At 69.3% G+C, this 57,528-nt stretch carries 47 protein-coding genes and 2 tRNA genes (1 of these 49 only partly in view); 23 read left to right on the top strand and 26 right to left on the bottom strand.

Annotated elements, in window-relative coordinates:
• A protein-coding gene (locus WYO_RS09940; RefSeq protein ID WP_007561862.1) for a 3-keto-5-aminohexanoate cleavage protein crosses the window boundary here: on the top strand, window positions 1-187 show its 3' end. It extends 656 nt beyond the left edge of the window; only the last 187 of its 843 coding nucleotides appear in the window; its start codon lies beyond the left edge, outside the window; its stop codon occupies window positions 185-187.
• A 33-nt stretch (window positions 188-220) separates the two neighbouring features.
• On the opposite strand, the gene WYO_RS09935 is transcribed toward WYO_RS09940, so the two are convergent.
• Window positions 221-1,906 (bottom strand): methyl-accepting chemotaxis protein, encoded by a 1,686-nt coding sequence (locus tag WYO_RS09935; RefSeq protein WP_007561860.1) that lies wholly within the window; start codon window positions 1,904-1,906, stop codon window positions 221-223.
• Window positions 1,907-2,224: 318 nt separating this feature from the next.
• Between WYO_RS09935 and WYO_RS09930 the strand changes: the two genes are divergently transcribed.
• A tRNA-Gly gene (locus WYO_RS09930) sits at window positions 2,225-2,298 on the top strand.
• Window positions 2,299-2,438: 140 nt separating this feature from the next.
• Window positions 2,439-2,726, top strand: a complete 288-nt coding sequence (locus WYO_RS09925; RefSeq protein WP_007561858.1) for an MTH1187 family thiamine-binding protein — start codon at window positions 2,439-2,441, stop codon at window positions 2,724-2,726.
• Window positions 2,727-2,792: 66 nt separating this feature from the next.
• Here WYO_RS09925 and WYO_RS29835 read toward each other — a convergent pair whose 3' ends face one another.
• A complete protein-coding gene (locus WYO_RS29835) occupies window positions 2,793-2,966 on the bottom strand; it encodes a metallothionein (RefSeq protein ID WP_007561852.1) in 174 nt (57 codons plus the stop codon).
• A 156-nt stretch (window positions 2,967-3,122) separates the two neighbouring features.
• On the opposite strand from WYO_RS29835, the gene WYO_RS09920 reads away from it, so the two are divergent.
• Window positions 3,123-5,432 (top strand): FdhF/YdeP family oxidoreductase, encoded by a 2,310-nt coding sequence (locus WYO_RS09920; RefSeq protein ID WP_007561849.1) that lies wholly within the window; start codon window positions 3,123-3,125, stop codon window positions 5,430-5,432.
• Window positions 5,433-5,478: 46 nt separating this feature from the next.
• Window positions 5,479-6,825, top strand: coding sequence for a pentapeptide repeat-containing protein (locus WYO_RS09915; protein ID WP_007561847.1), 1,347 nt, complete (start codon window positions 5,479-5,481; stop codon window positions 6,823-6,825).
• 6 nt (window positions 6,826-6,831) lie between these two features.
• On the opposite strand, the gene WYO_RS09910 is transcribed toward WYO_RS09915, so the two are convergent.
• From WYO_RS09910 to WYO_RS30830, 3 genes are all read right to left on the bottom strand, one after another.
• Complete coding sequence (locus tag WYO_RS09910) at window positions 6,832-7,308, bottom strand: MarR family transcriptional regulator (RefSeq protein ID WP_007561845.1); 477 nt, start codon at window positions 7,306-7,308, stop codon at window positions 6,832-6,834.
• A 114-nt stretch (window positions 7,309-7,422) separates the two neighbouring features.
• Window positions 7,423-8,880, bottom strand: coding sequence for an L-seryl-tRNA(Sec) selenium transferase (gene selA, locus WYO_RS09905; protein WP_039902650.1), 1,458 nt, complete (start codon window positions 8,878-8,880; stop codon window positions 7,423-7,425).
• Between the two features lie 35 nt (window positions 8,881-8,915).
• Window positions 8,916-9,149: a hypothetical protein gene (locus WYO_RS30830; RefSeq protein WP_007561841.1), complete on the bottom strand. Its 234-nt coding sequence runs from the start codon at window positions 9,147-9,149 to the stop codon at window positions 8,916-8,918.
• Between the two features lie 653 nt (window positions 9,150-9,802).
• Between WYO_RS30830 and WYO_RS09895 the strand changes: the two genes are divergently transcribed.
• The 6 genes from WYO_RS09895 to WYO_RS09870 all read left to right on the top strand — a co-directional run bounded on the left by WYO_RS09895 (window position 9,803) and on the right by WYO_RS09870 (window position 18,619).
• A complete protein-coding gene (locus WYO_RS09895; RefSeq protein WP_007561839.1) occupies window positions 9,803-11,149 on the top strand; it encodes an NAD(P)-binding protein in 1,347 nt (448 codons plus the stop codon).
• 418 nt (window positions 11,150-11,567) lie between these two features.
• Window positions 11,568-12,584, top strand: a complete 1,017-nt coding sequence (locus WYO_RS09890; protein WP_007561837.1) for a glycosyltransferase family 2 protein — start codon at window positions 11,568-11,570, stop codon at window positions 12,582-12,584.
• A 203-nt stretch (window positions 12,585-12,787) separates the two neighbouring features.
• Window positions 12,788-13,864, top strand: coding sequence for a glycosyltransferase family 4 protein (locus WYO_RS09885; RefSeq protein ID WP_007561834.1), 1,077 nt, complete (start codon window positions 12,788-12,790; stop codon window positions 13,862-13,864).
• A gap of 190 nt (window positions 13,865-14,054) precedes the next feature.
• Window positions 14,055-15,470, top strand: coding sequence for a lipopolysaccharide biosynthesis protein (locus WYO_RS09880; protein ID WP_007561833.1), 1,416 nt, complete (start codon window positions 14,055-14,057; stop codon window positions 15,468-15,470).
• A 267-nt stretch (window positions 15,471-15,737) separates the two neighbouring features.
• Window positions 15,738-17,099 carry a polysaccharide biosynthesis/export family protein gene (locus WYO_RS09875; protein ID WP_007561832.1) on the top strand — a complete coding sequence of 454 codons (1,362 nt, stop codon included), beginning with the start codon at window positions 15,738-15,740 and terminating at the stop codon, window positions 17,097-17,099.
• A gap of 83 nt (window positions 17,100-17,182) precedes the next feature.
• Window positions 17,183-18,619, top strand: a complete 1,437-nt coding sequence (locus WYO_RS09870; RefSeq protein WP_007561831.1) for a hypothetical protein — start codon at window positions 17,183-17,185, stop codon at window positions 18,617-18,619.
• A 3-nt stretch (window positions 18,620-18,622) separates the two neighbouring features.
• Here the strand turns inward: WYO_RS09870 and WYO_RS09865 are convergent, their stop codons facing one another.
• The 8 genes from WYO_RS09865 to WYO_RS09830 all read right to left on the bottom strand — a co-directional run bounded on the left by WYO_RS09865 (window position 18,623) and on the right by WYO_RS09830 (window position 29,298).
• Window positions 18,623-19,750, bottom strand: a complete 1,128-nt coding sequence (locus WYO_RS09865) for a glycosyltransferase (protein WP_007561830.1) — start codon at window positions 19,748-19,750, stop codon at window positions 18,623-18,625.
• Between the two features lie 159 nt (window positions 19,751-19,909).
• Window positions 19,910-21,478 (bottom strand): Wzz/FepE/Etk N-terminal domain-containing protein, encoded by a 1,569-nt coding sequence (locus WYO_RS09860; protein WP_230365609.1) that lies wholly within the window; start codon window positions 21,476-21,478, stop codon window positions 19,910-19,912.
• Window positions 21,479-21,570: 92 nt separating this feature from the next.
• Window positions 21,571-23,583: a glycosyltransferase gene (locus WYO_RS09855; RefSeq protein ID WP_007561828.1), complete on the bottom strand. Its 2,013-nt coding sequence runs from the start codon at window positions 23,581-23,583 to the stop codon at window positions 21,571-21,573.
• Window positions 23,584-23,892: 309 nt separating this feature from the next.
• A complete protein-coding gene (locus WYO_RS09850) occupies window positions 23,893-24,585 on the bottom strand; it encodes a class I SAM-dependent methyltransferase (protein WP_007561826.1) in 693 nt (230 codons plus the stop codon).
• 432 nt (window positions 24,586-25,017) lie between these two features.
• A complete protein-coding gene (locus WYO_RS09845) occupies window positions 25,018-26,250 on the bottom strand; it encodes a hypothetical protein (protein WP_007561824.1) in 1,233 nt (410 codons plus the stop codon).
• The gene (locus WYO_RS09840; RefSeq protein ID WP_007561822.1) at window positions 26,247-27,014 is read right to left on the bottom strand and encodes an HAD family hydrolase; all 768 of its coding nucleotides are present in this window, start codon (window positions 27,012-27,014) and stop codon (window positions 26,247-26,249) included. Before WYO_RS09840 ends, WYO_RS09845 begins: the two co-directional genes overlap by 4 nt.
• Before the next feature lie 323 nt (window positions 27,015-27,337).
• Complete coding sequence (locus tag WYO_RS09835; protein ID WP_047170778.1) at window positions 27,338-28,207, bottom strand: glycoside hydrolase family 16 protein; 870 nt, start codon at window positions 28,205-28,207, stop codon at window positions 27,338-27,340.
• A 437-nt stretch (window positions 28,208-28,644) separates the two neighbouring features.
• A complete protein-coding gene (locus tag WYO_RS09830) occupies window positions 28,645-29,298 on the bottom strand; it encodes a protein-L-isoaspartate O-methyltransferase (RefSeq protein WP_007561818.1) in 654 nt (217 codons plus the stop codon).
• A gap of 337 nt (window positions 29,299-29,635) precedes the next feature.
• Between WYO_RS09830 and WYO_RS09825 the strand changes: the two genes are divergently transcribed.
• A complete protein-coding gene (locus WYO_RS09825; protein ID WP_007561817.1) occupies window positions 29,636-30,910 on the top strand; it encodes a PQQ-dependent sugar dehydrogenase in 1,275 nt (424 codons plus the stop codon).
• Window positions 30,910-31,503, top strand: coding sequence for a c-type cytochrome (locus WYO_RS09820; RefSeq protein WP_007561816.1), 594 nt, complete (start codon window positions 30,910-30,912; stop codon window positions 31,501-31,503). Before WYO_RS09825 ends, WYO_RS09820 begins: the two co-directional genes overlap by 1 nt.
• A 10-nt stretch (window positions 31,504-31,513) precedes the next feature.
• Here the strand turns inward: WYO_RS09820 and WYO_RS09815 are convergent, their stop codons facing one another.
• On the bottom strand, window positions 31,514-32,290 hold the full coding sequence (locus tag WYO_RS09815) for an MOSC N-terminal beta barrel domain-containing protein (RefSeq protein WP_007561815.1): 777 nt from the start codon (window positions 32,288-32,290) through the stop codon (window positions 31,514-31,516).
• Between the two features lie 195 nt (window positions 32,291-32,485).
• On the opposite strand from WYO_RS09815, the gene clpB reads away from it, so the two are divergent.
• The gene (gene clpB, locus WYO_RS09810; protein WP_007561814.1) at window positions 32,486-35,110 is read left to right on the top strand and encodes an ATP-dependent chaperone ClpB; all 2,625 of its coding nucleotides are present in this window, start codon (window positions 32,486-32,488) and stop codon (window positions 35,108-35,110) included.
• A 100-nt stretch (window positions 35,111-35,210) separates the two neighbouring features.
• Here the strand turns inward: clpB and WYO_RS09805 are convergent, their stop codons facing one another.
• Window positions 35,211-36,359: an MFS transporter gene (locus WYO_RS09805; protein ID WP_007561812.1), complete on the bottom strand. Its 1,149-nt coding sequence runs from the start codon at window positions 36,357-36,359 to the stop codon at window positions 35,211-35,213.
• Window positions 36,360-36,411: 52 nt separating this feature from the next.
• On the opposite strand from WYO_RS09805, the gene WYO_RS09800 reads away from it, so the two are divergent.
• A complete protein-coding gene (locus WYO_RS09800; protein ID WP_007561810.1) occupies window positions 36,412-36,732 on the top strand; it encodes a helix-turn-helix domain-containing protein in 321 nt (106 codons plus the stop codon).
• A gap of 62 nt (window positions 36,733-36,794) precedes the next feature.
• On the opposite strand, the gene WYO_RS09795 is transcribed toward WYO_RS09800, so the two are convergent.
• The 4 genes from WYO_RS09795 to WYO_RS09780 form a co-directional block, all read right to left on the bottom strand.
• Window positions 36,795-37,688: an inositol monophosphatase family protein gene (locus WYO_RS09795; protein ID WP_007561808.1), complete on the bottom strand. Its 894-nt coding sequence runs from the start codon at window positions 37,686-37,688 to the stop codon at window positions 36,795-36,797.
• Entirely contained in the window at window positions 37,685-38,260 is a 576-nt protein-coding gene (locus WYO_RS09790) for an NUDIX hydrolase (protein WP_007561806.1), read from the bottom strand. Before WYO_RS09790 ends, WYO_RS09795 begins: the two co-directional genes overlap by 4 nt.
• 7 nt (window positions 38,261-38,267) lie before the next feature.
• On the bottom strand, window positions 38,268-38,975 hold the full coding sequence (locus WYO_RS09785) for a glutathione binding-like protein (protein ID WP_007561804.1): 708 nt from the start codon (window positions 38,973-38,975) through the stop codon (window positions 38,268-38,270).
• 195 nt (window positions 38,976-39,170) lie between these two features.
• Complete coding sequence (locus tag WYO_RS09780; protein WP_007561802.1) at window positions 39,171-40,109, bottom strand: SMP-30/gluconolactonase/LRE family protein; 939 nt, start codon at window positions 40,107-40,109, stop codon at window positions 39,171-39,173.
• A 450-nt stretch (window positions 40,110-40,559) separates the two neighbouring features.
• On the opposite strand from WYO_RS09780, the gene WYO_RS09775 reads away from it, so the two are divergent.
• The 7 genes from WYO_RS09775 (at window position 40,560) to WYO_RS09745 (ending at window position 47,800) form a co-directional block, all read left to right on the top strand.
• A tRNA-Pro gene (locus tag WYO_RS09775) sits at window positions 40,560-40,636 on the top strand.
• 26 nt (window positions 40,637-40,662) lie between these two features.
• A complete protein-coding gene (locus WYO_RS09770; protein ID WP_007561800.1) occupies window positions 40,663-40,974 on the top strand; it encodes an ETC complex I subunit in 312 nt (103 codons plus the stop codon).
• A 728-nt stretch (window positions 40,975-41,702) separates the two neighbouring features.
• Entirely contained in the window at window positions 41,703-43,364 is a 1,662-nt protein-coding gene (locus WYO_RS09765) for a TolC family outer membrane protein (protein WP_039902648.1), read from the top strand.
• A gap of 198 nt (window positions 43,365-43,562) precedes the next feature.
• Window positions 43,563-44,087, top strand: coding sequence for a DUF2497 domain-containing protein (locus WYO_RS09760; RefSeq protein WP_039902662.1), 525 nt, complete (start codon window positions 43,563-43,565; stop codon window positions 44,085-44,087).
• 114 nt (window positions 44,088-44,201) lie between these two features.
• Window positions 44,202-46,919: a valine--tRNA ligase gene (locus tag WYO_RS09755; protein ID WP_007561786.1), complete on the top strand. Its 2,718-nt coding sequence runs from the start codon at window positions 44,202-44,204 to the stop codon at window positions 46,917-46,919.
• 318 nt (window positions 46,920-47,237) lie between these two features.
• Window positions 47,238-47,432 (top strand): type II toxin-antitoxin system VapB family antitoxin, encoded by a 195-nt coding sequence (locus WYO_RS09750; protein ID WP_007561784.1) that lies wholly within the window; start codon window positions 47,238-47,240, stop codon window positions 47,430-47,432.
• Window positions 47,429-47,800, top strand: a complete 372-nt coding sequence (locus tag WYO_RS09745) for a type II toxin-antitoxin system VapC family toxin (protein WP_007561783.1) — start codon at window positions 47,429-47,431, stop codon at window positions 47,798-47,800. Before WYO_RS09750 ends, WYO_RS09745 begins: the two co-directional genes overlap by 4 nt.
• Window positions 47,801-47,824: 24 nt before the next feature.
• On the opposite strand, the gene WYO_RS09740 is transcribed toward WYO_RS09745, so the two are convergent.
• Entirely contained in the window at window positions 47,825-48,202 is a 378-nt protein-coding gene (locus tag WYO_RS09740) for a hypothetical protein (RefSeq protein ID WP_007561781.1), read from the bottom strand.
• A 335-nt stretch (window positions 48,203-48,537) separates the two neighbouring features.
• Between WYO_RS09740 and WYO_RS09735 the strand changes: the two genes are divergently transcribed.
• Window positions 48,538-50,082: a Do family serine endopeptidase gene (locus WYO_RS09735; protein ID WP_007561776.1), complete on the top strand. Its 1,545-nt coding sequence runs from the start codon at window positions 48,538-48,540 to the stop codon at window positions 50,080-50,082.
• 219 nt (window positions 50,083-50,301) lie between these two features.
• On the opposite strand, the gene WYO_RS09730 is transcribed toward WYO_RS09735, so the two are convergent.
• The 6 genes from WYO_RS09730 to hpnA all read right to left on the bottom strand — a co-directional run bounded on the left by WYO_RS09730 (window position 50,302) and on the right by hpnA (window position 57,325).
• Window positions 50,302-51,012, bottom strand: a complete 711-nt coding sequence (locus WYO_RS09730) for a phosphorylase (protein ID WP_039902658.1) — start codon at window positions 51,010-51,012, stop codon at window positions 50,302-50,304.
• Between the two features lie 187 nt (window positions 51,013-51,199).
• Entirely contained in the window at window positions 51,200-53,197 is a 1,998-nt protein-coding gene (gene shc / locus WYO_RS09725) for a squalene--hopene cyclase (protein ID WP_007561772.1), read from the bottom strand.
• A 42-nt stretch (window positions 53,198-53,239) separates the two neighbouring features.
• Entirely contained in the window at window positions 53,240-54,559 is a 1,320-nt protein-coding gene (hpnE, locus tag WYO_RS09720) for a hydroxysqualene dehydroxylase HpnE (RefSeq protein WP_047170777.1), read from the bottom strand.
• Window positions 54,556-55,407 (bottom strand): presqualene diphosphate synthase HpnD, encoded by an 852-nt coding sequence (gene hpnD / locus WYO_RS09715; RefSeq protein WP_007561767.1) that lies wholly within the window; start codon window positions 55,405-55,407, stop codon window positions 54,556-54,558. Before hpnD ends, hpnE begins: the two co-directional genes overlap by 4 nt.
• Window positions 55,404-56,300, bottom strand: coding sequence for a squalene synthase HpnC (hpnC, locus tag WYO_RS09710; RefSeq protein WP_007561765.1), 897 nt, complete (start codon window positions 56,298-56,300; stop codon window positions 55,404-55,406). The genes hpnD and hpnC overlap by 4 nt, the downstream gene beginning before the upstream one ends.
• On the bottom strand, window positions 56,297-57,325 hold the full coding sequence (gene hpnA, locus WYO_RS09705) for a hopanoid-associated sugar epimerase (protein WP_039902645.1): 1,029 nt from the start codon (window positions 57,323-57,325) through the stop codon (window positions 56,297-56,299). The genes hpnC and hpnA overlap by 4 nt, the downstream gene beginning before the upstream one ends.
• Window positions 57,326-57,528: the final 203 nt, after the last annotated feature.

Raw genomic sequence — 57,528 nt, 5'->3', positions numbered from 1 at the left:
GGAGTGGGCGCTCGCCCGCGGCGCCGACGCGGTCCGCACCGGGCTGGAGGACAACATCCGGGTGACCAAGGACAGGCTGGCGGCGAGCAATGCCGAGCTGGTCACCCTCGCGGCCGAGGCGGTGCGCCGCCACGGCCGCCGGGTGGCGAACCCGGCCGAGGCGCGGGCCGCTCTGGGCCTGGCCTGACCGGGCCGCCGGAGGCCAGCGGGGGCCGCATCCTCACGCGGCCCGGACGGTCTCCAGGAAGTGCCGGACCTCGACCGCGAGGTGCTCGGACTGGCGCGACAGGGCAGAGGCGGCGCTCAGCACCTGGGAGGCCGCCGCCCCGGTCTCGTCGGCCGCCCCGGCCACGCCGGCGATGTTCGTGGTCACCTCGGCGGTGCCGGTCGCGGCCTGCCCGACATTGCGCACGATCTCCTGCGTCGCCGCGCCCTGCTGCTCCACGGCCGACGCGATCGAGGTCGCCACGCCGCTGATCTCCTGGATCCGCGCCGTGATGCCGCCGATCGCCGTCACCGCCTGACCGGTCGTGCCCCGGACCTGCGTGATCTGCCCCGAGATGTCCTGCGTGGCCTTCGCGGTCTGCTCGGCGAGCGCCTTCACCTCGGACGCCACCACCGCAAAGCCCTTGCCGGCCGCGCCCGCGCGGGCCGCCTCGATGGTCGCGTTGAGCGCCAGCAGGTTGGTCTGCCCGGCGATGTTCGAGATCAGCCCGACCACGTCGCCGATCCGCGAAACCACCGTGCTCAGCTCCTCGACCAGCGCGCCGGTCTGGTCGGTCTCCGACACCGCCAGCCGGGCGAGCTGCGCCGAGCCGTCGACCTGCCGGCCGATCTCCTGGACCGAGGAGCCGAGCTCCTCGGCTGCGGCCGCCACGGTGTTGACGTTGACCGCCGCCGCCTCGGCCGCGACCGCCACCGTCGTCGATCGGCTGGCGGTCCGGGTGGCCGTGACGGTCATCGTCTGCGCGGTGGCCTGGAGCTCGGAGGCCGAGGCCGAGACCTGGCCGATGATGCCGCCGATTGCGGCCTCGAAGCTGTCGGCCATCTCGCGCATGCCGAGCTTGCGCTGCTCCTCCGCGGCCAATCGGGCCTGCGCAGTCTCCTGTTCGAGGCTGCGGGCGCGGATCATGCTCTCCTTGAAGATCTGGACAGCGCCGGCCATCGCGCCGACCTCGTCGCGCCGGCCGAAGGCGGGGATGGCCGTCTCCGTGTCGCCGGACGCGAGCTGATGCATGGCGGCGGTCATGCGTCCGAGCGGGCGGCTGATCTCCAGGACCAGCATCACGACCGCCCCGATCGCCAGGATCGCGGCGACCGCCAGGAAGAGCATCATCTGCTGCCGGGCCTGATCGTAGGCGGCCTGCGCCTGCGCGCCGCTCGACTCGGCGGCTGCGTTCTCGAGGTCCGCCAGGGATTTCAAGGTCGCGACGATGCCCCGGATCGAGTCGGACATGGTCGTGTTGTACTGCTCCTGCGCGCCGGCGGCGTCACCGGCATCGGCCTTGGCGAAAGTCTCCGCCTGCTCGTTCAGATACGCCGCCCATTGCTGCTCGAAGGTCCGAAACAAGGCCCGTTTGGCCTCGGTTTCCATCAAGCTCGTGTAGCGCGCCTTGTAGCCCTGCAATTCGGCCATCCGCTGGTCGATCGACGTCATCGCGTCCGCACGCTGCTGCGGTGTCTTGGCGAGGAGGAGACGGTTGCCGTTGACCCGGATGCGCAGCGTCATGGTCTGGATGCCGCCGAGCGCCTGCGTCGCCGGGAGACGCAGGGCGCGCAGGTCGGTGGCGACGTGATTGATCGTTTCGATCTGGTGGTAGGACAGGGCCGCCAGGCCGCCGATCAAGGCGAGCATGATCGCGAAACAAGCGATCAGCTTGCCTTTGATGGACACGGACTCGAGCATTATTCTTCCAGGTCGCGGCAGTCTCTGCGCTCCATGCGCGCGGACAATGCTTTATCGTTGCAGATAAAATATATCCTTAAGCTCCGACAATTCTTAGCCGGCGACGACTTATAGCGTCGGCCATCATTGATATCGGAACCGCAGGATTGCCGGCGTGCCGGGATGGCAGCTTTGCGCATCGCCGAATCAAGTCCAGGGCCGCCGCTATTCCCACAGCGGGCCGGGCCGAAGCCGGCCCCGGCCAGCCCCGTTTCGAGCGGCCCCGCCCCCAACTCCCACCTTCTCACGCGCCGGGCGGCGTGCTAACGATCCGCCCGCGCGGGTGTAGCTCAATGGTAGAGCAGCAGCCTTCCAAGCTGAATACGAGGGTTCGATTCCCTTCACCCGCTCCACGCCCGCCCCATGACGGGATGACAGAGCCCCGGCATCGCCGCACGGCCCGCCCGGTCAGGCCCCCACCCATCCGGTTTCAGCCCTCCGCCCTTTCGTCGGCGGCCATGCGCCGCGTTCGGGCCCCTCGGGAAGCATCACCATGAAGGTATCCGCCGACCTGTGCATCGTGCCGATGGGCGTCGGGCCGTCGGTCTCGCCCTATGTGCGCGAGATCAAGGCGATCATCGAGGCGAGCGGCCTGACCGCCACGATGCATCCCAACGGGACCAACATCGAGGCCGACTTGTCGGAGGTCTGCGCCCTGGCCGAGCGCTGCGAGGCGCGGCTGGCCGAGCTGGGCGTCGAGCGGACCTTCTTCACGCTGATCTTCTCGACCCGGCGGGACAAGGAGCAATCCATGGCCGACAAGCTCGCGGCCGTCTCCTGACGGGTCGCCCCCGGGGCACCGCGCGGCGGGCACACCGTCGCGCGGTTCTTTCAAGTCCGAAACCGCTCAGCCGTGGCAGGCGCAACCGGCATGCTCGCAGCCGGCGTGATCTTTGTGACCGTCGGCGCAATCGTCACAGCAATAGGCCTTGCCGTCCCGGGATACAGCCTTGGTCAATTGGACCACGCACACGCAGTCCTGACAGGCACACTTTACCATCTCGACGTCGACACTGGCCATAATCTTCTCCTCAGACGATTCGTCCGCCGGCCCAGCCTAGCGCCGCGCCGCCCCGGGCGGAAGCGGATCGGCGCCGCGGTGACGCGCCCGTGATCCGACCCGCCCCTTCGTGCGTTCATCCCCGTCCGGACGCGCGCGTCCCGGGAGGAGGACGGCATGAGCGAGCAGAACACCGGTGACGTGCGGATCGAACCCTATGACAGCCCGGCCGGCGGCTGGGGCTCGGCCCGCTCCCTGGTCGAGATCCTGACCCGCGAGGGCGTTCCGGTCACCGGCTCGGCGATGCTGCTCAAGCAGAACAAGCCGGACGGGTTCATGTGCGTGTCCTGCGCCTGGGCGAAGCCGGCCAAGCCCCTGGCCTTCGAGTATTGCGAGAACGGCGCCAAGGCGACCGCCTGGGAACAGACCCGCCGGCGGGCGACCCCGGACTTCTTCGCCGCCCACACCGTCACCGAGCTGCTCGGCTGGAGCGACTACGCGCTGGAGGAGCAGGGCCGCCTGACGCATCCGATGCGCTACGATCCCGAGACCGACCGGTACCGGCCGGTCTCCTGGGGTGAGGCCTTCGCGGAGATCGGGCGGGAATTGCAGGCGCTGCGCGCCGAGGATCCGAAATCGGTGGTGTTCTACGCCTCCGGCCGGGCGTCCCTCGAGACCAGCTACATGTGGGCGCTGCTGGCGCGCCTCTACGGCAACAACAACCTGCCGGACTCCTCGAACATGTGCCACGAGCCGACCTCGGTGGCGCTGCCGCAGTCGATCGGCGCGCCGGTCGGCACGGTCCTGCTGGAGGATTTCGAGTCCACCGACCTGATCTTCTTCTTCGGCCAGAATGTCGGCTCGAACGCGCCCCGGATGCTCCACCCGCTCCAGGAGGCGCGGCGCCGGGGGGCGCAGATCATCACCTTCAACCCGCTGCGCGAGCGCGGGCTCGAGCGCTTCACCAACCCGCAATCGCCGGTGGAGATGCTGACGCGCTCGGCCACCAAGATCTCGACCCAGTACCATCAGGTGAAGGCCGGCGGCGACCTCGCGGCGATCACCGGCCTGTGCAAGGTCCTGATCGCCATGGACCGGGAGGCGACGGCGTCCGGTCGGCCCGCCATCCTCGACCACGCCTTCATCGCCGAGCACACGCACGGATTCGAGGATTTCGTGGCGTTCTGCGACAGCCAGGATTGGGCGGGGATCGAGCGGCGCTCCGGCCTCACCCGCCCGGCCCTCGAAGCCGCGGCCGGCACCTACGCCCGGGCCAAGGCGGTGATCGGCATCTACGGGATGGGGCTGACCCAGCACCGCAAGGGCACCGAGACGGTGCGGATGCTGGTCAACCTCCTGCTGCTGCGCGGCAATATCGGCAAGCCCGGCGCCGGGATCTGCCCGGTGCGCGGCCATTCCAATGTGCAGGGCCAGCGCACGGTGGGCATCTCCGAGAAGCCGGAGCTGGTGCCCCTCGACAAGCTGAAGGAGCTCTACGATTTCGAGCCGCCGCGGGAGAAGGGGCTCAACACGGTCGAGACCTGCGAGGGCATCCTCGACGGCAGCGTCCGGGCCTTCGTCAGCCTCGGCGGCAACTTCCTGCGCGCGGTTCCCGATACCGGGCGCATGGAGCCGGCCTGGCGGCGGCAGCGCCTGACCGTGCAGATCTCGACCAAGCTCAACCGCTCGCACCTGGTCAACGGGACCGTCGCCTACATCCTGCCCTGCCTCGGCCGGATCGAGATCGACCAGCAGGCCAGCGGTCCGCAGGCGGTCTCGATGGAGGATTCCACCGCGCGCTTCCACGGCTCCCGGGGCGTGTCCGATCCGGTCGGCCCCGATGTCCGCTCCGAGCCCTGGATCGTGGCCGAGATCGCCAAGGCGTCGGTGCCCCCGAATCCGCGGATCGACTGGGATGCCTGGGTGGCCGATTACGCCCGGGTGCGCGACGCGATCGAGGCGACCTACCCGAAGGTGTTCCACGACCTGAACGGCCAGATGTTCCGCCCCGGCGGGATCACCAAGCCGCTCGGCGCCCGCGACCGAAAATGGGAGACCGACACCGGCAAGGCGAATTTCGCGGTGCCGGAAGGGCTCGAGGCCGATCCCGACCTGCCGGCGCGCGGCCCGGACGTGCTCGACCTGATCACGCTGCGCTCGAACGACCAGTTCAACACCACGGTCTACGGCTACGACGACCGCTTCCGGGGCGTGAAGGGCACCCGGGACATCCTGTTCATGAACCGGGCCGACATCGCCCGGCTCGGGCTCAAGGATGGCGGCTCCGTCGATGTCGAGGCGGTGGCCGGCGATCAGATCGCGCGGCGCGTCGGCGGCCTGCGGGTGATCGCCTACGACATCCCGCCGGGAAATTGCGGCGGCTACTACCCGGAGCTGAACGTCCTGCTGCCGCTCTGGCACCATGACGAGCAGTCCAAGACCCCCGCCGCCAAGGCGATCACCGTGCGGGTGATGGCCGCGACCTGAGCCGGGGGATCTGGCGCGGCGCCGCTCTCTCCGGCAAAGAGCCCGGATGGATCAGGTCACGCCCCGAGACGTGGAGCCGCGCCTGCGCGGGCTCCTGGACCTGATCGCGGCCGGCACGCCCGTCCGCGAACCGGGTCTCGACCTCGCGCATGTCGATGCGAGCGGCACCGCGCTCGCCGCCGGCGGGACCGCGCCGGCCGACGCGGAATCGGGCGGCCTGCCGCTCGCCGAAGCCGACCTGTCGCGCGCCCGCATAGAGGAGGCCGACCTATCCGGGGCCAACCTGCGCCGGGCGAGCCTCACCGGGGCGGTCGGGCGCTCGACCCGCTTCGTCGGGGCGATCCTCGAGGAGACCGACCTGTCCGAGGCGGACATGTCGGGGGCGGATTTCACCGGCATCGTGGCGGGGCAGGTCAAGTTCGCCTCCGCCATGCTGGAGGATGCCCGCTTCGGCCAGGCGGCGATGCGCTTTGCGGATCTGTCGGGGGCGCTCTTGGACGGGGCGAGCTTCGCGGAGGCCGACCTCTGGGGGGCGGATTTCTCCGGCGCCGACGCAGACGACACCGTGTTCCGGGATGCGCGGCTCGACGAGGCCAAGCTCGCCGACGCCAACCTGACCCATGCCGATTTCGAGGGCGCCAGCCTGACCAAGGCCTCGCTGGCCGGCTCGCGCCTGCGCGGCGCCAAGTTCACCGGGGCGAAGCTCGACGGCGCCGACCTGTCCGGCGCCGACCTGTCGGATACCGATCTCGTGCGGCTCAACCTCGCCACCTGTCGGCTGCGGCACGCCCGCTTCGCCGGCGCCTGGCTCAACGGCACCCGGATGAGCGTCGAGCAGCTCGGCGGCGCCGTGGGCGAGGAGGTGACCGGCGCCTATGAGCTGGCGCAGGCGAGCTACCTCGCCCTGGAGCAGAACTGGAAGAGCATCGGCAGCCACGATGCGGCGAGCTGGGCGTATAAGCGCGGCCGCCGGATGGGCCGCTTCCATGCCGGGCACCAGGCGCGCGCCGCCTGGGCGGAGCGGGACTGGGCCGGGATCCTGCGCCACGGCTACCGCTGGACCGCCGACCGCTTCGTCGAATGGCTGTGCGATTACGGCGAGAGCCTGTCGCGCATCGCCCGCGCCTTCGCGCTGCTGATCCTCGTCTTCGCCGGCCTCTACGGGCTCACCGGCGGCCTGTTCGTGGTGGAGGGGCCCGAGGCGGGGCCGACCTACAACCCGATCGACCTGATGAGCTACAGCGCCCTCAACATGATGACCGCCAACCCGCCGGAGATCGGCCTCAAGCCGACCGGGCGGGTCACCAACCTGCTGGTCGGCCTGGAAGGCGCGGTTGGGATCATCCTGATGGGGCTCTACGGCTTCGTCCTGGGCAACCGCCTGCGGCGGTGAGGTCCGTCAGTCGTTGCCGTTCGCGCTCAGCCGCTCGATCAGGGTCCCGAGATCCTTGCGCAGGGCCCGGATCTCCGGCTCGCTGAGTTCCAGCTGGCACATCACGCTCTCGCGCACCGTGACCGCCTCCGCCCGCAGGGCCGCGCCCTGCGGGGTGAGCGCGATCTCGACCTCGCGCTCGTCGGATTGGCGCCGGGTCCGGACCAGGAAGCCCGCGCTTTCCAGGCGCTTGAGCACCGGCGTGAGCGTGCCGGAATCGAGCCGCAGCCGCCGGCCGATCTCCGAGACGGTCACGCCGTCCTGCTCCCACAGCACCAGCAGGACGAGATATTGCGGATAGGTCAGGCCGAGCCGCTCCAGCAGCGGCCGGTAAGACTTCGTCATCCGGTGCGCGGCCGCGTAGAGTGCGTAGCAAAGCTGGTTATCGAGGAGCAGCGGATCCATCGCCTGCTCCGTCTCGATCGTGTCCACTGAATACGACATGTGTCTCGCCCATCGCGGTCCGAGTGCCGCCTGTCTCGCACCGCGACCGCGGGTTGGTCATCCTAGCATAACATGCTCGCCACACGCGCAAGCTCCTGCTTGACCAGCCCTTTCTCAACAACCCCGTCGGTCCGGCGTTGCGACACCTGGGGATGACAAGTTCGATAGGCTGTCCAGAAACCCGGCTTCGTCCTCCAGCGTACGCAAGTCGAGCACCAGCGTGTCGGCGCTGATGCGGCCGATCACCGGTACCGGCAATCCGCGCAGGCGCTTGGCCAGCCGCCTGCAGCGGCCCCCGGCGCCGCGGCGCCCGCCCTCGCCCTCCGGCGCCAGGACCAGGGCGGCGCTCGGCAGGGTCTCCACCGGCAGGGCGCCGGAGCCGATCTGGCTGATGCAATCCCCGACCGCCACCGTGGCCCAGCCGGACACAAGGTCCGCGACCGCGGGGGCGATGGCCCGGGCCTGCGCGTCGATCGCCGCGCGCGGGCGGGTCAGCAGGCGCAGGGTCGGCAATTCCTCGGTCAGCCGCTCGGGGTGGAGATAGAGGCGCAGCACCGCCTCCAGGGCCGCGTAGGTCATCTTGTCCACCCGCAGGGCCCGCTTGAGCGGGTTCTTGCGCACCCGGGCGATCAGGTCCCTGCGTCCGGCCACGATCCCGCACTGGACGGCGCCGAGCAGCTTGTCGCCGCTGAAGGTCACCACGTCCGCCCGCGCCAGGACCGCCCGCACGGTGGGCTCGGGCGGCAGGCCGTAGGCGGAAAGGTCGACCAGGCTGCCGCTGCCCAGATCCTCCGCCAGGGGCACGCCGTGCTCCCGGCAGAGCGCGTGGAGCGCGATCGGATCCGCCTCGGCGGTGAAGCCGGTGATCGCGTAATTGCTCGGATGCACCTTCATGACGAGGCCGGTGCGCGGCCCGAGCGCCTCGGCGAAGTCGCGCAGATGCGTGCGGTTGGTGGTGCCGACCTCGCGCAGCCGGCAGCCGGCGCGGGCCATCACATCGGGGACCCGGAACGAGCCGCCGATCTCCACCAACTCGCCGCGCGAGACCACCACCTCCCTGCGCATGGCGAGGGCGTTCAGCACCAGCAGGACCGCGGCGGCGTTGTTGTTGACGACCACCGCCGCCTCGGCCCCGGTCAGGCGGCAGATCAGGCCCTCGACATGGTCGTCGCGTTCGCCCCGTGCGCCGGTGGCGAGATCGAATTCGAGGTTGCTGGCCTGGACCATCACGGCGGCCACCGCCTCGGCGGCCGAGCGCGGCAGGAGGGCCCGGCCGAGATTGGTGTGCAGCACCGTGCCGGTGAGGTTGAACACCGGCCGCAGGGACGGGCGCCGCTCGGAAGCGAGGTTCCGGGCCGCCGCCTCACGAATCGCCGCCGCATCCGGCACCGTACCGCCCTCCGCCCGGATCTCGGCGAGGACGGCCCGCACCGCCGCGGTGAAAGCCGTGCGCCCATAGGCGGCGAGGACCTCCTCCGAGCCCCCGCCGACGAGACGTTCCACCGACGGGATCCGGCGTTGGCCCTGCGCGGCGTCTTCGGGGGTCGGGCGGGCTGTCGCTGAGGATGTCATGGTCCGCTGAGAGATAACGATGCCCGCGCCGAGGACTACCCCAGCCCGGCGCGCACGATCCCCGCAGGATCGGTCTGGAGGTTGCTTGAGCGGGTGGAGACCAGCGACCGCTTCTGCGTGAGGCGATCCCAGTCGTACCCGCCTGGTGCCTGTCCCGGCGGAACCGGGATCGCCGTGCCGGGCACCGAGTGGTTGTCAGCGACACCCTCGGCCAGGGTTCCGCTGGGGCTGATTGAGGTCCAGCTCGGCTGGTCGATCGGCGACGCCATCAACGGCGCCGAAGAAATCCGGAGCGGTTGAGCCGGGCGCGCGACAGGGCGTGCGAGCTGCGGCCGGATGACACTGACGGGACACGGCTTTCCCACCTTCGGCTGCCTCCCGGCATCCGAGTTTGCTCGACCGCTCTTTCGCATCTCGGACTCGGGCACCCGCGACGACAGGCCGCGCAGCAGCGTCGGGATGTTCAGGCGCCTTACAGGGGGCTCCGTCGAGGTTAGTGCGCATCGCCGCCGCAGCTTCTGCATTCCAGCACTCGGGTCCCGGCGAGGCCGAGCCAATTCGGCTGCGATCCGTATCCGTATTTCTCGGCGAGGCCCCGATGCAGGTCGCGTGGCATTCAGGGCCCGAGCAATGCGACGCGCTTCGGCTGACAATGCCGCGAGGGGATCCGGCGCGGCCTCACCCTTGCAACGCATGTATCCGCCGGCGGAAATAAAATCGTTCCCGCCTAGACCCACAGATTTACCGACCAGCCCCGGATGCGATACGAGTGCTCAGCGAATCACAATTTGTAATGGAAAATATCGGCGATGGGGCAAATAGACATCCCGACGGACGCCACATCCCGTTCGGAAACATGCTGATTCGCGCGTCAGTCGCGCGATGAAGACCAGAGATCGTGATCGCCGGGTTGAGATGAGACATGGTTGAGCAGGCAGCCCCGACGATCGAGAACCCGGAATCGCGCGAACATTACGAGGCCGTCGTGCTCGGGGCCGGCATCAGCGGCCTGGTCTCGGCTGCAGTCCTGATCGAGCAGGGGTACCGCCGGATACTCGTGCTCGACGAGTTCGAAAAATACGGCGGCAATCACATCGATTGCGCCATCGGTCCGTACAGCTTCGATATCGGCAGCTTCATATTTCAGGACGACTCGCCGTTGCTGGTGCATTTCCCTGAAATGCTGCCGTTGTATGTGCCCATCGACCCGACCTGGGGGAAGCTGACGCCGCAGGGCGCTGTTGCCGGCTATCCGCTGTCGATCAAGGACGACATCCTGCGCTCCGGCCTGTGGGGCTGTGCCCGGATCGGGTTGTCCGTCCTGTATTCGCGGATCTCCCGGCCGAAGATCCGGAACGCGCGCGATTTCGCCCGGTACTGGATCGGCGACTACCTGCTGAGACGGTCCGGGCTCGAGAGCTACATGATGCGCTTCTTCGGCATCGCCGCCGAGAAGGTCGATCTCGATTTCGCCGAGAAGCGCATGCTCTGGATCAAGGAGCATTCCTCCCCGAGAGCGATGCTGCGGCACCTGCGGCCCCGCAAGGCGGAGGCGCCGACCAATCGACAGCTCGCCCGGCCGAAATCGGGCTACGATGATCTGTACGCGGTCGCCGCCGCGAAACTGCGCGGACAGGGCACCGAGTTCCGGCTGGGCTGCACCGTCTCGCAGATCCGAAAGGCCGGGTCAGCGTTCCATCTCGACACGACCGGGGGGGCCGTGACCGCGGACCGGGTCGTGTCGACGATCCCGATCAACCGCGCCCTCGAGATCTCCGGACTGGGCGCCGACGAGAACCTCACGTCGGTGACCCTGATCAGCCTGTTCTTCAGCTTCTCGGGCAAGAAGGGCTTCGACTGCGCGGTCCTGTACAATTTCTCGCATGGCGGGTTCTGGAAGCGCCTGACCATGTACTCAGATTTCTACGGCACGGCCGAGGGGCGTGAGTATTTCGGCGTGGAGGTCATCGCGTCCCAGGCGGGGAACAGCCTGGAAATCGCGGAGCGGGATTTCCGGTCGCACGTGGCGGCCAATCATCTGTTCGACGGCGACCTGAGACTGGAGGGCAGCCGCTTCGTGCCGAACGCTTATCCCATCTACATCAACCGCGCGCAGGAGCGGGTCGGGGTGGCGCTCGCGCGGCTGCGCGCGTTCGGGATCGAATCCTTCGGGCGGCAAGGCGGGTTCGATTATCAGCCGACCGCCCGCGTCTCCACGCAGAACGCCGAGACGCAGGTGCGGCGCGGGCCGGCGCAGAACGTGTCCTGACACCAGCAACCCGCCGCGGGCGCAGGCTGACGCCCTCGCCGGCCATGGCAGCACGGACAGGGGCCGCGCCGGACCTATCGACATGGTTGCAGCCTCATCAACGCTTGCAACCATGAGATCAAGGTTGGGGACACGAAGAATTGAGGGCCTGAGATACCGGACCGACCCATGTGGATCGAGCAATCCATCCCTTGTATCGGCTACGTAGACGAGTGGATTTTGACATCCGGGCAGGATAGAGACCGGGGTGAAATCCGTACCCGGTTCCGTCGTGTGGGGCGGGGCTTTGAAGGCCCGGTGCGGCGCCGTCTGGCGCTGAAACGGCGTCCGCTCCGAACGCGAGCGGTGAAGCGATCGGCTCGCGGCGGGCGCGAACGGGCCTGACCTGCGTGAGCGCGAAGCGGAGTAGGCGTCAGTCGTGGAGAAAGAGCCGAGAATCGCCGTCGTCATCACGTGTTTCAATTATGAGACCTACGTGGGCAAGGCGATCCGGAGCGTCCTCGACCAGAAGACGGCCGATTGCGAGCTCGTGGTGATCGACGACGGGTCCACGGACCGGTCGTGGGACGTGATCCAGGAGACGGGCGCGCGCGCATACCGGATCGCCAATGGCGGGCAGCGGTCGGCGTGTCTGTACGGTCTCGGACAGACACGCGCGCCGTTCGTCCTGTTCCTGGATGCGGACGACGAATTGGCGCCCGGCGCGCTCGTGCGCATCCTCCAGGTCCTCGATCCCGATGTCGCGAAGGTCCAGTTCTGCCTGACCTGCATCGACGCGACCGGACGGGTCATCACCGAGCGCTACCCCGCCCTGGAGGCCTTCCGCAGCCAGGACAAGGTGGTCGACGAGATCCTGCGCTCGGGCGTCTATCAGACGCCGCCAACCTCCGGGAACGTGTTCCGGCGGGATGTCTGCGAGGTCCTGCACCACTGCGCGTACGACAATGCGGTGGACGGCGTGATCCTGCTCGTTGCGCCGTTCATGGGCGATGTCGTCAGCCTGTCCGAGACCCTCGGCCTGTACCGGGTCCATGGGCAGAACGATTCGGGGCTGGGGCGTGCGCCGCGGGCCGAGACGTTCGAGCGCGACCTCCGGCGCTTCGAGCTGCGGTTGGCGCATCTGCGCCGGCTGGTCGGTCAGTTGCGGCCGGAGGCGGTTCTGATCGAGGCCGAGCGGACCTACTACTTTCGCTTCATGGATTTTTCCGCCGCGCTGGTCCGCGGAACCCGATACGGGTCTCGCGGCTTCCTGGACCTGCTTCGGGCCATCCTGACGGAGCCGCGCCCGCTGAAGTGGAAGGTCGCGACCGCGCTGTTCTTCGTGGCGATGTTCCTGGCCCCGCTCCGCCAGGCACAGGCGCTTCTCGCGTTCCGATTCTCGGTCGGGCAGCGCTCGGCGCGACGCTTTCTGCGGGCCGCCAACGCCTCGCAATAGAGGCTCGGCCGGCCAAAATTCAACCTGTGCGTACTATATCCAGGCACAGCGCAGACAATGCGTAGTCCAATAACGCTGGACGGTTTGTATTAATCTTCGGCGTTGATTAGGGTCGCGCCTCGCGGCACCGCCGAGCGTCACGCGGCCTCCAGGGCCGGACGCGATGTCGGGAATGTCTCAGGTGAAGTGAGCGTCGGTGTAACGTGCGGATTCTGCATCTTCTCAATCATAGGCGCCGCCTGAACGGGCATGTGCATGCGGCCGTCGATCTGGCCTGCGCACAGGTCAAGCTCGGCCACACCGTCGCGATGGCGAGCCAGGGCGGCGATTTCGACGAGCTGCTGCGGACGAACGGCATCGAGACCTTCGTCGTCGATCACGAGCGCCGTCCGGGCCCGGTCCTGAAGTCCGTGGTGGGGCTCACCGGGCTTCTGCGGCGCTGGAGACCGGATGTCGTTCACGCGCACATGATGACGAGCGCCGTCCTGGCCTGGCCCGCGTGCAAGCTGACCCGGGTCGCGCTGGTGACGACGGTCCACAACGAGTTCGAGAAGGGCGCCATCCTGATGGGGCTGGGCGACCGGGTCATCGCGGTGAGCGCCGCCGTGGCCAAGTCCATGCAGAAGCGCGGCATTTCGGCGTCGCGGATCGACGTCGTGCTGAACGGCACGATCGGTTCCGCCCGGATGACCGGCCGTTCCGAGGTTCCGAAATACCTCGATCACCCTGCGATCGTGTTCGTCGGAGGCCTCCATCCCCGCAAGGGCTTGCCCGACCTGCTGCAGGCCTTCGACGCCGTCCACGCGCAGCACCCGGCGGCGCGGCTCTACGTGGTCGGCGGCGGCCCGACGCAGGATAGCTACACCGCGATGGCCCGGGCGATGGCGTCCGCGGACGCGATCGCCTTCGCCGGCCCGCAGGACGATCCCTATCCGTGGATGCTCGGCGCCGACATCTTCGTGCTGCCCTCTCACGCCGACCCGGCGCCGCTCGTGCTCTCGGAGGCGCGGGAGGCCGGGTGCGCGGTGATCGCCACCCAGGTCGACGGCATTCCCGAACTCCTGGGCCAGGGCGAATCGGGGATCCTCGTGCCGCCGAAATCTCCGGACCAGATCGCCGACGCGCTCCGGATGCTGGTGACCGACCCGGACCAGCTCAAGGCGTGGCGCGCCAAGAGCCAGATCGGGATCGAGAACCTGCGGATCGACCGCGTGGCGCGCGCCGCCCTCGAGGTTTACGGCCGCGCCATCGGATCCAGGGCCAAGCCCTCCGCATCGTGACGCAGGCGGGACCCAGGGGTCGCGCGAAGCCGCTATCCTGGCGGGTGTCAGGCTGTGTATTGGGGCAATAGGCTCAATAAGGCCTGTCATCGCCATATCGCCCATATCCGGGTTCATTTTCAGGGACAGAGACATCACGTTTCGCGCCGGCCGCGATCCCGTCGCATGTCGTCTCCCGCAGGATCGGTTCATGCTCACCCTCAAGACGTTGCGTGGCGCCGGCTGGAGTGTCGCGGCCCGAACGTCGTCGCGCGTGATCGACCTCGCAACGCTGCTCCTCCTCGCCCGGATGCTGACCCCGGCCGATTTCGGCCTGACGGCGATCGCGGTCTCGCTGGTCGCGATCGTCGAGATGGTTCTCGAGGTGCCCTTGGTGCAGGCGCTGATGCGCCTGCAGAAGATCGAGAAATCGCACCTGGACACCGCGTTCACGCTCGGCCTGCTGCGCGGCGGGGTGATCGCGGTCCTGATGATGCTCGCCGCCTGGCCGGTCGCGCATATCTACGACGATCCGCGGCTCGTCCCGCTCATCCTCGTCCTGGCGCTGGGGCCGATCGCGCGCAGCCTCTACAGCCCCACGATGGTGCACTTCTTCCGCGACCTCGACTTCCGCGTATCGTTCGTCGCGGATTTCTCGGGGAAGGTCATCGCGGCCCTGCTCTCCCTGGCGGTGCTCTACGCGGGCGGCGGCTATTGGGCGCTCGTGATCAATCCCGTTGTGTCGTCGCTCATGCCGACGATCCTGTCCTACGTGCTGGCCCCCTACAGTCCCAGGCTCTCGCTGGAGCGGCTGCGCGACTTCTCCGCCTTCACCGGCTGGTTCACGTCCTCGCAGGTCCTGGCCGCGTTCAGCTGGCAGTATGACCGCGTGTTCCTGGGTTACAACGTCGAGAAGGCCGTCCTGGGCCGGTACAGCCTGGCGAGCGATTTCTCGGTCATGCCGACCCAGAGCCTGATCGGTCCGGCCATGCGGCCGGTCATGGCGGCCTTCGCCACGATGGCCGACGACCGGAAGCGCCTGCACCTCTCCTTCCTCAAGGCGGCGCGCCTGACGATGTTCATCGCGCTGCCGGCGGGCATCGGGATCGCGCTGACGTCGGACCAGATCGTCGAGGTCTTCCTCGGCAGCCAATGGAGCTCCGCGTCGGTCTATCTGCGGTGGCTGTCGCTCGCCGTCATGCTGACGGCCTATTATCAGCCGGTCTCGTCGCTCTGCGTCGCGATCGATCAGCCCAACCTGTTGTTGAAGATCAACATTCTGGAAACCGTCACGAAGCTCCCGCTGCTGACGGTCGCCTTCTACACGGGAGGCCTGCTGCTGATGCTGTACGCGCGGGTCGTCGCCGCGGCCCTGCATTTCCTGATCAGCGCCGTTTACGCGCGCCGCGTGATCGGAACCAGCCTCACGGCGCAGATGCGCAATCTGTGGCAGGTCGTGGTGTCCTGCTTCGCGATGGCCTTGGCCGTCCTCCTGCTGGAGAACCTGTTGCAGCGCTTCGCCATCCCCTCGATCGCGCAGCTGGTCGCCATGAGCGCGTGCGGCGCCGTCGTCTACGCCGCATCCATGCACCTGTGCGGCTTTCGCCTCCGCGCCCTGCGACAATAACCCCGGGCGGTCGATCGCGGATAAGACCGGAGATCGACCGGGATATGCTGCGCCGCGTTCGATTCAATCTTAATTTGTCTGTTCATCGCGCCGCGCGATTTTTAGCAAAATTCGAGGGCGCGATATTTGCGTAAACTGCGGAGCGGGTTGAGTGTTGCCTGATATCGTATAAAGTAACAGCCAGCGACGCAGTGCGGCCCTTGTCCCGAATAGCGGGACGAAGCCGAGGTATTTTGTCGGAACCCGGTTTCGGCTCAGGAGATGTGAATGTATTGGCGGCAGATTGCTGCGTCTTGCGTGTTCGTGGTTGCCAGCGTTCTCGCAGCACCGGCCGCCGAGGCCCCGGGCCGATACTTGCTCGGCCCGCAGGATCGTCTGACCATTCGCGTCTACGATCTGCGACGCAACACCGGCGAAGCGTATTCGTGGACCGCCCTGAACGGCGAGTTCTCCGTGGCCGCGGACGGCACGGTGTCGCTTCCTCTGATCGGCCAGATCAAGGCGTCCGGCGGGACGCCGACCGATCTTGCCGAGGCGATCGGAACCTCGCTGAAACAGGCAGCCGATCTTGCGGAGACGCCGGCGGCGTCGGTGGAAGTCGCGAAATACCGACCGTATTACATCACCGGTGCGGTGCAGCAGCCGGGCAAGTTCGAGTATCAGCCCGGCCTGACCGTGCTCCAGGCGGTCAGCACCGCGGAGGGGCTGCTGCGCGCCACCGACCCGCGCATGGTGCGGCGCGAGATGGTGACGACGCGCGGTGAGCTGCGGACGCTCGCCGCGGAGCGGATCGCGCTGGCCGCCAAGCAGGCGCGCCTCGACGCGGAGATTGCCGGGACGGATACGATCACCTTCGGTGAGGATCTCAAGGCCAACGCGGACAAGGCCCGGGCCGATCAGGCGATGCGCGGCGAGCAGCTCCTGTTCGACACGCGCCGCAACGCGATCAAGGCCGAGGTCGCCGCGATCGAGCAATCCATGGCAAGTTTCCGCGCCGAGATCGGCGCCTTGGAGAACAAGTCCAAGTCGCTCGATCGCCAGATCGAGCTGAGCCGGGGCGAATTGAACCTCGTCAACGATCTCGTCGCCAAGGGGCTGACGATCACGCCGCGGAAGCTGGCTGCCGAGCAGAGCCAGGCCGCCTTCGAGAGCAACCGGCTGGACGTTCAGGTCGCGATGCTGCGCGCCCAGCAGAGCCTGACGCGGGCCGAGCGCGACATCATCGAGCTCCGGTCCCGGTTCCGCCGCGACGCCCTGGCGGAGGCGGCCGATACCCGCCTCAAGCTGGCGCAGAACGACGAGAAGACGCTGACCGCCGGGCGGCTCTCGGCGGATGCCGAGGCGCAGACGCTCGGCACGGCCGAGGATGGTAGCGAGACGCTGACGCCGCGCTACGAGGTGACCCGCCGGGTCGGCGACCGGTCGACCACCTGGCTCGCGCAGGAAGACGGCCAGGTCGAGCCCGGCGACGTCGTCCGGGTCACCCTGGTCCGCAACCCGGGCAACAGGTCCGGGGAGGCGCCGCAGGTCACCGGTCCGCGCCGGCCGTCCGAGGGGGGCAATGCGAACCGCACCGGACCGGCTTCCGCGGATGCCGTGCGCCGGGCCGCCGAGAGCGCGGACCGCTAGCGTCCGGCCCCGGACGGAGCGGGGTCGAGCGCGGCGCGCCGCGGCGACCGGCTGAACGTTTCTCCCCTTGAGGCAGGCGGATCATGAGCTTCGAGCCGATCGGCGCAATCACGATCGTTGTCGGGCTGTTCTGCCTGCTGTTCGGCACCCGGTCGACGGTCGTCGCCTTCGTCATGTTCTGCACGCTCGGATCCGCCGCTGCGCTGTTGCTCGGCGGCGCGAACGTGCAGCCGGCCCACCTGTTTCTCGTCTTCCTGGCCGTCTCGACCCTGTTCTGGCGCAAGACCGCCGTCGAGATGCTGGAGGCCCTGAAGATCACCGAACCGGGTTTCTGGCTGCTCTGCCTCGTCCTGTACGGCGTGCTGAGCAGCTATGTCATGCCGCGGCTGTTCGCCGATGAGACCTACATCATCCCGCTCGGCGCCTCGACGCATCTGAGCACCAGCGACGGCGCCGTGCCGCTGGGGCCGGTGTCGAGCAACCTGACCCAGCCGATCTACCTGATCGGCGACCTCTTCTGCTTCCTCATGATCGCCACCGTGGGATCGACGCAGCGGGGCCTCGAGACGCTCGCCACCGCGCTCATCGCCTACGCGGCCACCAATATCGGCTTCGGCATCCTCGACCTGGTCACCAGCGCCACCGGCACCCAGGAGGCGCTGCAATTCATCCGGAACGCCCAGTACACGTTCCACGATGAGGAGGTGGTCGGCACGATGCGGCGGATCATCGGCTCCTGGCCCGAGGCGTCGGCGTTCGCCGGCATGACACTGGGGGCGCTCGGATTCACCGGCATGCTGTGGCTGTGCGGGCGCAAGCCCCTCGTCACCGGCCCCCTGGCGCTGCTCTCGCTCATCTTCGTGGTGATCTCGACCTCATCGACCGGGCTGGTCGGTGCGGTCGTCGTGCTGGGGCTCCTCTACGCGACGGCGCTGCGGCGGTGCAGCCTGCGCCCGCAGGATCGCTTCAGCGCAGCGACGGTCGTCCTCGGCCCGCTGCTGCTCTGCCTGATCGTGCTGCTCGTGCTCGCCACCGACGGCGTGGCCGCGCGGATCTACGAGTACGTCGACACGCTGATCCTGAGCAAGGCGCAGACGGAGTCGGGCATCCAGCGCGCATCCTGGAATGCGCTGGCCTGGCGAAACTTCTTCGATTCCTGGGGTCTCGGGGTCGGCCTCGGGACGAACCGGACCTCCAGCTTCCCGCTCGCGGTGCTGTCGAATGTCGGCGTGCCCGGTGCCGTCTTCTACCTGCTGTTCATCTTGACCGTGTTCGGCGTCCGCCGGGGCGAGCCGCGGAGCTATCCGAGCGACGTGCGCGCCGCGGCCCGGGTCGCTTGCCTGTCCCTGCTGACGGGCGCCGTCATTGCGGGTCCCACGGTCGACCAGAGCCTGCTGTTCTACGTCTTCGCCGGCGTCGCCTCCGCCTGGCCGGAACGCGAACGCCGCCCGGCCGCGCCGGCCGCGAAGCTCATCCCCGACACGCTCGCTCTGGGCCAGGTGCGGCCCGCGCTGCGGTAGCGGTCAGGCCGCCGCGGCGGCCTCTACGGCTTGCCGGATGGCCTCCGCGTGGATCTTGGCCGAGTTCCCGACGCTGTAGCGCTCGATATTCTCCCGCCTGAAATCCGCGAAGCTTCTCTCTTCGGCGATCCGGTCGCAGTAGCTGTTCATGGCCTCGACCAGGGCGGCCTGGTCGTCGGGCGGGACCAGCTGCCCCAGGCGCCGGTCGATCAGGATGTCGCTCGGCCCGAACTCGCAATCGGTCGAGATGACCGGCAACCCGCATCGGAGCGCTTCGCAGATGGCGAGGGACCATCCCTCCCACCGCGACGTCGCGACGAAGACATCGCTCGCGTAGAGCGCCCGCTCCGGACTGTCGGGGAGATATTCGAGCGTGACCACATCCGTCAGGCCGAGACGTTGGATCTGCTCGGTCAAGGCCGCCTTGTCGGCACCGTGGCCCACGAGACGCAGCCGGATGTCCTGCCGGCGCTTGTAGAGCGCGGCGAACGCGTCGATCAGGATGTCCTGGCCCTTCTGGTAATCGTATCGCCCGACATTCACGAAGGTTATCAGCCCCGCCGTCGGCTTGTCGTCGGGCCCGGGCGCCGCGAATGTCCGGACCGGGTTCGGCACCCAGACCGTCGGCCTGCGGCAGTTGAAGTCGTCGGTGAAGGCGCGCAGCTGCCGGGGCGAGGTGCCGAACACCGCGGCCACGCGGCGGAGGACGAGGTGCCGGAGGAGGAAGAACAGGATCTTCGCCTTGAGGTGCCCGCTCTCCCGGCGCGGATTCCCGTGCAGGTGCATCGCGATGGGCTGCCTCAGGCCCAGGCACGAGAACCAGAAGATCACCGTCGGTTCGATCTGGGGAATGACGACGAGGTCGTAGCGTTTCTCCCGCACGACGCTCCGGAACGCCCGCATCAGGGCCAGGCGTGACGAACCGGACCGCCGGACGATGGTGTAGGCCCGCGGCAAGGGCGGGTGGTTCCTGTGCTCGGACACGAGCAGGACATCGACGTCGAACGCGTCGCCGTAGGTTTCAGCCAGTTCCGTGCAGATCTCGTCGTTGACGCGCTCGATCCCCGCAAAAACCGTCGTGCCCGGCTGGCAATAGAGGACTTTGATCTTTCGATCCGTCGCGACGGCCATCAGGGACACTCTGAGTCTCGGTATGCGGGCACGGTGATCGCCGGAAGTGCGCCGCGAGGGCGGGACTTCGCGCGGACCTTGGAGCGATCCCCGCCGCAGCGGAGGCCGATTCGGCGGGAGACGGCGCGCCCGGTGACGGACCGGGCGCGCGCCAGCACGCTAGGCGCGGTTGAGCACGGCACCGATGACGCTGGCGCCGGCACTGCGCAATCCGTTCACGGCGTCCGAGAGTTCGTCGACGGTGGTGCGTCCGGCCTCGGCCACGATGATTACCGCATCGGCCCGCCGGGCCGCGGCCCGGGTCTCGGCGGAGACCGACAGGGGCGGCAGGTCGAGAATGACGTAGCCCGTCTGCCGCAGGTGGTCGATCACCTTGGGAAAGGACGGGGCACCGAGGTAGACGCGGCTGTTGGCGGCCGTGTTCGGCAGGCGCGCGGGCAGCACGGAGATCCCGCCGTAATCGAGGAGCTTGGCCTCGGGAATCCGGCTGGGATCCTCGATCAGGTCGGCCAGGCAGGCCCCCTCCCAGGTGTCGACATCGTAGGTCAGGGACCGCGGAGCGGATCCGTGGATGTCCGCGTCGATCATCGTCACCGAACGTCCGCTCTCCCGGATGATCCGGGCGAGATTCAGCCCGATGAGCGAGGTTCCGGAATTCGCGGTGCAGCCGACCAGGGCGACGACCGCCTCGCTGTCGCCGGGGCGGCTCGAGAGGGCGAGCTGGATCGAGGTCCGCAGGTCGCGGATGCCGGAGGCGAAGCCGCTATTGCCGAGCCACAGCGTCGTGGCGGACCGCAGGTCGCTCGGACCGCGCCGGCCGGCGACGCCCTTGCGCGAGACGTCGGGCATGACGGCCAGGCACGGGATGCCGACGCGCTGGACGAGATCCTGCGGGGTCCGGATCCGCCGGTCCAGCGCCTGCCGCAGGGCGACGGCGAGCAGCCCGCCGACGAGACCCACCGTCAGGCCGAGGCCCAGGATCAGCGTCTTGCGGGGTGCGGACGCCCGAAGCGGCTGGAGCGCGGCACCGATCACGCGGGCATCGGCGTCCGGCGTCGGCGCGTCGGGCAGGCTGCCGCTGGCCACCGCGGCTGCGGCCGACCGCGCCTGCGAGGACAGCGCGTTGACGCGGCCCTGCAGGAATTCCGCGCCGTTCTTGGCGGCGTCGGCCTTGGCGGCGATCGATTGCCAGAGATAGGCCGAGACGGCGGCGTTCGCGATCCGACGCGCCTGGGTCGGGTTGGTGGAGGTGTAGGAGACCTCCACGACGTAGGACTGGCCGACCCGGCGGACGCTGAAATTCTGCGCGAAGGTCTCGAACTGACGCTGCTGAACGACTTCGGGGCTCGGCGGCGGCGGCTCCGGAATGCCGAGCAGGGATTTCAGGCTCAGGCCCGACGACTCGGCCTTGGCGGAGGGCGGAAGGCCGAATTCCGGATTGTTCGCGAGCCCGAGGCTGTTGAACACGTTGGCGAGCAGGCGCTCGGAGCGCAGGACCTGTAGCTCGCTCTCGGCACGTCCGACATCGAGGCTCGGCGCCACCGCGCCTTCCGCCGAGCCCGAGCCGGCCTGGCGGCGCGGTTCGAGCAGCAGCGTCGCGGTCGCCGTGAACAGGGGCGTGGCGGTGCTCGCGTAGACGAAGGCGACGCCGACGCAGAACAGGATCCAGAGCGCCACCACGAATTTGTGGCGCTTGGCGGCCTTCAGGGCGGCGGAGATCACCGCCATGGGACCGTCCGGGACGCCCACGGACGTCGCCTCCGGGAACGGCCAGACGACCTGAGGCCGATCCTGCGAAATCCGATTTTGATCGTGCACGCTCATCTCACGGCTTTCCGTCGGATCTGCAGGGCCCGCTCAGGTTCGAGGCGTCCGAGGAGTGCGTCGGCCGCACCCCGCAAGTTGCCTCGCAAACGGCCGCGCCGATCGATGAACGGCTCCGGGACGGCTGATCGCGCCAGATTGCTGGTGAAGTTCCGAAATAAATGATCGGCCACCTGAGCGTAAGTCATCGTTCCCTTACGCAGCATGTACAGGGGATTAACCACCTGCGAATAGCCGAGCCGGTCCCCGGCGATCCGGCCGCCCTTCACACCCATGTGGACGCCGCGGGCCGCCATGCATTTCACGAGCCGACCGCCCTTCGCCCTGAGGGCCGCGCCGAAATCCCGGTCCTCCAGCCAGCCGTAGAGGACCAGGCGCTCATCGAACCGCAGGGCCCCGATCGCGGAACGCCGGAAGGCCATGTTGCATCCATAGGGACTGAACGGCTCGATCAGCGGCGCCGGCACGACCGGTCCGCTCTCCGCGAGCAGGCGATCGACCTCCTCGAAGGTCAGGCCGGGCCCCTTGATGCCGTCCGCGAGCACGTCGCCCGTGAAGCCGACGATATCCGCCTCGTCGCGGAACGTCCGGGCGGCGACATCGAGCCACTCGGCGTCGGGCACGAAATCGTCGTCGAAGAAGGCGACGACATCGATCCCTTCGGGTAGCGCGGCCAGCGCCGCGTTACGCTGCGCCGCAAGACCGGGGCGGCCCGTCACCACCGCGACGTCGGGCCAGTTCGCGGCGTCGCCGGCATCCTCCGGCTTGATGCAGGAGATCATCACGGCGGCCGGCTTGTAGGTCTGCCGGTCGAGGATCCGCCGCAGCGTCTGGGCGACGACGTCCGGCCGCCCCAGGGTCGCGATGACCACGGCGATGCTGGGCGGGGCGGAGGCGGTGCGGGGGCGCCCGACATCCCGCCGCTGCGGCGCCTGCATCACGTCCAGGTAGCCCTGCGCCGTGTCGGCCCAGGAAAACCGGGCCGCCTGGAGCCGGCCGCGGCCGATCAGTTCCTGACGGAGGTCGGCACTCGCCAGCAGCGTCCGGACATGCGCCAGCCAGAGATGCGGCTGGTCCGGGGGCGCCAGAAGCGCGGCGGTGCCGCAGATCTCCGGCAGGCTCGCCCGGTCGGTGGAGATGACCGGGCAGCCCCGCGCCATCGCCTCGAGCGCCGGCAGACCGAAGCCCTCGGTGAGCGAGGGGAAGGCCAGGCACAGGGCGCGCTCGAGCAGGTAGGCCAGATCGTGATCGCTCACGAAGCCGAGATGCTGCACGTTCTCGCTGCGCTGCAGATCCTCCGCGGCGAAGATGCCCGCCTGCCCGCCGGCGATGATCAGGTCGACGCCGAGGGTCGCGAACTCGCCGGCCAGGCCGAGCAGCAGGCCGAGATTCTTGTGTCGCGCACGCGAGCCGAGCGCCAGGACGAAGGGGCGCTCGCTCCCGTCCGGATTGCGGCGCAGGGCCGACGGCGCCCGGGTCGCCTGGTTCGGATCCCAGGCCCGGACATGCTCGTGCCCGTTGGGGAGGACGAGGATGTCGGAGGCTTTCAGCGACAGATGCTGCGCGATCTGCCCGGCCGAGAAGGTCGAGACGGTGGCGATCCGCGCCGCGCGCCGGGCCAGCAGGGGCTGGAGCGTCTTGTAGAACGCCCGGAACGACGCGCTGTAGCTCTCCGGCTCCAGGAAGACGTTGGCGTCGTGGATGCAGACGACCTGATCCGCCTTGAAGGCCGGGGCGGTGTTGCAGAGGTTGAGCAGCCGACCCGGCCAGGCGCGCGGCAGGACGGCCTGCTCCCAGGCATGGCCGCCCGAGCGGCCGACGAGCTTGAGCGGCGTCCCGTCCAGGCCAGGATCCTGGGCGCCGGGCGGCGCGAGCAGGGGGATCGTGGATCCCTGCACGGACACGGCCTGGCTGATCGCCCGGGTCACGTTCAACGCGTAGCGCTGAACGCCGGTCATCGATTGCGTCAGGAAGCGACCATTGATCCCGAACGATTCAGCCGCTTTCATGCTGACGATATACTCCTATTGCGATTCGTCATATAAAATATTAATCTATCCAATATGCTCGATAGTGCTTGTCACTATTTTTGCCGTCCAGCCCGACCCTTCCAGGCCGCGACGTCCGTTTCAATTGCTGCGGACCGTTTTGCACTATCACAGCGATATTACTGGTAAATGCCCCTTAAGGCCACAGTTCCTTACGCTATCGCTCAGCCGTGTACAAGAAACGGCCGCTGCCCTTGAGAGCAGCGGCGCCGCGTCGTGGCATCTGCGCGTCGGGATCGATCCGGCCCGGACCAGCCCGGATCGCGGGGCCTATTCCGCCAGCACCAGCAGGGAATAGCCGCCGAGGATCCGCACGGTGAGATCCTGATTGAGCGCGAACATGGCCCGGCGCGGGATCTTCATCAGCTTGCTGGACGTCGCCTGGTTGGGCAGTTCGAGGCGTCCCGCCGTATAGGCGTGGTCGATGATGTTGTACCCGCAGTCCCGCAGGGTCGCGAGCGCCGATTCCTTGAAGAAATAGTGCAGGTGGCCGACACCCTTTCGCAGGTTCATGATCGGCCGCTCCCGGAAAAGCGACTGCACCGACAGGTCGAGCGGGATGTGGAAGATCTTGTATTTCGCCAGGGGACGCAGCTGCTTCGCGAAGCCGAGGTAATCCTCGACATGCTCGATGACGTCGATCACCAGCATCACGTCGAACGGCGCCGCCGCGGTATCGAACACGCTCTCAAGGTGGAATTTGGTCCGGTCGGTCTCCTTGGTCTTGGCCCGCCGATAGGCATGCGGGGAGACCTCGTAGCCGTAGCCCTTCGAGAAGCCGAAGGAACGCTCCAGGTTGAGAAGGATGTCCCCGGTCCCGCAGCCGACCTCGCAGAGCGTATCGAACGTGATGGCGTTCTTGTTGATGATCTGAGCGATCTGCTTGGCTTTCCAGGGCGCGTCTTCCTCATGCCAGCCTGGATTATTTTCCGCGTACGTCTCGCTTTGGTATATTTCAAGCATACTGGTCATCCCCAGGCATAGGTGTGACGGGGAACTGAGTTCGTCCTGCCATCAACGTTTCGACAGCCAATATGGCCTCACCGCGCATTGCATTTTTGTAGCTCTGCCCCCCGGCAAAGCAACCTTCCAATTGAAATATCAACCGCTTAACGGAAGGATCGTTAAGGCCCGAGATTTCTATAGCTGGCCAGATATCCATTTTCGTCCGCGTAATTGCGGTGGATCCATTACGGGCGACGCTCGCGCAATGGGTTGCCCTCGCGGGCGGCTCGCCGATGGGTTGAAGAGCGTCGCTGTTTGCAATCTATAAGGCTGTATAAGCCGCGCTGTAGCCGGATCAGTACTTACATCGGCGTTCTGTGCAGCCGAATCGGCAGGCGCGAAGACTCTCCCGGCCCAACGCGCCGTCGCCCGACAGCGTGCCGCACCTCGTCAACGCTCGCGCCGGTGCAGAGCCCGCATCTCGGAGCGCAGCGCGCGCCCGGCATAGATCAGCTCGATCAGCGAAAGCGCGAGGCGGCCGCCGCGCGGGAACGTGCGGATCACGGCCCCTTCGCGCCACAGGCTTTCGCGGATCTGCTTCAACGGGCTCGCCGCGCCGGGACCGGCAAATTGCGCCCGCAGCTCGGTTCGCCCGAAATCCCGGGATCGGTGCCCGAGGCTCAAGGTCGCCACCGCCTGCGCGTCCGGCCAGACCACCGCATCCTTGAGTTGCTGCCAGGCCCGCGCCGCATCCTGCGGGACGCGATGGAGCGATTCCGGCGTGAGGCTGTCGATGGCGGCCAGGACACCGGAGAACAAGCCGGGCTGCTCGGGCGCGACGCGGCTCTCCCAGCCGGGAACCTGAAGGTTGGCGCGCGGCGCAGCGCCGTCGGCGCCGGCCGTGAAGGTGCGAACGCTCGCAAGGTCCGGCTCGAGGCAGGCCTCGATCAGCTGCCAGAACCGGAGCGCCGAGGTCCGGACCTCCCAGGGCTTGTACGCGTCGCTCTCGACGCTGAGGCCGAATGTCCGCGCGAAATGCGGCGTGGGAAGCCCCTTGTAATTGCATCGGGCGAATTGGAGGCCGGACCATTGCCGGTCCGGGATGCCCTCCTGGAGGATCCGGACCGTGCTGCCGTAGAGGCCGGTATCGACCAGGACGCCGTGGCGGCGGCCGCCGGTACAGGCCGCGAGATGGGCGCGAAACAGCCCATCCTGCTCCGCGACCGCGCGGTGGAGCGCCACCACGCCGGGCTCGTCGCCCGCCAGGAGCGCGATGAACGTCACCGGCTCGAACGGCGCGTGCCAGGGCGGCGGCAGGTCGAGATCGTCGCGCTGCGCCAGGGCGGCGGCGATCTCGGCCATCGACTGGCCGCTGAACTCGCGCTCCAGCTCGGACAGGACGCCCGGGCTCGGCGGGTCGAAGGCGGTCCGGGCCGCGACGAGGCGCGACACCATCAGATCGGCGTGCGGCACCCGCTGCGGCAGGGCGGTGCGGTCGAGGAAGCGCTCATAGGCGAGTCTCAGCCGCAGGCCGCCGCGGGCGCAGAAAAGCAGGACGGCCTCATCCCCCTGGAGGAAGCGCTCGAACAGCCAGAGACGGAGGCAGAATTCGGTCAGGATCGGGCCCAGCACGACACGCCCGAACGTCTCGGCGTCGAGCCGGCCGACATCGGGTACGCTCATGCGGGTGCGCCCGCGCGCTGCGTATGCGCCGCACGGATCCGGAACCCGTGGAGCGCGCGGGCCCGCAGGGCGTCGGCCCGGCGCCGGAACACGAGATGCTTCGGCCGCAGCACCTGCAGGGAGCGCAGGCCCGCGGCCTGGGCCATCGTCACATCCGCTTTGGTATCGTCGCCGATATGCAGGATATCGGCGGCCGCGACGCCTTCCTGGCGCAGCACGACCTCGAACAGGGCGCCGGTGCGCTTGGTCGCGTTGTGGTCGGCGCTGGCATAGATCTGGGCGACGGGGTGGTCGGGCGCGCGGGCGGCGAGCAGCTGCGCGATCGTCTCGCCCCGATGATACGTGTCGCTGACCGCGATGATCCGGCATCCGCTCCGGGCCTGCGCGCGGAGCCAGTCCAGGAGGACCGTATTGGCGGTCAACTGGGCGATCTCGATCGCGATCTCGGCGTGATGCAGGATCTCCGCCGCCTGGGCATCGAGAGAGAGGATCCGCCCCATCGCGTCGATCATGTCGGCGAACCGGACGTCCCCCGTCGGGCAGGAGAGGTCGAGGGCTCGATAGGCCTGCTTCTGCACATCGAGGCGGGCGTCGTAGATCGCGCCGGGATGCCGCACGATGCCCCGCTCGGCAGCCAGGCGCTGCGCAGCGAGCACGGCGATATCGTTGAACCGCTGACGTTCCGAGCGATGATCCCGATAGAGCAGCGTATCAAATACGTCGCAGGAAATGATCCGGGCAGCAGCTGTCTTGGGGAGGAGCATGATGCCTTTTAGCCCTTTAAACCCGCGCGTATAGCCGCGGCGGGCCGATCGCCGGGACGCGTCTCCGGCATGCCCGACCTATCCGGAGCGTGGCAACCGCGATTGCGGTCTATCCAGCCAAAATCGCCGAACGGATTGCCGGTTAACAATATTCGTGCGCGATTTTGCTGCCGAACATGGTTGCGGGGCATCCGGCGCCGATCGCGCGTCGGAAGGAAGCTCGCCCCACCCGAACCTCCCCGTCCTCGCCGAACCGGCATCCCGTCCGGCGAAGGGCGCTGCGCGGGCCGCGCTTCGAGCCCGCAGCGCTGGGCGAACCCGCCCTATTCCTTGCAGACGGCGTCGCGCTTCGTCTCGTCGGGGGCGAAGGCGTAGACGTAATCGACCAGCAGATCGGAGGGGTTGGGGGTCTTGTCGATCGGCCAGCCGGAGCCGAGGGCGAGGTTGACGAGGATCATCAACGGCTTGGTGTGCTCGGGCGGGGTCGGGGTCCGGCCGATCTCGCGGCGGTCGAGATAGAAGACGACCCACTCCTTCGTGACGTCGACGCCATAGGTGTGGAAGCTGTCATTGAGCGAGCCGCTCGGCACCGAGGTGACGATCTCGCCGCCGCGGTTCTTCTTCGGATCGGTCTTGTCCCAGATGTGCCAGACCGAATGGAATCCGTCCGGGAACTGGCCGTAATATTCCAGCACGTCGATCTCCACCGACGGGGTCTTGTCGTCCTTCGGGTTGTTGGCGTTCAGCCAGAAGGCCGGCCACACCCCGGGGCCCGGCGGAAGCTTCATCCGGGCCTCGAAATACCCGTACATCAGGGCAAAGCCCGCAGTGGTGGGATCGGCCGAGGAGATCAGGCCGGAGGTCCACTTTCCGTTGTCGTGCTTGCGCGCCCGGATCTTCAGGATCCCGTCCTTGACGATGAACGGCGCGTTCTTCTCGGGGTCGGCGAAGATGTCGATCGGATCGATGAACTGGGCATCGCCGAAATCGCCGTTCCAGGGCGTGTGCGCCGACCACCGCGTCCGCTCGTTGTTGGACTTCGAAACGCTCAAGTCGTTGAAATCGTCGGCGAAGACCTTCTTGTACCGGCACAGCTGCAGCGGCTCACCCTGCGCTTTCAGCTCGCGACATCCCGCGACCGTGGCGAGGCCGGCCAAGGCTGCAACGGCCGGGAATACCCATTTATTCCTCATCAAGCGCGCGCCCATTTGGGATACCTGCAATGGCAGTGAGTTTTAGCGATTATATTTTGCCTTATTAGACGGTGTATATAGTTTCGGTCCAGGGCAAAGATCGGCAGATTGCCGAGGCGCGGGACGGTCAGGCCGCGGCAGGCCGTCCGGACGACGCGCGGGCCCGGGACTGCGGCGACACGGTCAACGGCGGCGCAGCGCGGCCTTGACCCGTGGCCCCGTCGAGCGAGACCGCACCGATGGCGACGGAAGGACACGCGCGAGGGCGCCGCGCGCGGCACCGGGCCAGCCGGTGCACGTCATCGCGAGCGGACGCAAAATCCAGGAACGGTCTCGGCGCTCAACCGCTGCGCGGTCGCGAATGTCGTCGCCCCGCCCAAAGCTCCGGCGCGGGCGACCGGATCACAGCGCGGATGGGACGGACCCGTCCAGCGGCCTCAGAACGCGAATCCGACTTCGGCCGCGAAGGCGTCGAGGAGCGGCAGCGAGGCGTCGAACAGCGGGCGCGAGCCGAAGGCGTCGCCGGCGCGCACGAACAGGGTCGCCTTGGCGTTGCGGTGCGGACCGAAGACGCAGGCGAGACGGCCGTCATCCTTAAGCTGATCCAGCAGCGCCTGCGGCCGGACCTCGACGCGGCCGTTGATCAGGATCACGTCGAACGGCCCCTCCTTGGGGGCCCCCGCCTGGAGCGGGCCCTCGATCACCCGGGCCGAGGAGCCCAGCTTGGCGCGGGCCTTCTCGGCGAGGTCCGGCACCGATTCTAGCGCCGTCACCGCCGCGCCGAGATGCGCCATCACGGCGGCCGCGTAGCCGGTGCCGGTGCCGACATCGAGGGCCTTGGCGCCGGGCCGGATCTTCAGGGCCTGGATCATCCGGGCCAGCACCATCGGCGCCGGCAGGCAGCGGCTCTCGCCGGTCGCGCCGTCGAGCCGCAGGGTCTGATCGATATAAGCGAACGGCTCGCGGCCCGGGGGCACGAAGGCCTCGCGCGGCACCGTGTCGAACGCGTCGAGCACCGCGTTGTCGTTCACGTCGAAGGTCCGCAACTGGCAATCGACCATCATCCGCCGCGCCTGCGCGTAATCGATCATCGAACCGTGTCCTCGAACCGGATCGGAACGCCGCCCCCGCCGGGCCGCTGCGTCGGCGCCGCGGTCCCCGGCCAAGCTCAAGCGTTCCGGACGCGCGCGTTTTCGGAGATCACTCGCCAAAACGCAAGGTTTTCGCGGACGGGACCGGCCACGAGCGTCAACGGCGCGGCCGCCCGGCGACGGCAGCCGGCGACGCTGGCACGCGAAAGGCGGGTGACGGCCGCATGCCGCTGTCGCGTCAGGGTTGTCCAAGGGCTCGCGTCCCGCGGCCAGACGTTGAATAATGAGTGCAGACCGGATCGGGCGCGCGAAGAGCCCGGCCATATCGGGAGGCATCATGACGCCAGCCACCAAGCCGATTCTGACGCGTGGGCTCGCCGCCGCGCTCGCCTGCCTGGGCCTCGGGACCCTGGCCCCGGGCGGATCGCGTGCCCAGGAGACGCCGGCGAGCTCCGCACCGCCGGCCAGCGTGCAGATCGACCGCGGCTCGGCGCTCTATGGTCGGCCCGAGGGCGGTGACGCGGCCAAGCTCGCGCCGGTCGCCGGGCCGCCCCTGGCGACGGCCGCCGCCAAGCTGCCGCTCGACAAGCTCAAGGTTCCGGAGGGCTTCAAGGTCGAGGTCTATGCCAGCGGCCTCGCCAATGCCCGCTCAATGACGCAGGCGCCGGACGGGACGCTGTTCGTCGGCACCCGCACGGTCGGCAAGGTCTACGCGGTGCTGCCGCAGGCCGGCCCGGACGGCAAGCGCGCGGTCAAGACCATTGCGTCCGGCCTGCACCGGCCGAACGGCGTCGCGTTCCATGACGGCGCGCTCTACGTGGCCGAGCTGTCGAAGATCTGGCGCTACGACGACATCGCCCAGCACCTCGACGGCGCCGGGAAGCCGAGCCTCGTCTACGACGACCTGCCGAAGGACGAGGCCCATGGCTGGAAGTTCATCGCCATCGGGCCGGACAACAAGCTCTACGTGCCGATCGGCGCGCCCGGCAACATCGTGCTGCCCCCGGACACCCACGCGCAGATCCGTCGAATGGATCTCGACGGCAAGAATGCCGAGGTCGTCGCCCGCGGGGTGCGCAACACGGTGGGCTTCGACTGGAACCCGAAGACCAAGCAGCTCTGGTTCACCGATAACGGCCGCGACTGGGTCTCCGAGGACATCCCGAACGACGAGCTGAACGTGCTGACCGAGCCCGGCAAGCAGCATTTCGGCTACCCGTTCTGCCACCAGGGCACGTTCACCGATCCGGAATTCGGCTGGGGCCATTCCTGTTCGGAATTCACCGCCCCGGCGGGCCTGCTCGGGCCGCATACGGCCTCGCTCGGCATGCGGTTCTACACGGGCGCGCAATTCCCGGAGGCCTACAGGGACGCGGCCTTCATCGCCCGGCACGGGTCCTGGAACCGCACGGCCAAGCTCGGCGGCGACGTGGTCGTCGCGCGGCCGGGCCCGGACGGCAAGGTCGCCTCCGTCGAGCCGTTCCTGACCGGCTTCCTCCAGGACAACAAATATGCCGGCCGGCCGGTGGACGTGCTGGTCGCCAAGGACGGGTCGCTGCTCGTCTCGGACGATTACAACGGCGCGATCTACCGCGTCAGCTACGGCCAGTGATGCGCGCTGTCTCGAGGATCGGGGCGATCCGGGGGCTCGCGCCGGCCCTCGGCGTCCTGCTGGCCGGTGCGGCGCTGGCCGCGCCCGATGCCGCCATGCAGGAGCGTCTGGCTCCCTGCGTCGCCTGCCACGGGACCGGCACGTCCGAGACCGAAGGCGTGCCCTCGCTCGGCGGACAGCAGGCGGATTACGTTGTCACGCAGCTGTTCCAGTTTCGGGAGAAGCAGCGCGAGGCCCCGCCGATGAACGACGTCGCCGCCGGCTTCTCCGACGACGACCTGCGCGCCTATGCCGACGCGGTCGCGACCCTGCCGGCACCGGCCTGGTCGGGCCCGGCCGCGGACCCGGCCCTGGTGGCGCGCGCCCAGGCGCTGGTCTCCAAGCACCAGTGCAATTCCTGCCACGGCGCCGACCTCGGCGGCCGGGACGCGATTCCCCGGATCCGGGCGCAGCGCGAGGAATATCTCGCCCGGGCGCTCACGGCCTACAAGTCGAACGCTCGGCCGGGCTACGACCCGGCGATGAACGAGGTCGCGCAGGGGTTGAGCGAGGCCGAGATCAAGGATCTGGCGGCCTACGTCGCGCGACTCTGAGCCTCGCGGCTCAGCTCACGGGTCGCAGCGTATCGCCCACGGCGAGCGCGCCACCGGCGATCACCTCGGCATAGACGCCGAGGTCGCGGTGGCCGAGCCGCGCGTCGAGGGTCCAGGGGATGTCGTGGTCGCGCACGCCGCTCACCGGATCGACGTTGGTGGCGGCGCAGCGCACGGTGCGCTTGGTGATCTTGAGCCGCAGCCCGCTCGGCGCCTCGATCACCCGCCCGACCATGTCCAGCTCGGCGAACGGTGCCAGCCCCTCGACCAGCAGGTTGCCCCGGAAGCGCAGCGGGTCGACCGGCGCGCCGAGATAATCCTCCACGGCCGCCACGCTCGCGCGGTTGATCAGCGAGACGTAGCCGGTGGGCGAATCGGTGAAGCGGTATTGCGGCGGCGCCGCGAGCACTTTCGGCTCACCCCGCAGGCTGTCCGGAAGATAGCGCCGCATCAGGTCGGCGAGCCCGTCCCGACCGGCCTCCGTATCGAGCCGGAAGGCCAGGGTTTCCCCGTCATGCGCCACCGTGAGCGTGGCGGTGGAATCGTCGTAGCGGGTGCGCAGGAGGGCCAGCGCCTCGTCGCGCATCAGCATCAGGTACTTGGTCTTGGGCTGGTGCCGCGGCGCCACCGGGTTGAAGCCCGAAGGCCCGTTCTCGATGGCGTAGAGCCGGTCCCCCGGGAAGAAGCCGCTGGTCTCCAGCTCGGCCCGTTCCAGAGGCTCGGGACTCAGCCCCTTCACGGGGTAGCGGTAGAGGCCGAGGAGGCCGATTTCGAGCGCGGCTTGCATGCCGGGAAGGTGGCGCGGAAAAGCTGTGCCGCGCAAGTCCCCGGCCCCTTGTGGTGCGCAAATACAACACCACATCGGGTCTACCGGTGGCTTTCGGCGCCGGGGCCCCGACGCGGCGGATAGCCGGGGGGCGACGTTTCGGCAGGGCCGCGCCATCTCGGGCGGCGGATGCCGGCACGGGAGGGTGAGACACGCATGAATTTCGACATCTACACCGAGCGCGCCCGCGGCTTCGTCCAGGCGGCGCAGAACCTCGCGATGCGCGAGGGCCATCCGCAGCTTCAGCCGGGGCACCTGCTCAAGGTGTTGCTCGACGATCCCGAAGGCCTGTGCGCCGGTCTGATCGACCGCGCCGGCGGCCAGTCGCGGGTCGCGCTGGCGCAGACCGATCAGTGGCTGGCGAAACAGCCGAAGGTATCCGGCAACGCGTCCGCCCCGCAGGCGACGCGCGAGCTGATGCGCCTGTTCGACACCGCCGAGCAGGCGGCGAAGAAGGCCGGCGATTCCTACGTCACGGTGGAGCGCCTGCTCCTCGCTCTGGCGGTGGAGAAGGATTCCGAGGCTGGCCGCGCGCTCCAGGCGGCGGGCGTGACGCCCGCCTCTCTCAACGCGGCCATCAACGCGCTGCGCAAGGGCCGCACCGCCGACAACGCCTCGGCCGAGAACGCCTACGACGCGCTGAAGAAATATGCCCGCGACCTCACCGAGGCCGCCCGGGACGGCAAGCTCGATCCGGTGATCGGCCGCGACGAGGAGATCCGGCGGACCATCCAGGTCCTGTCCCGGCGCACCAAGAACAATCCCGTCCTGATCGGCGAGCCCGGCGTCGGCAAGACCGCGATCGTCGAGGGGCTGGCGCTGCGCATCGTCAACGGCGACGTGCCCGAGAGCCTGCGCGACAAGAGCCTGCTGGCCCTCGACATGGGCTCGCTGATCGCCGGCGCGAAGTATCGCGGCGAGTTCGAGGAGCGGCTGAAGGGCGTGCTCTCCGAGGTCACCGCGGCCGAGGGCGGCATCATCCTGTTCATCGACGAGATGCACACGCTGGTCGGCGCCGGGAAGGCGGACGGGGCGATGGACGCCTCGAACCTGCTCAAGCCCGCGCTCGCCCGCGGCGAGCTGCACTGCGTCGGCGCGACCACGCTGGACGAGTACCGCAAGCACGTCGAGAAGGACGCCGCGCTCGCCCGCCGCTTCCAGCCGGTCTTCGTGTCGGAGCCGACCGTGGAGGACACGGTCTCGATCCTGCGCGGCCTGAAGGAGAAGTACGAGCAGCACCACGGCGTGCGCATCCAGGATTCGGCCCTGGTGGCGGCGGCGACGCTCTCGAACCGCTACATCACCGACCGGTTCCTGCCCGACAAGGCGATCGACCTGATCGACGAGGCCGGCTCGCGCCTGCGCATGCAGGTCGATTCGAAGCCGGAAGAGCTCGATTCGATCGACCGCGAGATCGTGCGGCTCAAGATCGAGGCCGAGGCGCTGAAGAAGGAGACCGATTCCGCCTCGCGCGACCGGCTGGTCCGCCTGGAGAAGGAGCTGGCCGATCTCGAGGAGCGCTCGGCGTCGATCACCGCCCGGTGGAAGGCCGAGAAGGACAAGCTCGGCACGGCCGCTGGCCTTAAGAAGAAGCTCGACGAGGCGCGCAACGAGCTGGCCGCGGCCCAGCGCCAGGGCCAGTACCAGCGCGCGGGTGAGCTCGCCTACGGGGTGATCCCGGGGCTGGAGAAGCAGCTCGCCGAGATCGAGGCGAAGGCCGAGGGCGGCCGCGACGGCATGATGGAGGAGGCGGTCACGCCCGCTCACGTCGCCGGCGTGGTCTCCCGCTGGACCGGCGTGCCGGTGGACAAGATGCTGGAGGGCGAGCGCGAGAAGCTACTGGCCATGGAGGAGGCGCTGGCCAAGCGCGTCGTCGGCCAGCGGGAGGCGGTGGAGGCGGTTTCGACCGCGGTCCGGCGCGCCCGGGCCGGGCTGCAGGACCCGAACCGGCCGATCGGCTCGTTCATGTTCCTCGGCCCCACGGGCGTCGGCAAGACCGAGCTGACCAAGGCGCTCGCCGGCTTCCTGTTCGACGACGACACGGCGCTCGTGCGCATCGACATGTCCGAGTACATGGAGAAGCATGCGGTCGCCCGCCTGATCGGCGCGCCTCCGGGCTATGTCGGCTACGAGGAAGGCGGCGCGCTGACCGAGGCGGTGCGGCGCCGGCCCTACCAGGTCGTGCTGTTCGACGAGATCGAGAAGGCGCATCCGGACGTGTTCAACGTCCTGCTGCAGGTGCTCGACGACGGCCGGCTCACGGACGGGCAGGGGCGGACGGTCGACTTCCGCAACACGCTGCTGATCATGACCTCGAATCTCGGGGCCGAGTACCTGGTGAACCAGCCCGCGGGCGAGGACACCGAGGCGGTCCGCGAGGAGGTGATGAACGTGGTGCGGAGCCACTTCCGGCCGGAATTCCTGAACCGGGTCGACGAGATCATCCTGTTCCACCGCTTGGCGCGGTCGGAGATGGGCGCGATCGTCGAGATCCAGCTCGGGCGCCTGGCGAAGCTCCTGGAGGATCGCAAGATCACCCTGGACCTCGACGAGGAGGCCAAGATCTGGCTCGCCGACAAGGGCTACGACCCGGCTTACGGGGCGCGGCCGCTCAAGCGGGTGATCCAGAAGAACGTGCAGGATCCGCTGGCAGAGCTGGTCCTGTCGGGCAAGATCCACGACGGCGAGACGGTGCCGGTCCGGCTGGGCCCGATGGGCCTGATGATCGGCGACGTCACGGTCGGCGCCGAGCGCCGGCCGCCGAACGTGGCTCTGAACTGAGCGTCTCGGTCTTCGAACGGGGCGGCGCGCCGGATCAGGGCGCGCCGCCCCTTTTGTCATTGGGCTTCACGAGCCAGGGTGCAGCCCACGATCCTTTGCATCAGCCGGTCGCGACGCGCCGGCCCCGGGCCAAGATCGCCATCTGCAGCGCGAGGCCCCCGGCCGCCACGGCGGCCGCCGCCGCCGGAAGGGCGGAGATACCGGCCAGCGTGACCACCACGCCGCCGAGCGCCGCGCCGGCCGCGCCGCCGAGATAATTCGCCGAGCTGTTCAGCGCGACGGCGACGCTGCCGTGGTCGGGGCGAAGGTGGAGCAGCGCATGCTGCTGGGGCGCCTGCGAGGCCCAGCCCATCGCGCCCCAGACCAGCAGCGGCAGGTAGCCGAACAGCGAGGCGCCGAGCAGGCCCGGCAGGGAAGCGAGCGCGAGCGTCAGGGCGGCCAGGATAATCGCCATCACCCGGCGGGGATCGCGCGTCCGGTCGATGAGTGGTCCGACCGAGAAGCTTCCCACCATCCCGCCGATGCCCCAGGCCCAGAAATACGAGGCCGCGGCACCGCCGAGGCCGGCCCGGTCCAGAAGCGGCGCCAGATAGGTGTAGAGGCCGAGGCTGGCGATGGCGGTGAGGAACGTGACCGTCACCGTGGCGACCACGGGCGCGTCGGCCAGCAGGGCCACGCGCGCCCGCCAGGATGGCGGCTCGGCGGCCTCGATGTCGGGCAGGCGCGCCAGGATCGCCACCGTCGCGACGGCTCCCAGGATCGCCACCATCCAGAGCGCGCCCTGCCAGCCGAACCGGTCCGCGATCCATAGCCCCGCCGGCACGCCGATGACCGTCCCGGTGCTCATCCCGCCCAGGGTCAGCGCCAAGGCGCGCCCCTTGCGGCCGGGCTCGACCAAGGCCGCCGCCGACGCGATCGCGACCGGGGCGTACAGGCCGGCCGCGAGCCCAGCGAGCGCCCGGGCCAGGAGCAGGCCCCACAGGCCGGTCGCCAGCGCGCTCAGCGCATTGGCCAGGGTGAATACCGCGAGCGCCAGGCCGAGGATCCGGCGCACCGGCTTGCCGGCCAGGAGCGTGGCGCAGACCGGGGCGGCGAGCGCGTAGGCCAAGGTGAAGACCGTGACGGCCTGCCCGGCCTCGCCGGGCTGGACGCCGAACGCAGCGCCGATCCCTGGCAGCAATCCCGCGACCACATACGCATCCAAGCCCAGGGCGAACATCCCGAACGCCAGAATCGCGATCCGCTTCATGTCTCGCCGCCCTCTTTACGATGTACGACGAAAATCGTACATAGACGCCGCCATGAGCCCACGCAAGTTCTTTCACCCCGACCTCGCGGACCTGACGCTGCACCGGGTCCTGTTCGCGCTGAGCGATCCGACCCGCTTGGCGGTCGTGTCGGAGCTGATGAAGACCGGCGAGCGCGCGTCCGGCGATCTTCTGGCCGAGAGCGTGCCGCGCTCGACCATGACGCACCATCTCAAGATCCTCCGCGAGGCCGGCGTAACGCGCACCCGGCCCGAAGGGATGCGCTGCCTGATCTCGCTGCGCCGCCAAGACATCGACGCGCGCTTTCCCGGCCTACTCGACGCGATCATGGCCCATGGCGGCGCGGAGGCGTGAGGGCGTGACCCTCAGCGGGTTGTCAGGGCAGGATCCTGATGTTGCAGGGCTCTGCCCGGCCGCTAAGCCTTGCGGATCGCCTGCGCCAGATCGGCCGCCTGCTCCCGGTCGCGACAGACCATCCACAGGTCGTCATGAGCCGACAAATCCGCATCGAACAGGTCGACGAACGCCGCCGGCGGGGCGGCGAGGTCCGGCCAGTGGAAGAGGCGAAAGCCCAGCGCCTCGAAGAGCGGCAGGATCGGCGCCAGGTCCCACAGCATGCTGTTGACCACCGTCGCGTCGAGCCGCCCGGTGGCCAGGAGCGCGGCGTCCGAGATCGATCCGCCCTCGCTCCAGGGGAACCAAGCCCGCCCATAATCCAGGGTGAAGCGCTGCGCCGCGACGGCGAGCCAGCCGACATGGCCGGTGCGGCTCAGGGTGGGTTTCAGCGCGCGCAGGGCTTCCGTCCGGCGCCCGCCCCGGGTCGGCGCCCAGAACGCCCGGCCCTCATAGGCCGCGAACAGGATGCCCCGGGCCGCCTCGGCGGGTTCGATGCGGGCGGGGCCGGAGCGGTCCTCGTTCCAGGCCGGCAGGTTCATCACGCCCGCGCGCGGCCACCCGTCGCGGCAGGCCGCCACCATCACGCCCCAGCCCGACAGCCCGCCCGCGAAGGGCCGCGTGCCGTCGATCGGATCGCCCACGAAGGTCCAGGCATCCCGGGCCAGCATGGCCTTGGCGGCCGCGTGGCCCAGAGCGTCGGCGGTCTCCTCCTCGATCAGGTCGGGGCCGAACCGGGCGTGGAGCAGGCGGCTGACGGCGAGGTCGGCCTCGGTGAGGGCCTGACCGAGATCAGGGCCCTTGTTGGTCATGGACAGCCCGGCCGCCCGCATCGCGAGCGCCAGCGGGGCCGCCTCCTCGGAGAAGGCCAGCATCTCGGCCAGGACGGCGTCGATCGGGGCGTCGGGCCGGATCATGCGGTGAACAGCTCGGGACGGCGCAGCATCAGCGCCTGGACCAGGACCAGGGTCTTGAGGTCGGCCAGATGGCCGGAGCGCGCCTGCTTCGCCAGGGTGGCCAGGGGCAGCTCCAGCACCTCGACCTGCTCGCCCTCGCTCGGCAATCCGCCGCCCGGTCCGACCCGGTCGGCCTGCGTGTAGGGGGCGAGGTAGAGCCACAGCCGTTCGGAGGAGACGCTCGGCATGCTGTAGGCGTGGGCCACGGGTTCGAGCCGCGCGAGCCGCAGGCCCGCCTCCTCCATCGCCTCGCGGATCGCGGTCTCCTCCGGCTCGCCGCCGTCGAGGCCCCCTGCGGGCGCCTCGTCGAGGGCCGGGGGCTCGCCCCAGAAGGCCGGGCCGACCCGGCTCTGCCGGACGAGCAGGGCGACCCGCCGCTCGGGATCGTAGGGCAGCACGCAGGCCGCCTCGCCATGGTCCTCCAGGGCCCGCGGCACCGTGCTGCCGTCGGGCTGGGTGAGCGTGGCGATGCCGAAGGTGTTCCAGCCCCTGTGGATCACCCGCAGGGGGAGAGCGGTCCGCGTGCCGGTCATGGACGGGTCAGCGCTTGGTGGTCGCGGCGGTCTGGCCGAACATCACCTTCTTGGCGTCCTCGCTCATGGTCTGGCCGTAATCGGGATTGACCTCGGGCGCCCGGGCATAGGCCGCCTGGGTGCCGGGCCGCTCCGCGATCGCGGTGAACCAGCGCTTGAGGTTGGGGTGGTCGTCGAGCTTCTGGCCCTGCTTCTCCCACGGCACGATCCACGGGTAGCAGGCCATGTCGGCGATCGAGTATTCGGAGCCTGCCACGAAGGGCCTGTCGGCCAGGCGCCGGTCGAGCACGCCGTAGAGCCGGTTGGTCTCGTTCACGTAGCGCTTGATCGCGTAGTCGATCTTCTCGGGGGCATATTGCGAGAAGTGATGGTTCTGGCCGAGCATCGGCCCGAGGCCACCCATCTGCCAGAACAGCCATTGCAGCACCTCGGCCCGGCCGCGCAGATCGCCCGCGATGAAGCGCCCGGTCTTCTCGGCGAGATACAACAGGATCGCGCCCGATTCGAACAGAGAAACCGGCGCGCCGCCGTCGGCCGGCTCGTCGTCGACGATCGCCGGCATGCGGTTGTTCGGGGCGATCTTGAGAAAGTCCGGGTTGAATTGTTCGCCTTTACCGATGTTGACCGGCTTGATCCGATACGGAACGCCCGCCTCCTCGAGGAACATCGTGACCTTGTGGCCGTTCGGCGTCGGCCAATAGTACAGATCGATCATCGGATTGTGTCCCGCTGACGCATCATCCCGGACGGTGTGCCGGCGTTCGGAAACGATGATGCCAAAACAAAGCCCCGGCGCCTCCTCGGGGATCCGCGATCCGGAAGGAGGCCCCGGGCCCCGGCGGTGGGGAGGTGGGCCTGCGACCCGCCCCGGTCAAGCATGGTCGAAAAGGGCCGCCGCGCCCGCGAGGCCTCAGCTGCCGGCGCAGCCCTGGGTGTCCACGTAGAGGGCATAGAGCGACTGGCTCGCCGCCATGAACAAGCGGTTCCGATGGCGGCCGCCGAAGCAGAGATTGGCGCAGCGCTCCGGCAGCCGGATGCGGCCGATCAGGCGGCCCTCCGGGTTGAACACCATCACGCCGTCGAGGGCGTGGTCGCCCATGCCCCAGCCGCACCAGAGGTTGCCGTCGGTATCGCAGCGGATCCCGTCCGGCGTGCCCGGCCCGGCATCGATCAGGACCCGGCGGTCGCGCAAGGCCCGGCCGCCGACCACGTCGAAGGCGACGATGCGCCGGGTCGGCTCCCCGCGGGATTCGACGAGATAGAGACGCGATTCGTCCGGCGAGAAGCACAGGCCGTTCGGCCCGGCGATGTCGTGCGCGACCACCTCCAGGGCGCCGGTCTCCGCGTCCAGGCGGTAGACGTTCTGCGGCAGCTCGGACTCGGCCCGCTCGCCCTCGTAGAACCCGGCGATGCCGAAGGTCGGATCGGTGAACCAGACCGAACCGTCCCGGGCGGTGACGACATCGTTCGGCGAGTTGAGGCGTCTGCCGTCGAACGAATCCGCCAGCACCGTGAGCGCCCCGTCATACTCGGTGCGTACGATCCGGCGGCCGCCATGCTCGCAGGTGACGAGCCGCCCCTGCCGGTCGCGGGTGTTGCCGTTGGCAAATCCCGACGGCCTGCGGAACACGCCGATTGCGTTGCTCTCCTCGTCCCAGCGCAGGATCCGGTTGTTGGGGATGTCGCTCCACAGAAGATAGCGCCCGTCCCCGAACCAGACCGGGCCCTCGCACCAGCGGAAGCCGGTGGCGAGCCGCTCGACCGCGGCGCTGAACACCCGGTAGCGGGCGAACGAAGCGTCGAGAATCTCGACGGCCGGATCGGGATAGAGCGCGCTCGGCGTCCACACGGGCTGATCTCCTCACACCGGCCGGCGAATCCGGCCACGGCGTGACCGCGATACAAGATCGCCGTGGAGACGCCAGACGCAACGAGCCGCGTTGTCGAGGGAGCTGCGTCCGCTGCGGATATCGAAGCAGCGTATCGAGGACCGGCGATGAGCAGCGCAACGCCGTACACGGGAGCGACGAGGACCAAGATCCCCCACCGCTGGTCACCGCGCCGCGTCTCCACCGCCCCCCAATGGATATGCAGTCGGTTCGTCGGTGCGAGAATCAGCCCTCGCCGTCCCGATAAAGACCTTAGCCGCCGTTGAATTGTCTGACAAGTGATCGAGGGATTTTTGAGCGGCCCACGACTGCGGGACGGTTAATCCCGGCGCGGGATACCCCCCGTGGCCCGGTGCCCCGTTGCGCCCGAACCGGCGAAACGCTAGGGATCGGAGCCCGTAACGGGGTGTCGGGGTGTGGCGCAGTCTGGTAGCGCACCTGGTTTGGGACCAGGGGGTCGTAGGTTCGAATCCTATCGCCCCGACCATTCGATCAGGAGCTTGTCGAGACCAGATGCCGAGCGCCCGCATCTTCCGCCCGTCCCGGGACGCCACCCAGTCGGGCATGGCCCGCACCAAGCAGTGGATCCTGGAATTCGACCCGACCAGCCCGCGTGAGATCGATCCGCTGATGGGCTGGAACGGGTCGGCCGACATGATGCAGCAGGTCCGTCTGGAGTTCGACACGGAGGAGGAGGCGGTGGCCTACGCCAAGCGCGAAGGCATCGCCTACCGGGTCGAGCAGCCGGCCAAGCCGGTCTCCCGCAAGGGCCTGTCCTACTCCGACAACTTCAAGTTCAACCGCACGGCCCCCTGGACGCACTGAGCCGTCAGCGGATCGATGCCGGCGTCCGGGTTCGGCACCGGCAGGCGGCTGGCCGTCGCCCCGGGGACCTGATCTCCGGGGATCCGACTATTCCCCGCGCTGTGATGGCGCCCCGCCCTCTCTCGCCCATGAGAGCGTCGCGAAGCGGTGGTGCGGCAGGCGCGGCCCAGAGCTTTACGATGTCTTGGCCACGGCGCGTCCACCGCGACGGCGCGGGACGGCCGGACCGAAAGCGGTATCGTCAGCCCTCGAAAGACTGAGATTGCCGGGGCAAATAGGCGGCTTAAGCCGGGCTCACCGCAGCATTGGACGGCTCGACACGTCGAGACCGTGCCGACGACAGCGCAGACGCGGCAGACCTCGCCCGTGCCGGCCGGAACGCGCCCGCGGAAGACGTGCCGCGGGTCGGGCGGCACCGGCTTTCTTTCCCTTGGCGCGGCACGATCCGAGCAGCGCCAACCCGTTCGAAACATGGGCGAAACGGCCGTTCGCGATGCCGGCCGTAGCGCCGTGGCGAGTGCGCCCCCGGGCCGGCCCGCCATGTGTCACCTTAATGCCCCAACGCGCCACATTTCGACGCCAGCACCAGGCAAGCCCGAGCCAAACCGACGGTTTTGCGCTAAGCGTGACGGTGGGGCGGGCTTGATCGGATCCCTGCGTAACGCCGTACCTTGGCCGTTTTCGTGGCGGACATCCGGACCGTTAAGAGACCGCAAGGGCTTGTTATCGTGACAATACGTCCACCAGCGAGTTGCCCCGCGCTCCGAATCATCGGAATAGCGTCCGGACTCGCGATTTTTGCGACGAATCCTTCTATTGCCGAGACATTGGAGAGCGCTCTCGCCAAGGCTTACCAGGGCAACCCGTCTCTGAACGCCGGCCGCGCCGGCGTCCGCGCGGTCGACGAGAACGTCGCCATCGCGCAGTCGGGCTACCGGCCGCAGGTCAATGTCGGCGCCTCGATCGGCGTGCAGTATCTCCAGACCCGCAGCGGCAGCTCGGTTTCCGCGGCCGCCGGGGCGACCAGCACGGGTGCGAGCACGGCCAGCACGGGAACCACCGGCGGCGGAACCGCGGGCTCCGCCGGAGCCTCGGGCCTCGGCGGCGCGGCCGCCGGCGCCACGACCGGGATCGGGACGGGTACCGCCGCGGGCGGGCTCGCCAACACCGGCACCTCGGCGGGCGGCCTGGCCTCGAACACCGCCGGTCAGGCGGCCGGCGGCGCGACCACGACCAACGACGTGACCTCCCAGGTCGTCACGTCCAACCGGACGACGCGCACCACCTACCTGCCCAGCAGCGCGAGCCTCACCGTCTCGCAGACCATCTTCAACGGCTTCCAGACCGACAACTCCGTCCGTCGGGCCGAATCCACCGTCTACAGCCAGCGCGAGACCCTGCGGTTCACCGAGATCACGGTGCTCTACAACGCCGTCCAGGCGTATATGAACGTGCTCAGCAACACCGCGACGCTGGAGCTCAACCGGAACAACGTCGAGGTTCTCGAGGAGCAGCTGCGCCAGACGCGCGACCGCTTCAACGTCGGCGAGGTGACCCGCACCGACGTCGCCCAGGCGGAAGCCCGGCTCGCCGGCGCGCGCTCCCAGGTCAGCGCCGCGGAATCGACCCTGCGCACCAGCATCGGCGTCTACCGCCAGAATATCGGCGTCGAGCCGCGCCAGCTGGCCCCGGGCCGGCCCCTGGACCGCTACGTCCCGGTCAGCCTCGACGCGGCGATCGCCATCGGCCTGCGCGAGCATCCGCAGGTCGTCTCGGCGATCCACGCGGTCGACGGGGCCGAGGCCCAGGTCAAGATCCTGGAAGGCCAACTCGCGCCGTCGCTCAGCCTGCAGGGCTCGCTCAGCCAGCTCTACGACCAGAACGGGCCGAACCAGAGCTTCTTCGTCGGGTTCGTCGGCGGCCGGCTCAACATCCCGATCTACGAGGGCGGCCAGACCTACGCGCAGATCCGGCAGGCCAAGGAGACGGTCGGCCAGTACCGCATCCAGGTCGATCAGGTCCGCGACCAGGTCCGGGCGCAGATCGTCGATTTCTGGGGCCGGCTCGAGGCCGCCAAGGCGCAGGTCATCGCGGCCCAGGCCCAGGTCCAGGCCAACGAGGTGGCGCTGAACGGCGTGCGCGAGGAGGCTCGCGTCGGCCAGCGCACCACCCTGGACGTGCTCAACGCGCAGCAGGAATTGCTGAACTCGCGGGTGAACCTCATCCTGGCCCAGCGCGACCGGGTGATCTTCTCCTACGGCGTGGTCCAGTCGATCGGGCAGCTCACCGCCCGCTTCACCGCCCTGCCGGTGGAGTACTACAGCGCCAAGATCCACTACGACCAGGTCAAGGATCTGTGGTTCGGCCTGCGCACCCCGGACGGGCGCTGAGGTCTTTTCCACGGGGAGTGTGTTGCAGGCGCGCTTGCCGCGACGAATTGGCATGGAATACTGTTTGACGAGCGGCCCGATCGGGTCATCTTCCGAACATCCCCTGCCCGAGCGCGCCTGTTGATGAGTGCAGCGAGCCCCAAGATCCCGGACTCGAAATTCCAGGACAAGGCTGCCGAGAAGGCGCATGAGCCTTCGATGGAAGAGATCCTGGCCTCGATCCGGAGGATCATCGCGGACGATCAGGCGGCCAAGCCCGCCGAGGTCGCGCCCGCGCCGGAGCCGGACGACGTGCTCGACCTCGCCGAGGTTGCCGAGCCGGTGATGCGGCCCCGCGCCGTGCCGCCGCCGGAGCCGACGCCCGAGCCCCTCGATTTCGACGCGATCGATTTCGGGGACGAGGCCTTCGCCGAACCGGAGCCCGAGCCGGAGCCCCCGCCCGCGCGGCCGAACCCGCCGCCGCAGCCGGAGCCGGTCTTCCAGGCCCCGCCGCGGCCGGAGCCTGAGGCCGAGACCCTGATCTCGCCGGCGACCGACGCCAGCGTCAACGGCGCCTTCAACCTGCTGGCCCACACGGTCCTGACCCAGAACGCCCGCACCCTCGAGGATCTGGTCAAGGAGATGCTCCGGCCGATGCTGAAGTCCTGGCTCGACGACAACCTGCCGGCCGTGGTCGAGCGGCTGGTGCGCGCCGAGATCGAGCGGGTCTCGCGCGGCCGCTGAGCGGCCGGCCCGCCCGCCCGGGGGTCTGCCCGGTGCCGGGCGCGTGTTGACGGACGCGGCCTGACGGTCGAAAGCGGGTCCAACCTGTTGGACGAGCGCCGGCCCATACCCGCGATGATGGACAAGACCTTCGAGCCCGCCTCCGTCGAGGCGCGGATCTCCGCCGCCTGGGCTGAGGCGGACGCCTTCCGCGCCGGCCGGCCCGAGCGCGCCGGCGCCCCGCCCTACTGCATCGTGATCCCGCCGCCGAACGTGACGGGCTCGCTGCATATGGGCCACGCGCTCAACAACACGCTCCAGGACGTGCTGTGCCGGTTCGAGCGGATGCGCGGCAAGGACGTGCTCTGGCAGCCCGGCACCGACCACGCCGGCATCGCCACCCAGATGGTGGTCGAGCGCCGGATGATGGAGCGCCAGGAGCCCGGCCGCCGCGAGATCGGCCGTGCGGCCTTCGTCGAGAAGGTCTGGACCTGGAAGGCCGAATCCGGCGGCGCGATCGTCAACCAGCTCAAGCGGCTCGGCGCCTCCTGCGACTGGTCGCGGGAGCGCTTTACCATGGACGAGGGCCTGAGCCGCGCCGTGCTCAAGACCTTCGTGGACCTGCACCGCCAGGGGCTGATCTACCGCGACAAGCGGCTGGTGAACTGGGATCCGAAGTTCCAGACCGCGATCTCGGACCTCGAGGTCCAGCAGATCGAGACCAAGGGCCATCTCTGGCACTTCGACTATCCGGTGGTGGATGAGACCGGGGCCGAGACCGGCGAGATCATCACGGTCGCCACCACCCGGCCCGAGACGATGCTGGGCGATACCGGCATCGCGGTCCATCCCGAGGATGCGCGCTACACGGCGCTCGTCGGCAAGCTGGTCCGCCTGCCCCTGGTCGGCCGCCTGATCCCGATCGTCGCCGACGAATATTCGGATCCCGAGAAGGGCACCGGCGCGGTCAAGATTACGCCCGCCCACGATTTCAACGACTTCGATGTCGGCCGGCGGCGCAATCTCGGGGTGATCAACATCCTCGATCCCGAGGGCCGGATGCTGCTCGACGGCAATGCGGCGTTCCTGGCCGACGCGTCGCCCGAGCCCGAGGCCCTGGCGCTTCACGGGCTCGACCGGGCGCAGGCGCGCAAGGAGGTCGTCGCCCTGATGGAGGCGCGCGGGCGCCTGCGCGCCATCGAGCCGAACACCCATGCGGTGCCGCACGGCGACCGCTCGGGCGTGGTCATCGAGCCCTATCTCACCGACCAATGGTACGTGAACGTCAAGCCGCTGGCCGAGCGCGCGCTCCAGGCGGTGCGCGACGGCCAGACCAAGTTCGTCCCCGAGAACTACGAGAAGATCTTCTTCCAGTGGCTCACCAATATCGAGCCCTGGTGCATCTCGCGCCAGCTCTGGTGGGGCCACCAGATCCCGGTCTGGTACGATGACGAGGGTGGGATCTTCGTGGCGGAGAGCGAGGCCGAGGCCCTGGCCCTGGCCGCGGCGAAGCACGGCAAGCCGGTGACCCTGACCCGCGACGAGGACGTCCTCGACACGTGGTTCTCCTCCGCGCTGTGGCCGTTCTCGACCCTGGGCTGGCCGGATTCGACCCCGGAACTCGCCCGCTTCTACCCGACCAACGCCCTGGTCACCGGCAAGGACATCCTGTTCTTCTGGGTCGCCCGGATGATGATGATGGGCCTGCACCTCACCGACCGGGCGCCGTTCGACACGGTCTACCTGCACACGCTGGTGCGCGACGCCTCCGGCGCCAAGATGTCGAAGTCGAAGGGCAACGTCGTCGATCCCCTCGAGCTGATCGATCAGGTCGGGGCCGATGCCCTGCGCTTCACCCTCTGCGCGCTCGCGGTCCAGGGCCGCGACATCAAGCTGTCCACCGACCGGGTCCAGGGCTACCGCAACTTCGCGACCAAGCTCTGGAACGCCGCCCGCTTCGCCGAGCTGAACGGCTGCCAGCTCGATCCCGCCTACGACCCGCGGGCGATCACCGGGGCGATCAACCGCTGGGCGCTCACCGAGGCCGCCCGGGCCGTGGGCGAGGTGACGGCGGCCCTCGAAGCCTACCGGTTCAACGATGCGGCGAGCGCCGCCTACCGGTTCGTCTGGAACATCTTCTGCGACTGGTATCTCGAGCTGGCCAAGCCCGTGCTCCAGGGCGAGGGCGTGGATCCGGCCGTCCGGGCCGAGACCCAGGCGACGGTGGCGTTCCTGATCGATCAGGTCGCCAAGCTGCTGCACCCGTTCATGCCGTTCCTTACGGAGGAACTCTGGGCGATCAAGGGCGCGGCACTGCCCGAGCGCGGCCTCCTGACCCTCGCGGCCTGGCCGGATCTGGCCGGGCTCGCGGATGCGGGTGCCGAGGCCGAGGTCGGCTTCGTGGTCGATCTCGTCACCCAGGTCCGCTCGGCCCGCTCCGAGACCAGCGTCCCGGCCGCCGCGCAGATCCCCCTGGTGATGGTCGCGGCGTCCCCCGAGGTCCGCGCCCGGGTCGAGGCCTGGCGGGACACGCTGCTGCGGCTGGCCCGGCTCTCCGAGATCACCTTTTCGGAGACGCCGCCGAAGAACTCGGTGCAGCTTCTCGTGCGCGGCAGCGTCGCGGCCCTGCCGCTCGAAGGCATCGTCGACCTCGCCGCCGAGGTCGCGCGCCTGAAGAAGGAGCAGGGCAAGGCGCAGGGCGAGATCAAGAAGATCGACGCCAAGCTCGGCAACGCCGATTTCGTCGCCCGCGCCCCCGAGGAGATCATCGAGGAGAACCGCGAGCGCCGGGAGGCCGAGGCGGCGCGGCTCGTGAAGATCGAGGAAGCGCTGGCCCGGCTCAGCGGGGATTAGGCCGCTGGCGCGGCTGGAGCGAACGGCTCAATACGGGCTCGCTCCGGCCGCAACTGGGCCCCCCTCACGACACACCGGATCATCGAGAGATCTCCCTCCGGGTGCGACGGCACGGCGGGCGTATCGTGAGGGGCTCCAAGACGAGCTTCGGTTCAAGAGTGGATCGGAAGTACCGCCCGTTGTCGCTGAGACGCGCAATTGCGGGGCCGGGTCTGCGACGACCGCGACGTCGATCAGCCGCGGGCCTGCACAGCTTCGCCACGCATCTTCGGCCGCATCGTCGGATCTGCTATATGATGCCGTCGACGAGGGCTGCCCATGCGTACGACGATCGATCTCGATGATAAACTCGTCGCCGACGCCCAACGGTACAGCGGCATCAGCGAGCGGTCGGAACTCCTGCGCGAAGCCCTGCGGGCGTTGATCCAGAGAGAGACGTCCCGACGGATGGCCCTGCTCGGCGGCAGCGATCCGACAGCCAAAGCCGCGCCGCGTCGACGCTCCGAAGCGTGATCGTCATCGACACGAGCGTCTGGATCGATCACCTGCGAGAGGCCGACCCGACGCTCATCGCGCTCCTCGGTGACGGCCGCCAGCGCGTTCATCCCTTCGTGATCGGCGAACTCGCCTTGGGAAGCCTGCGGGACCGCACCACTGTTCTGACCCTGCTGGAACGGATGCCGTCGGCCCCAATCGCCGAGCCCGATGACGTGATGCACCTCATTACGGAACAGGCCCTGCACGGCCTGGGCATCGGATACGTCGATGCACATCTCCTGGCGTCGGCGAAGCTGATGCCCGGCTCCCGGATCTGGACACGGGACAAACGCCTGGCCGCCGTGAGCGAACGGCTCGGCCTGTCATACCACGCGCCCCATTAAGGCCGGGGGCGTCCAGGTTTCGCCTCAACGGCGCGTGCCGAGCGGGCCCACGAAGGGATTGGGCGCGCTGAAGCTGCCATACGATTCGGCGGTCGAACCGCCGAAGCCGTCCCCGGCCGAGCCGCGCGGATGGGTGGAATAGTCGGGCGGCACGTAGATTCCGGCGCGGTTCCTGTAGCCTAACTTCAGATTGTCCGGGTTCTTCGCCGCGACGCCGTCGTCGTAGCGCCGCGTATCGACGTCTTCGATGGGATGGCGCTTCGTCTTCGTGGGTTTCAGCTTGGTCCGATCGCCGGCAGCGGGCTTTTCATCGAAGTAGCTCCGATAATCCCCGTACCCATCGGCCGCCATCGCCCCGATGGTCGATCCGACCAGAATGGCAACCGCAAACACCGTTCTCATCGCCCCACCCTCACGCATCTCACGCGGCGCCGACCGACAGGACCGAAGGTTACGGCCGCCTGCCGGGATCGATCGGACCCTATCGCACCTTTCCGGAAGCGCCGGTGACAGGCGGCACAAGCCGCGGAGTCTTCCCGAGCCGCCAACGAGACTTGGCTTTGCCTGATCGCCCTCCGGGAGCCGGACACGACAACCTCGTCGTTGCGGAGCTGGCGCACATGTCCAAACCGTAATTTGACCGCCACGCCGGGGTCAGGCGCCGCCCGTTAGACCGATCGCATCGACCGCCGCGTTCCCGGCGGCGTCCCGATCCGTTCCAAGAGGTTGCGATCCCCATGACCGAGACCCGTCCTCAAAACCCGATCGCCGGCCGGACCTCGCGCCGCGCCCTCGCCTCGGTGGCGGCTGCCGCGCTGATCGCCGGCGGCGCCCTGGGCAGCACCCTCCCCTCCGTGACCCCGGCCTTCGCCCAGGCCCTGCCCAAGACCCCGATCGAGGCCCCGGAGCATCCGCCCGGCTCCTTCGCCGGCATCGTCAACAAGGTGAAGCCGGGCGTCGTCTCGGTGAAGGTCAAGCTCGACGATTCGGCGAGCAGCGACGACGATGACGGGCCGAGCCAGGGCCGCAACCTCCAGAACGTGCCGCCGCAGCTGCGCGAGTTCTTCCGGCGCTTCGGCCAGAACGGCCCGGGCGGCATGCCGGCCCAGCCGCAGCAGCGCCAGGGCTCGCGCGGCGCCGTCGGCTCCGGCTTCATCATCTCGGCCGACGGTTACGTGGTGACCAACAACCACGTGGTCGACCATGCCAAGACCGTGCAGGTGACCCTCGACGACGGCCGCACCCTCGACGCCAAGGTCATCGGCAAGGATGCCAAGACCGACGTCGCGCTCCTGAAGATCAACGAGGGCTCGAACTTCCCCTACGTCCAGTTCGGCAAGACCGCCCCGCAGGTCGGCGACTGGGTGGTGGCGATCGGCAACCCCTTCGGCCTCGGCGGCACCGTCACGGCCGGCATCGTCTCGGCCCGCGGCCGCGACATCGGCGCCGGCCCCTACGACGACTTCCTGCAGATCGACGCCCCGATCAACAAGGGCAATTCCGGCGGCCCGACCTTCAACGTCAACGGCGAGGTGGTCGGCGTGAACACCGCCATCGCGTCGCCGTCCGGCGGCAGCGTCGGCCTGGCCTTCGCGATCCCGGCCGAGACCGTGCAGGCGGTGGTCGACCAGCTCCGCACCGACGGCAAGGTCGCCCGCGGCTATCTCGGCGTCCAGATCCAGCCGGTGACGCAGGACATCGCCGAGGGGCTCGGGCTCGACAAGGCGAAGGGCGCCCTGGTGGATCATGCCGAGAGCGGCACCCCGGCGGCCAAGGCCGGCCTGAAGGCCGGCGACGTGATCGAGAAGGTCAACGGCGACACGGTGGACAGCGCCCGCGAGCTGTCGCGCCGGATCGCCAGCATGAAGCCCGGCGCCAAGGTCGAGCTGGGCTACCTGCGCGGCGGCAAGGCCGACACGGCGACGGTGACGCTCGGCGCCATGCCGACCGACGGCACCAAGGTCGCCAGCCGCGAGGACGATTCGGGCAACGGCCAGCCGCGGCTCGGCCTGAACCTCGCGCCGGCCGCCGATGTCGGCCTGTCCGAGCAGGGCGTCGCCGTGGTCCAGGTCGATCCGGACGGCCCGGCCGCCGCCAAGGGCATCGAGGCCGGTGACGTGATCCTCGATGTCGGCGGGCAGAGTGTGTCCCGCCCGGCCGACGTCGCGGCGCAGATCCGCGCGGCGGAATCGAGCGGCCGAAAGGCCGTGCTGATGCGGGTCAAGAGCGGCAAGGGCCAGACCCGCTTCGTGGCGGTGTCGCTGAGCAAGAACGCCGGCTGAGGCCGGTTCCCACCCGGCGCGGGATTCAGGTCTCCCGCGCCGGGCGACGCATCCGCCTGACAGACGCCGGCCGAAGAGGTCGGCGTCTTTTTTTGTTCAGACGTCAGACTTGACGCGGGGCCGGATGTCTTCTCCGGGCCTCCAGTTTCGCGTCGTCGTCGCGCGCCGAGCGACCGAGGGCCCCCGCGTTCGGAAAGGGCGCGCGTGATTGCTGGTCTATCAGCCGGACACCGGTTGCGACGGCGTCGGGATCCCGAGCCCCTTCCCCAACCGCGTTCGGCACTTCCCCAACGACGCGAAGGCCGCGTTGGAGTCGCGCGCCAAACGCATCAGGTCGCCAATCCTGGCCCGTCCCCGGGCGAAGGCGAAGAACACCGCGGCGATATCGGGCTCGCCGTCCGGGGTGAGCGCCTGGGCCGCGAAGGCCGGGAGCGCCTGGTTGGCGGGGTCGCAGATCACCCGCAGGGCCGCGAAAGGTAGGCCGTGGCGGCCCGCGAAGGCGGCGGCCACGTGGGATTCCATGTCGACGGCGGCGGCGCCGGTCTGGGCGCGCAGCTCCGCCTTGCCGTCGACACCGAGGATCGCGGTGTCGACGCCTGCGAGGTCGGCGGGGATCACCCGGGGGCCGATCCCCGCAAGGGCGTTGAGGAGGGTGGCCGAGAGGTCGAGATCGGCCGCGCGCCGGCCTTCCTCGCCGACGATTCCCGTCCCGACCACCACGTCGCCGGGTTTCAGGGACGGGTCGAGGCCGCCCGCGATGCCGAAGCTGATCACCGCCCGGCAGCCGGGCTGCGGGCGGGCGTCGAGGAGCTGACGGAGGCGGTGCGGGTTGCCGCCGGCGCCGACCGCCTCGACCCCCTCCCCGGCCGCGAGACGGCGCTCGCGGGCGAGACCGGTGACGGCGAGGACGGGTGCGGCGGGATCGATCATGGCGCGCTGGTGGACCAGTCCGGCGAGCTCCGCAAGGAGCCGCGAGCGCCGGGGGGCCGGCGCCGCGGGATCGTCGTCGGAGGTGGCCACGTGCGGGATACCGGGGTTCGCGGGCGGGAGGAGGTTGCGATCCGCTCCGGCGTCGTCCCGAACGGTGGCGCCGGCCCGGGGGCCGGCGCCGGGCGCGTCACATGCCGAACTGGACGCGGCGGCTGTTGGTGCGCTTGAGGTTGCGATAGCGGGCCATCGCCCAGAGCGGGAAGAACTTCGGGTAGCCATGGTACCGCAGGTAGAACACCCGCGGGAAGCCGGTGGCGGTGTAGCGCTCCTCGTTCCAGAACCCGTCCGCCCCCTGCGTGCGGGTCAGGAAGTTGATCCCGCGGGTCACGGCCGGGTCGTCGACCGCGCCGGCCGCCATCAGGGCGAGCAGCGCCCAGGCGGTCTGCGAGGCCGTGGACGAGCCCGCCTCGAAGGCCGGGTCGATCTTGTACGAGGAGGCGTCCTCGCCCCAGCCGCCATCCGGGTTCTGGATGCGGATCAGCCACGACACCGCCCGCTGGATCCGCGGATCGGCGGAATCGACCCCGGCGGCGTTCAGGGCGCACAGCACCGACCAGGTGCCGTAGATGAAGTTCATGCCCCAGCGGCCGTACCAGGAGCCGTCCTCCTCCTGGTCGTTCAGCAGGTAGTTCACGCCGCGATCGAGCGCCCGGGAGGTCTCTCGGGTCTCGCCGAGCTGCGCCAGCATCCCGACCACGCGGGCGGTCACGTCCGCGGTCGGCGGGTCGAGCAGCGCCCCGTGGTCCGAGAACGGGATGTGGTTGAGGTACATGTGGTTGTTGTCGGCATCGAACGCCGCCCAGCCACCATCCTCCGACTGCAGGCCCTCGACCCATTCCCGCGCGCGGGCGATCGAGGCTTTATAGTCCGGCATGCCGGCGACCAGCCCGTGCTGGCGCATGGCCCGGTCCATCGCCATCACCACAACGGCGGTGTCGTCGAGATCGGGATAATGGGGGTTGGCGTACTGGAACGCCCAGCCGCCGGGGCGGACCTTCGGCTTGCGCGCCGCCCAGTCGCCGACGATGTCGAGCACCTGGCGGGGCTTCAACCAGTCGAGGCCGGCGCGGGCCTGGGCCTCGGCCTCGGGGCCGCCGGCCTCGAGCAGGGCGTGGCTAGCCAGCGCCGTATCCCAGACCGGCGAGACGCAGGGCTGGACGTAGGCCTCGTCGGCCTTCTCGACCACGAGCTTCTCGATGGCGTCGCAGGCCACCCGCACCTGCGGGTGATCGGGCCGGTAGCCCATCACCTCGTACATCAGCACCGAGTTGACCATGGCGGGGAAGATCGCCCCCAGCCCATCCTCGCCGTTCAGGCGCTCGCTGACCCAGGCGCGGGCCTTCTCCATGGCCCGCTGGCGGCTCTTGCGCGGCAGGCGGTCCTCGACCAACTGCAGCATCCGGTCGATGAAGCCGAAGATCGGCGTCCACGGCCAGGTGGCGTGCGGCGAGCCCGGCCAGGTGCGGACGCTCTCGGGCGGGGTGATGAACAGCTCCTGGACGCTGATCCCGCGCGGGTTGCGGGCGCGCGGCTTGGTCGCCTGGAGCACGAACAGCGGCACCACGGTGGTGCGGGCCCAGTAGCTGATCTTGTCGAGGTGGAACGGGAACCACTTCGGCAGGAACATCACCTCCACGGGCATCACCGGCACGGCGCGCCAGGGCACCTCGCCGTAGAGGGCCAGCATGAAGCGGGTGAAGACGTTGGCGTTGGCGGCGCCGCCGCGGGACAGGATCGCCTCGCGGGCCCGGCGCATATACGGCGCCTCGATATCCTCGCCGATCATCTTGAGCGCGAAATACGCCTTGACCGTGCAGCTCATGTCGAACGGACCCTCGTGGACGAGGGCCCAGCCGCCGTGCCGGCCTTGGGTGCGGCGCAGGTAATTGCCGATCTTGGCCTCGAGGCCGTCGGGAACCGGCGTGCCGCGGAAATGGTGGAACAGGACGTATTCGGACGGGATCGTGGCATCCGCCTCGAGCTCGAAGCAGATATGCCCGTCGTCATGCGCCAGGTTGATCAGCGAGCGCGTCGCCTGCGCCACGCCGCGCTCGACGTCGTCGAGCGAGATCCCCTGGGTCTTCGAGCGCTGAAGCGGCTCGACCTTGCTTACGGCCTCTCTCATGGTCCTCGCCTCGAACGGCCGCTGCGACGCGGCCGCCATGCCTCAAGCGGCGCCCAATGCGCCTGGTACCGGCGCGCGTAGCCCGGCGCGCACGGAGGATCCGTGACGCAGCGCACGCGCGGCCGTCTTGCCCGAGCGGATCGCTCCCTCGATCGTCGATGGCAGACCGGTGGCGGTCCAATCGCCTGCCAGGACGAGATTTTCGTAGGCGGTTTCGGCCCCCGAACGACGCGCGGCCTCGGCCGGCGTCGCCGCGAAGGTCGCACGCTTCTCCTTTACGATCTGCCAGCTGGGCAGTTCCGGGGCAAGACTGCACAACTGTGCGATCTCCCCCCAGATCTGGCGGGCCAGGTCTTCCCGGGGCACGTCGAGGAGCCGGTCTGCACCGCTAATCGTGACCGAGTACCGGTCCGGATAGGCGAAAAGCCACTCCGTGAGGGCGTTTACGACGCCGAGAACGAGCGGGCTGCCGGGCTTCGGCGCCAGGGCGAAATGCGCGTTCACGATGGAGCGGAATTCCAGCGGGGCGAGGAGACCGGGCAACACCTCTCGGGCCACCCAGGGCGGCAGGGCGAGCACGATTCCGTCCTCGGGGCCGATCGGCTCGGGGCCGTCGGAGAACAGGAGCTGCCCGACGCGGCTGTCTGCCCCCTCGAGACCGCGCAGGCGCCGGCCGACGCGGATCTCGCAGCCCCGGGCGGTCAGGTAGCGCAGGGCCGGGTCCACGAAGGCGTAGGACAGGCCCTCGACCGCCACCAGCGGGCGGCAGGCCTTGCCGCCGGCACCCAGGGTCTCGCGCAGGATCCGGGCGGCCAGCCCGACATCGCTGTCCCGTGGCTCGGTGTTGAGCGCGGCCAGCAGGACCGGGTGCCAGAGCCGGGCGTAGAGATCGCCCTCGCAGGCCATGCTCTCGCCGATCGTGCCGCCCGCACCCTCCGGCTTGCCGGAGGCCGCGCGCAGGATCCCGAGCGGGGCGAGATAGTCCCGGGCCCGGGTGCCGGGGACGCGCCGCGACGGGCTCATTACCCACCAGGGCAGCCGCCCGGCATTGGGGCGCAGGCGCCAGGTCTCGCCGGTCTTCAGGTCGGCGAAGTCGAACGCTGCCTCGTCGGGGCCGACGAGCGCGTCGGCGGGGGCGCCGACGGTCTTGAGGAAGCCCAGCGCGTCGGCATTGCCCGACAGCAGCAGGTGGTTGCCGTTGTCGATGGTCAGCCCGAGGGCCGGATCGTAATAGGAGCGGCAGCGCCCGCCGGCCTGCTTGGCGGCCTCGTGCAGCACCACCTGGGCGCCGGTCTCGGCCAGCGCGACGGCCGCGGAGAGGCCGGCCAGGCCGGCACCGACGACGTGGATGCGTCCCATCAGATCAGGCCATGCCGGAGGACGACGGCGAGCAGCGCGAGCTTGCCGGGCTTCACCCGGGCGCGGGGCATCGCCCAGCCGCGCGCGATTACCGCCTTGAGGTAGAGGTGGTAGGCCGCGGCCATCAGCCGGGCGGCCTTGGTCGCCTTGCGCGGGCTGCGCCGGATGATCTCCCAGGTCGCCTGGTAATGCTCCTCGGCCTCCCGGGCCACCGACAGGCAGACCTCGCCGATGCGCGGATGGCTGATCGCCTCCATGGGGGTCGGATCGGTCAGGCCGATGGCGGCCAGCTTCTCCCGGGGCAGGTAGAGGCGCCCGCGCTCGGCATCCTCGTCGATGTCCCGGAGGATGTTGGTGAGCTGGAGCGCCCGGCCCTGGTGCCAGGCGAGCCGGATCCCGTCCGCCTCCGGCATGCCGAAGATCCGCACCGACAGCCGCCCGACCGCGCTCGCGACCCGGTCGCAGTAGAGGTCCAGGGTCTCGGCGCCGGGGGCGACGATGTCCTCGACCGCATCCATTTCCATGCCGTCGATGACGGCCTGGAAATCCTCGCGCTTGAGGTCGTAGCGGCGCACGGGCTCGACGAGGTCGCGCACCCGCGGCGCCGGCCGGCCGGCATAGAGCGCGTCGATGTCGGCGCGCCAGCGGTCGAGCTCGACCTGGCGCACCGCCCGGGGGCCGCCATCGTCGGCGACGTCGTCGACGGCGCGGCAGAAGGCGTAGACGGCATACATCGCCTCGCGCCGCTCCTTCGGGAGCAGGCGCATGGCCGTGTAGAACGAGGAGCCGGCGGCCGGCAGGGCCGGGGCAGCGGAATCCTCGGCGGGGGCGGTGGTCGCGGTGGCGCTCACGAGCGGATTCCCTGAGCCGCGCCCCGCACGATCCGGCCCCGGAAGGGCCGGCGCGCCAGGGTGGCGGCGACGCCGCCGAGCGCGGTGAGCGCGAAGGCGGCCTTGCCGTGATGGACTTTTTCCGAGAGCGGATCGCGCGCGGTCAGCCCCTTGGCGAGCACCACGGCGAGGCGATGGATCGCGGCGATCTCCAGGGAGAGCCGCAGATCGTCGATCAGGTCCGGCAGGACGGCGCCCTCCTCGAGCAGGTCGAGGCAGCGCTGCGCCAGCTCGGCGATCACCGCCCGGAGAGGCGGGCTCGCCTGCGGCGCCCCGAGCATCGCCACCGTGGCGCCGTGCCGGTCGAGGGCGTCCTGCGGGAGGTAGACCCGGTCGAGGTCGGCGTAATCCTTGCCGCAATCCTGAAGGTGGTTGATGATCTGGAGCGCCGCGCAGATCGCGTCGGAGGCCGGCCAGACCCGGGCCGGGTCCTCGCCGTGCACGTCGAGCACGAAGCGCCCGACCGGCATCGCTGAGTAGCGGCAATAATGGATCAGCTCGTCCCAGTTGGCCGTGCGGTTCTTGCGCGCGTCCATCCGGAACGCGTCGAGCAGTTCGAGCGCGTGACGGGGCGGCAGGCCCCGTGCGGCGAGCTCGCGCTTGAGCGGCTCCGCCTCGGGATCGGACGGGCCGGCGCCGGTGAGGGCATCGGCCAGCCGGTCGAGCAGCGCGAGCTTGCGCTCGGACGTAAGGTCCGCGTGGTCGGCCACGTCGTCGCCGGCGCGCACAAAATTGTAGAAGGCCAGGATCGCGCCGCGGTGGCGCGGGTGGATCAGGTGCGAGGCGACCGGAAAGTTCTCGTCGCGGTGGCCCTTGCCGGAGCGCGCCGCGGTCGCGGTATCGAGCTGGCTCATCCGAGATACCCGGCTTGGCGGAACCACGTGATCGCGTCGGACAGGCCCTCGCGATAGGGCCGCGCCGTATAGCCCAGCTCCGCCCGGGCCTTCTTGTCGGAGAAGAACATCCGGTAACGGGACATGCGGATGCCGTCGATGGTTGCAAACGGCTGGCGGCCGGTGACCCGGGCCGCGAGCTGGGCGAAGAACGCCACCGGGTAGACCGCAGCCCGCGGCAGGTTCACGGTCGGCGGCTTGCGGCCGACCATGCCGGCGATGTCGGCGAGCATCTGCGACAGGAACACGTCCTCGCCGCCGAGGATGTAGCGCTCACCGATCCGGCCCTTGCGCAGAGCGAGCAGGTGGCCCTGGGCGACGTCGTCGACATGGGCGAGGTTGAGCCCGGTATCGACGAAGGCCGGCATCTTGCCGAGCGCCGCCTCCTGGATGATCCGGCCGGTCGGCGTCGGCTTGACGTCCCGGGGACCGATCGGCGTCGACGGGTTGACGATCACCGCCGGCAAGCCGTCCCGGGCGATCATCTCCTCGACCACGCGCTCGGCCACGACCTTGCTGCGCTTGTAGGCGCCGATGGCGGTCTCGGGCGTCAGCGGCATGGTCTCGTCGGAGGGGGTGACCCCGTCGGCCGGTGGTTTGATGGTGGCGACGCTCGACGTGTAGACCACCCGCTCGACTTGCGCATCGAGGGCCGCGCGCATCATCAGGCGGGTGCCGTCGCGGTTGGTGCGGACGATCTCTTCCATATCCGGCGCCCAGAGCCGGTAATCGGCGGCGGCGTGGATCAGGTAGCGCTGGCCGCGCATGGCGGCGGCCACGGCCGCCGGGTCGCGCATGTCGCCCTCGGCGATCTCGACGTCGGTCCAGGTCAGGTTCCGGCGCGGGCTCGACGCGCGCACGAGGATGCGCACCGGGAAGCCGGCCCGGCGGAACACGTCGACCAGGGCTGAACCGAGGAACCCGCTCGCGCCGGTGATCAGCACGGGGCCGACCTCGGACGGGCCGGAGGAAGTGGCCTCTACCATCACATGTTCAAAGCGTTGCGGAATGCCGGCGCGGGCGGGGGACCCCGCCGCGCCGCGCTTGTGTCATCGAACCGTCCGGGCGGCAAGCGAGGCGCGGACCCGCGTCCCCCGCCCGCTCGCGCCGGGATCAGGCCAGGCGCAGGCGCGAGCGGCCTTCCTTGCGCTCCGGCAAAGTCGCCAGCGCGGTCTTGACGATGGTGGCG

It is taken from the genome of Methylobacterium sp. GXF4, from assembly GCF_000272495.1.
Classification (GTDB): domain Bacteria; phylum Pseudomonadota; class Alphaproteobacteria; order Rhizobiales; family Beijerinckiaceae; genus Methylobacterium; species Methylobacterium brachiatum.
The sequence above is the reverse complement of the archived record's forward strand: the minus strand, read 5'-3'. Positions and strand labels throughout refer to the sequence as shown.

Excerpts from the sequence above, each read along its gene's own strand:
- WYO_RS09935 (WP_007561860.1), bottom strand. The coding sequence starts at position 1,906 with ATGCTCGAGTCCGTGTCCATCAAAGGCAAGCTGATCGCTTGTTTCGCG.
- WYO_RS09925 (WP_007561858.1), top strand. The coding sequence starts at position 2,439 with ATGAAGGTATCCGCCGACCTGTGCATCGTGCCGATGGGCGTCGGGCCG.
- WYO_RS29835 (WP_007561852.1), bottom strand. The coding sequence starts at position 2,966 with ATGGCCAGTGTCGACGTCGAGATGGTAAAGTGTGCCTGTCAGGACTGC.
- WYO_RS09920 (WP_007561849.1), top strand. The coding sequence starts at position 3,123 with ATGAGCGAGCAGAACACCGGTGACGTGCGGATCGAACCCTATGACAGC.
- WYO_RS09915 (WP_007561847.1), top strand. The coding sequence starts at position 5,479 with ATGGATCAGGTCACGCCCCGAGACGTGGAGCCGCGCCTGCGCGGGCTC.
- WYO_RS09910 (WP_007561845.1), bottom strand. The coding sequence starts at position 7,308 with ATGTCGTATTCAGTGGACACGATCGAGACGGAGCAGGCGATGGATCCG.
- selA (WP_039902650.1), bottom strand. The coding sequence starts at position 8,880 with ATGACATCCTCAGCGACAGCCCGCCCGACCCCCGAAGACGCCGCGCAG.
- WYO_RS30830 (WP_007561841.1), bottom strand. The coding sequence starts at position 9,149 with ATGGCGTCGCCGATCGACCAGCCGAGCTGGACCTCAATCAGCCCCAGC.
- WYO_RS09895 (WP_007561839.1), top strand. The coding sequence starts at position 9,803 with ATGGTTGAGCAGGCAGCCCCGACGATCGAGAACCCGGAATCGCGCGAA.
- WYO_RS09880 (WP_007561833.1), top strand. The coding sequence starts at position 14,055 with ATGCTCACCCTCAAGACGTTGCGTGGCGCCGGCTGGAGTGTCGCGGCC.
- WYO_RS09875 (WP_007561832.1), top strand. The coding sequence starts at position 15,738 with ATGTATTGGCGGCAGATTGCTGCGTCTTGCGTGTTCGTGGTTGCCAGC.
- WYO_RS09870 (WP_007561831.1), top strand. The coding sequence starts at position 17,183 with ATGAGCTTCGAGCCGATCGGCGCAATCACGATCGTTGTCGGGCTGTTC.
- WYO_RS09865 (WP_007561830.1), bottom strand. The coding sequence starts at position 19,750 with ATGGCCGTCGCGACGGATCGAAAGATCAAAGTCCTCTATTGCCAGCCG.
- WYO_RS09860 (WP_230365609.1), bottom strand. The coding sequence starts at position 21,478 with ATGGCGGTGATCTCCGCCGCCCTGAAGGCCGCCAAGCGCCACAAATTC.
- WYO_RS09855 (WP_007561828.1), bottom strand. The coding sequence starts at position 23,583 with ATGAAAGCGGCTGAATCGTTCGGGATCAATGGTCGCTTCCTGACGCAA.
- WYO_RS09850 (WP_007561826.1), bottom strand. The coding sequence starts at position 24,585 with ATGCTTGAAATATACCAAAGCGAGACGTACGCGGAAAATAATCCAGGC.
- WYO_RS09845 (WP_007561824.1), bottom strand. The coding sequence starts at position 26,250 with ATGAGCGTACCCGATGTCGGCCGGCTCGACGCCGAGACGTTCGGGCGT.
- WYO_RS09840 (WP_007561822.1), bottom strand. The coding sequence starts at position 27,014 with ATGCTCCTCCCCAAGACAGCTGCTGCCCGGATCATTTCCTGCGACGTA.
- WYO_RS09835 (WP_047170778.1), bottom strand. The coding sequence starts at position 28,207 with ATGAGGAATAAATGGGTATTCCCGGCCGTTGCAGCCTTGGCCGGCCTC.
- WYO_RS09830 (WP_007561818.1), bottom strand. The coding sequence starts at position 29,298 with ATGATCGATTACGCGCAGGCGCGGCGGATGATGGTCGATTGCCAGTTG.
- WYO_RS09825 (WP_007561817.1), top strand. The coding sequence starts at position 29,636 with ATGACGCCAGCCACCAAGCCGATTCTGACGCGTGGGCTCGCCGCCGCG.
- WYO_RS09820 (WP_007561816.1), top strand. The coding sequence starts at position 30,910 with ATGCGCGCTGTCTCGAGGATCGGGGCGATCCGGGGGCTCGCGCCGGCC.
- WYO_RS09815 (WP_007561815.1), bottom strand. The coding sequence starts at position 32,290 with ATGCAAGCCGCGCTCGAAATCGGCCTCCTCGGCCTCTACCGCTACCCC.
- clpB (WP_007561814.1), top strand. The coding sequence starts at position 32,486 with ATGAATTTCGACATCTACACCGAGCGCGCCCGCGGCTTCGTCCAGGCG.
- WYO_RS09805 (WP_007561812.1), bottom strand. The coding sequence starts at position 36,359 with ATGAAGCGGATCGCGATTCTGGCGTTCGGGATGTTCGCCCTGGGCTTG.
- WYO_RS09800 (WP_007561810.1), top strand. The coding sequence starts at position 36,412 with ATGAGCCCACGCAAGTTCTTTCACCCCGACCTCGCGGACCTGACGCTG.
- WYO_RS09795 (WP_007561808.1), bottom strand. The coding sequence starts at position 37,688 with ATGATCCGGCCCGACGCCCCGATCGACGCCGTCCTGGCCGAGATGCTG.
- WYO_RS09790 (WP_007561806.1), bottom strand. The coding sequence starts at position 38,260 with ATGACCGGCACGCGGACCGCTCTCCCCCTGCGGGTGATCCACAGGGGC.
- WYO_RS09785 (WP_007561804.1), bottom strand. The coding sequence starts at position 38,975 with ATGATCGATCTGTACTATTGGCCGACGCCGAACGGCCACAAGGTCACG.
- WYO_RS09770 (WP_007561800.1), top strand. The coding sequence starts at position 40,663 with ATGCCGAGCGCCCGCATCTTCCGCCCGTCCCGGGACGCCACCCAGTCG.
- WYO_RS09760 (WP_039902662.1), top strand. The coding sequence starts at position 43,563 with ATGGAAGAGATCCTGGCCTCGATCCGGAGGATCATCGCGGACGATCAG.
- WYO_RS09755 (WP_007561786.1), top strand. The coding sequence starts at position 44,202 with ATGATGGACAAGACCTTCGAGCCCGCCTCCGTCGAGGCGCGGATCTCC.
- WYO_RS09750 (WP_007561784.1), top strand. The coding sequence starts at position 47,238 with ATGCGTACGACGATCGATCTCGATGATAAACTCGTCGCCGACGCCCAA.
- WYO_RS09740 (WP_007561781.1), bottom strand. The coding sequence starts at position 48,202 with ATGAGAACGGTGTTTGCGGTTGCCATTCTGGTCGGATCGACCATCGGG.
- WYO_RS09735 (WP_007561776.1), top strand. The coding sequence starts at position 48,538 with ATGACCGAGACCCGTCCTCAAAACCCGATCGCCGGCCGGACCTCGCGC.
- WYO_RS09730 (WP_039902658.1), bottom strand. The coding sequence starts at position 51,012 with ATGATCGATCCCGCCGCACCCGTCCTCGCCGTCACCGGTCTCGCCCGC.
- shc (WP_007561772.1), bottom strand. The coding sequence starts at position 53,197 with ATGAGAGAGGCCGTAAGCAAGGTCGAGCCGCTTCAGCGCTCGAAGACC.
- hpnC (WP_007561765.1), bottom strand. The coding sequence starts at position 56,300 with ATGAGCCAGCTCGATACCGCGACCGCGGCGCGCTCCGGCAAGGGCCAC.
- hpnA (WP_039902645.1), bottom strand. The coding sequence starts at position 57,325 with ATGGTAGAGGCCACTTCCTCCGGCCCGTCCGAGGTCGGCCCCGTGCTG.